This is a genomic window from Shewanella subflava (assembly GCF_025971955.1).
Classification (GTDB): Bacteria; Pseudomonadota; Gammaproteobacteria; order Enterobacterales; family Shewanellaceae; genus Shewanella; species Shewanella subflava.
This window is the reverse complement of record NZ_JAPDMX010000024.1, coordinates 1-57,671: the sequence shown is the minus strand read 5'-3', so window position 1 is coordinate 57,671 and position 57,671 is coordinate 1. Positions and strand designations below refer to the sequence as shown.

Annotated in this window: 51 protein-coding genes and 1 pseudogene (1 of these 52 running past the window's edge); 32 read left to right on the top strand and 20 right to left on the bottom strand. The window is 42.5% G+C overall.

Annotation, left to right across the window (positions count from 1 at the left end; genetic code table 11):
- On the top strand, window positions 1-4 hold the final stretch of the coding sequence (gene coaBC, locus OHT75_RS09410) for a bifunctional phosphopantothenoylcysteine decarboxylase/phosphopantothenate--cysteine ligase CoaBC (RefSeq protein WP_264726226.1). It extends 1,190 nt beyond the left edge of the window; only the last 4 of its 1,194 coding nucleotides appear in the window; the start codon falls outside the window, past its left edge; the stop codon is at window positions 2-4.
- Entirely contained in the window at window positions 1-459 is a 459-nt protein-coding gene (gene dut / locus OHT75_RS09405; RefSeq protein WP_264726225.1) for a dUTP diphosphatase, read from the top strand. The genes coaBC and dut overlap by 4 nt, the downstream gene beginning before the upstream one ends.
- 36 nt (window positions 460-495) lie before the next feature.
- Complete coding sequence (slmA, locus tag OHT75_RS09400) at window positions 496-1,089, top strand: nucleoid occlusion factor SlmA (RefSeq protein ID WP_188842172.1); 594 nt, start codon at window positions 496-498, stop codon at window positions 1,087-1,089.
- Between the two features lie 156 nt (window positions 1,090-1,245).
- Window positions 1,246-3,195 carry a S9 family peptidase gene (locus OHT75_RS09395; RefSeq protein WP_264726224.1) on the top strand — a complete coding sequence of 650 codons (1,950 nt, stop codon included), beginning with the start codon at window positions 1,246-1,248 and terminating at the stop codon, window positions 3,193-3,195.
- 173 nt (window positions 3,196-3,368) lie between these two features.
- Complete coding sequence (gene folE, locus OHT75_RS09390) at window positions 3,369-4,019, top strand: GTP cyclohydrolase I FolE (protein ID WP_261297728.1); 651 nt, start codon at window positions 3,369-3,371, stop codon at window positions 4,017-4,019.
- Window positions 4,020-4,097: 78 nt separating this feature from the next.
- On the opposite strand, the gene pyrE is transcribed toward folE, so the two are convergent.
- Window positions 4,098-4,739 (bottom strand): orotate phosphoribosyltransferase, encoded by a 642-nt coding sequence (gene pyrE / locus OHT75_RS09385; protein WP_264726223.1) that lies wholly within the window; start codon window positions 4,737-4,739, stop codon window positions 4,098-4,100.
- Window positions 4,740-4,810: 71 nt separating this feature from the next.
- On the bottom strand, window positions 4,811-5,524 hold the full coding sequence (gene rph, locus OHT75_RS09380) for a ribonuclease PH (RefSeq protein ID WP_188842163.1): 714 nt from the start codon (window positions 5,522-5,524) through the stop codon (window positions 4,811-4,813).
- Window positions 5,525-5,692: 168 nt separating this feature from the next.
- Here rph and OHT75_RS09375 point away from each other — a divergent pair, with 168 nt between their 5' ends.
- On the top strand, window positions 5,693-6,556 hold the full coding sequence (locus tag OHT75_RS09375; RefSeq protein WP_188842161.1) for a YicC/YloC family endoribonuclease: 864 nt from the start codon (window positions 5,693-5,695) through the stop codon (window positions 6,554-6,556).
- Between the two features lie 71 nt (window positions 6,557-6,627).
- Here OHT75_RS09375 and rpoH read toward each other — a convergent pair whose 3' ends face one another.
- From rpoH to ftsY, 4 genes are all read right to left on the bottom strand, one after another.
- Entirely contained in the window at window positions 6,628-7,488 is an 861-nt protein-coding gene (rpoH, locus tag OHT75_RS09370; RefSeq protein WP_188842142.1) for an RNA polymerase sigma factor RpoH, read from the bottom strand.
- Window positions 7,489-7,762: 274 nt separating this feature from the next.
- Entirely contained in the window at window positions 7,763-8,728 is a 966-nt protein-coding gene (gene ftsX / locus OHT75_RS09365) for a permease-like cell division protein FtsX (RefSeq protein WP_264726222.1), read from the bottom strand.
- The gene (ftsE, locus tag OHT75_RS09360) at window positions 8,728-9,414 is read right to left on the bottom strand and encodes a cell division ATP-binding protein FtsE (RefSeq protein WP_264726221.1); all 687 of its coding nucleotides are present in this window, start codon (window positions 9,412-9,414) and stop codon (window positions 8,728-8,730) included. Before ftsE ends, ftsX begins: the two co-directional genes overlap by 1 nt.
- Window positions 9,415-9,417: 3 nt before the next feature.
- Window positions 9,418-10,998 (bottom strand): signal recognition particle-docking protein FtsY, encoded by a 1,581-nt coding sequence (gene ftsY, locus OHT75_RS09355; protein ID WP_264726220.1) that lies wholly within the window; start codon window positions 10,996-10,998, stop codon window positions 9,418-9,420.
- A gap of 179 nt (window positions 10,999-11,177) precedes the next feature.
- On the opposite strand from ftsY, the gene rsmD reads away from it, so the two are divergent.
- Both rsmD and OHT75_RS09345 read left to right on the top strand, forming a co-directional pair.
- On the top strand, window positions 11,178-11,759 hold the full coding sequence (gene rsmD, locus OHT75_RS09350; RefSeq protein ID WP_264726219.1) for a 16S rRNA (guanine(966)-N(2))-methyltransferase RsmD: 582 nt from the start codon (window positions 11,178-11,180) through the stop codon (window positions 11,757-11,759).
- 3 nt (window positions 11,760-11,762) lie between these two features.
- Window positions 11,763-12,032 (top strand): DUF1145 domain-containing protein, encoded by a 270-nt coding sequence (locus tag OHT75_RS09345; protein ID WP_264726218.1) that lies wholly within the window; start codon window positions 11,763-11,765, stop codon window positions 12,030-12,032.
- A gap of 247 nt (window positions 12,033-12,279) precedes the next feature.
- On the opposite strand, the gene OHT75_RS09340 is transcribed toward OHT75_RS09345, so the two are convergent.
- The 3 genes from OHT75_RS09340 to plsB all read right to left on the bottom strand — a co-directional run bounded on the left by OHT75_RS09340 (window position 12,280) and on the right by plsB (window position 17,026).
- Window positions 12,280-12,843: a NapC/NirT family cytochrome c gene (locus OHT75_RS09340; RefSeq protein WP_264726217.1), complete on the bottom strand. Its 564-nt coding sequence runs from the start codon at window positions 12,841-12,843 to the stop codon at window positions 12,280-12,282.
- 503 nt (window positions 12,844-13,346) lie between these two features.
- Window positions 13,347-14,603, bottom strand: coding sequence for a tryptophan permease (mtr, locus tag OHT75_RS09335; RefSeq protein ID WP_264726216.1), 1,257 nt, complete (start codon window positions 14,601-14,603; stop codon window positions 13,347-13,349).
- Window positions 14,603-17,026, bottom strand: coding sequence for a glycerol-3-phosphate 1-O-acyltransferase PlsB (gene plsB / locus OHT75_RS09330; RefSeq protein ID WP_264726215.1), 2,424 nt, complete (start codon window positions 17,024-17,026; stop codon window positions 14,603-14,605). The genes mtr and plsB overlap by 1 nt, the downstream gene beginning before the upstream one ends.
- 250 nt (window positions 17,027-17,276) lie before the next feature.
- Here plsB and lexA point away from each other — a divergent pair, with 250 nt between their 5' ends.
- The 6 genes from lexA (at window position 17,277) to OHT75_RS09300 (ending at window position 23,391) form a co-directional block, all read left to right on the top strand.
- Window positions 17,277-17,894, top strand: coding sequence for a transcriptional repressor LexA (lexA, locus tag OHT75_RS09325; RefSeq protein WP_264726214.1), 618 nt, complete (start codon window positions 17,277-17,279; stop codon window positions 17,892-17,894).
- Complete coding sequence (locus OHT75_RS09320; protein ID WP_264726213.1) at window positions 17,891-18,409, top strand: cell division inhibitor SulA; 519 nt, start codon at window positions 17,891-17,893, stop codon at window positions 18,407-18,409. Before lexA ends, OHT75_RS09320 begins: the two co-directional genes overlap by 4 nt.
- A gap of 389 nt (window positions 18,410-18,798) precedes the next feature.
- The gene (gene coxB, locus OHT75_RS09315) at window positions 18,799-20,352 is read left to right on the top strand and encodes a cytochrome c oxidase subunit II (protein WP_264726212.1); all 1,554 of its coding nucleotides are present in this window, start codon (window positions 18,799-18,801) and stop codon (window positions 20,350-20,352) included.
- 9 nt (window positions 20,353-20,361) lie between these two features.
- On the top strand, window positions 20,362-21,954 hold the full coding sequence (ctaD, locus tag OHT75_RS09310; protein ID WP_264726211.1) for a cytochrome c oxidase subunit I: 1,593 nt from the start codon (window positions 20,362-20,364) through the stop codon (window positions 21,952-21,954).
- 1 nt (window position 21,955) lies between these two features.
- Complete coding sequence (locus OHT75_RS09305) at window positions 21,956-22,519, top strand: cytochrome c oxidase assembly protein (protein ID WP_264726210.1); 564 nt, start codon at window positions 21,956-21,958, stop codon at window positions 22,517-22,519.
- On the top strand, window positions 22,516-23,391 hold the full coding sequence (locus tag OHT75_RS09300) for a cytochrome c oxidase subunit 3 (RefSeq protein WP_264726209.1): 876 nt from the start codon (window positions 22,516-22,518) through the stop codon (window positions 23,389-23,391). Before OHT75_RS09305 ends, OHT75_RS09300 begins: the two co-directional genes overlap by 4 nt.
- Before the next feature lie 7 nt (window positions 23,392-23,398).
- Here OHT75_RS09300 and OHT75_RS09295 read toward each other — a convergent pair whose 3' ends face one another.
- Window positions 23,399-23,563: a DUF2909 domain-containing protein gene (locus tag OHT75_RS09295; RefSeq protein WP_229778317.1), complete on the bottom strand. Its 165-nt coding sequence runs from the start codon at window positions 23,561-23,563 to the stop codon at window positions 23,399-23,401.
- 1 nt (window position 23,564) lies between these two features.
- Here OHT75_RS09295 and OHT75_RS09290 point away from each other — a divergent pair, with 1 nt between their 5' ends.
- The 14 genes from OHT75_RS09290 to OHT75_RS09225 all read left to right on the top strand — a co-directional run bounded on the left by OHT75_RS09290 (window position 23,565) and on the right by OHT75_RS09225 (window position 37,633).
- The gene (locus OHT75_RS09290; protein WP_319803630.1) at window positions 23,565-24,383 is read left to right on the top strand and encodes an SURF1 family protein; all 819 of its coding nucleotides are present in this window, start codon (window positions 23,565-23,567) and stop codon (window positions 24,381-24,383) included.
- A gap of 42 nt (window positions 24,384-24,425) precedes the next feature.
- Window positions 24,426-24,977, top strand: a complete 552-nt coding sequence (locus OHT75_RS09285; protein WP_264726208.1) for a hypothetical protein — start codon at window positions 24,426-24,428, stop codon at window positions 24,975-24,977.
- Window positions 24,977-25,957 carry a COX15/CtaA family protein gene (locus tag OHT75_RS09280; RefSeq protein ID WP_264726207.1) on the top strand — a complete coding sequence of 327 codons (981 nt, stop codon included), beginning with the start codon at window positions 24,977-24,979 and terminating at the stop codon, window positions 25,955-25,957. The genes OHT75_RS09285 and OHT75_RS09280 overlap by 1 nt, the downstream gene beginning before the upstream one ends.
- A gap of 15 nt (window positions 25,958-25,972) precedes the next feature.
- Complete coding sequence (gene cyoE / locus OHT75_RS09275; RefSeq protein ID WP_264726206.1) at window positions 25,973-26,881, top strand: heme o synthase; 909 nt, start codon at window positions 25,973-25,975, stop codon at window positions 26,879-26,881.
- Window positions 26,882-26,935: 54 nt separating this feature from the next.
- Window positions 26,936-27,598 carry an SCO family protein gene (locus tag OHT75_RS09270; protein WP_264726205.1) on the top strand — a complete coding sequence of 221 codons (663 nt, stop codon included), beginning with the start codon at window positions 26,936-26,938 and terminating at the stop codon, window positions 27,596-27,598.
- Between the two features lie 231 nt (window positions 27,599-27,829).
- Window positions 27,830-28,111 carry an STAS domain-containing protein gene (locus OHT75_RS09265; RefSeq protein WP_264726204.1) on the top strand — a complete coding sequence of 94 codons (282 nt, stop codon included), beginning with the start codon at window positions 27,830-27,832 and terminating at the stop codon, window positions 28,109-28,111.
- A gap of 12 nt (window positions 28,112-28,123) precedes the next feature.
- Complete coding sequence (locus OHT75_RS09260) at window positions 28,124-28,489, top strand: response regulator (protein ID WP_264726203.1); 366 nt, start codon at window positions 28,124-28,126, stop codon at window positions 28,487-28,489.
- 17 nt (window positions 28,490-28,506) lie between these two features.
- Window positions 28,507-30,873, top strand: coding sequence for a chemotaxis protein CheA (locus OHT75_RS09255; RefSeq protein ID WP_264726202.1), 2,367 nt, complete (start codon window positions 28,507-28,509; stop codon window positions 30,871-30,873).
- 14 nt (window positions 30,874-30,887) lie between these two features.
- Window positions 30,888-31,424: a chemotaxis protein CheW gene (locus OHT75_RS09250; RefSeq protein WP_264726201.1), complete on the top strand. Its 537-nt coding sequence runs from the start codon at window positions 30,888-30,890 to the stop codon at window positions 31,422-31,424.
- Window positions 31,425-31,468: 44 nt separating this feature from the next.
- Window positions 31,469-33,667 (top strand): methyl-accepting chemotaxis protein, encoded by a 2,199-nt coding sequence (locus OHT75_RS09245; protein WP_264726200.1) that lies wholly within the window; start codon window positions 31,469-31,471, stop codon window positions 33,665-33,667.
- Between the two features lie 91 nt (window positions 33,668-33,758).
- Window positions 33,759-34,598 (top strand): CheR family methyltransferase, encoded by an 840-nt coding sequence (locus OHT75_RS09240; protein WP_264726199.1) that lies wholly within the window; start codon window positions 33,759-33,761, stop codon window positions 34,596-34,598.
- Between the two features lie 32 nt (window positions 34,599-34,630).
- Complete coding sequence (locus OHT75_RS09235) at window positions 34,631-35,662, top strand: protein-glutamate methylesterase/protein-glutamine glutaminase (protein WP_264726198.1); 1,032 nt, start codon at window positions 34,631-34,633, stop codon at window positions 35,660-35,662.
- Window positions 35,663-35,761: 99 nt separating this feature from the next.
- Window positions 35,762-37,123 (top strand): MATE family efflux transporter, encoded by a 1,362-nt coding sequence (locus tag OHT75_RS09230; protein WP_264726197.1) that lies wholly within the window; start codon window positions 35,762-35,764, stop codon window positions 37,121-37,123.
- Window positions 37,124-37,282: 159 nt separating this feature from the next.
- Window positions 37,283-37,633 carry an FKBP-type peptidyl-prolyl cis-trans isomerase gene (locus OHT75_RS09225; protein ID WP_264726196.1) on the top strand — a complete coding sequence of 117 codons (351 nt, stop codon included), beginning with the start codon at window positions 37,283-37,285 and terminating at the stop codon, window positions 37,631-37,633.
- A 121-nt stretch (window positions 37,634-37,754) separates the two neighbouring features.
- On the opposite strand, the gene OHT75_RS09220 is transcribed toward OHT75_RS09225, so the two are convergent.
- Window positions 37,755-40,910 (bottom strand): DUF3427 domain-containing protein, encoded by a 3,156-nt coding sequence (locus OHT75_RS09220; protein WP_264726195.1) that lies wholly within the window; start codon window positions 40,908-40,910, stop codon window positions 37,755-37,757.
- Between the two features lie 119 nt (window positions 40,911-41,029).
- A pseudogene (locus OHT75_RS09215) lies at window positions 41,030-41,170 on the bottom strand (DUF4172 domain-containing protein); the annotation flags it as partial.
- Window positions 41,171-41,281: 111 nt separating this feature from the next.
- Here OHT75_RS09215 and OHT75_RS09210 point away from each other — a divergent pair.
- Window positions 41,282-41,998, top strand: coding sequence for a sulfotransferase family protein (locus tag OHT75_RS09210; protein WP_264726194.1), 717 nt, complete (start codon window positions 41,282-41,284; stop codon window positions 41,996-41,998).
- A gap of 46 nt (window positions 41,999-42,044) precedes the next feature.
- Here OHT75_RS09210 and OHT75_RS09205 read toward each other — a convergent pair whose 3' ends face one another.
- From OHT75_RS09205 to argC, 7 genes are all read right to left on the bottom strand, one after another.
- Window positions 42,045-43,481 (bottom strand): MFS transporter, encoded by a 1,437-nt coding sequence (locus OHT75_RS09205; RefSeq protein ID WP_264726193.1) that lies wholly within the window; start codon window positions 43,479-43,481, stop codon window positions 42,045-42,047.
- Window positions 43,482-43,603: 122 nt separating this feature from the next.
- The gene (locus OHT75_RS09200; RefSeq protein ID WP_264726192.1) at window positions 43,604-45,556 is read right to left on the bottom strand and encodes a methyl-accepting chemotaxis protein; all 1,953 of its coding nucleotides are present in this window, start codon (window positions 45,554-45,556) and stop codon (window positions 43,604-43,606) included.
- Window positions 45,557-45,715: 159 nt separating this feature from the next.
- Window positions 45,716-47,080 carry an argininosuccinate lyase gene (gene argH / locus OHT75_RS09195; protein WP_264726191.1) on the bottom strand — a complete coding sequence of 455 codons (1,365 nt, stop codon included), beginning with the start codon at window positions 47,078-47,080 and terminating at the stop codon, window positions 45,716-45,718.
- A 139-nt stretch (window positions 47,081-47,219) separates the two neighbouring features.
- Complete coding sequence (locus tag OHT75_RS09190) at window positions 47,220-48,443, bottom strand: argininosuccinate synthase (protein ID WP_264726190.1); 1,224 nt, start codon at window positions 48,441-48,443, stop codon at window positions 47,220-47,222.
- A 63-nt stretch (window positions 48,444-48,506) separates the two neighbouring features.
- Window positions 48,507-49,412 carry an ornithine carbamoyltransferase gene (locus OHT75_RS09185; RefSeq protein WP_264726189.1) on the bottom strand — a complete coding sequence of 302 codons (906 nt, stop codon included), beginning with the start codon at window positions 49,410-49,412 and terminating at the stop codon, window positions 48,507-48,509.
- Window positions 49,413-49,423: 11 nt separating this feature from the next.
- Window positions 49,424-50,203 (bottom strand): acetylglutamate kinase, encoded by a 780-nt coding sequence (gene argB, locus OHT75_RS09180; protein ID WP_264726188.1) that lies wholly within the window; start codon window positions 50,201-50,203, stop codon window positions 49,424-49,426.
- Window positions 50,204-50,228: 25 nt separating this feature from the next.
- Entirely contained in the window at window positions 50,229-51,209 is a 981-nt protein-coding gene (argC, locus tag OHT75_RS09175; RefSeq protein ID WP_264726187.1) for an N-acetyl-gamma-glutamyl-phosphate reductase, read from the bottom strand.
- Window positions 51,210-51,473: 264 nt separating this feature from the next.
- On the opposite strand from argC, the gene argE reads away from it, so the two are divergent.
- The 3 genes from argE (at window position 51,474) to OHT75_RS09160 (ending at window position 55,958) form a co-directional block, all read left to right on the top strand.
- Entirely contained in the window at window positions 51,474-52,625 is a 1,152-nt protein-coding gene (argE, locus tag OHT75_RS09170) for an acetylornithine deacetylase (RefSeq protein ID WP_264726186.1), read from the top strand.
- 148 nt (window positions 52,626-52,773) lie between these two features.
- Window positions 52,774-55,422, top strand: a complete 2,649-nt coding sequence (gene ppc / locus OHT75_RS09165) for a phosphoenolpyruvate carboxylase (protein WP_264726185.1) — start codon at window positions 52,774-52,776, stop codon at window positions 55,420-55,422.
- Complete coding sequence (locus OHT75_RS09160; protein WP_264726184.1) at window positions 55,422-55,958, top strand: DUF1439 domain-containing protein; 537 nt, start codon at window positions 55,422-55,424, stop codon at window positions 55,956-55,958. Before ppc ends, OHT75_RS09160 begins: the two co-directional genes overlap by 1 nt.
- Window positions 55,959-56,077: 119 nt before the next feature.
- Here the strand turns inward: OHT75_RS09160 and OHT75_RS09155 are convergent, their stop codons facing one another.
- Window positions 56,078-57,352 carry a CinA family nicotinamide mononucleotide deamidase-related protein gene (locus OHT75_RS09155; protein WP_264726183.1) on the bottom strand — a complete coding sequence of 425 codons (1,275 nt, stop codon included), beginning with the start codon at window positions 57,350-57,352 and terminating at the stop codon, window positions 56,078-56,080.
- Window positions 57,353-57,671: the final 319 nt, after the last annotated feature.

The window sequence follows — 57,671 nt, the reverse complement described above, 5'->3', positions numbered from 1 at the left end:
ATGAAAACACCTATTGAACTAAAAATACTCGACTCGCGTATCGGTAGTGAGTTCCCACTTCCTGCCTATGCAACCCCTGGCAGTGCGGGAATGGATTTACGCGCTATGATAGATACCACCATGGTTATCGCACCTGGTGAAACAGTATTAATCCCTACAGGTATTGCTGTACACGTTGCCGACCCCAGCCTTGCTGCCGTGATTTTACCGCGTTCAGGCCTAGGCCATAAACACGGTATCGTATTGGGTAATTTAGTTGGCCTCATCGATTCTGATTATCAAGGCCCATTAATGGTCTCTTGCTGGAATAGAAGCAATAACCCTTTTACCTTAGAAATCGGTGATCGTTTAGCGCAACTTGTCTTTGTTCCTGTGGTACAGGCACATTTTACATTAGTAGATGAATTTAATAGCTCAGATCGTGGTGAAGGCGGATTTGGTCATTCAGGCACCAAGTAATCTTCATAAGTAGTCACTGAGTTAAGGAAAATAAGAATGGCGGAAAGCCCAAAAATCAATCGTCGCGAACACATTCTACAATGTTTAGCCCAAATGTTAGAAACCAGCCCAGGCCAACGTATTACCACGGCGAAGTTAGCTGCCGAAGTAGGTGTATCGGAAGCGGCGCTGTATCGTCATTTTCCAAGCAAAGCCAGAATGTTTGAAGGATTGATTGAGTTTATTGAAGATGCTCTTTTATCTCGCTTGAATATCATCATGGATGAAGAAAAAGACACCATGAAACGCTGCCAGTTAGTACTGCATCTTTTATTAGTATTTTCTGAACGTAACCCGGGTATTTCAAGAGTACTCAATGGTGATGCATTATTGGGTGAGAATGAACGTTTACGCAGTCGCATCAGTGTATTATTTGCAAAAATCGAAACCCAAATTAAGCAAATTTTACGTGAAAAAACCTTACGTGAAGGCCATGGATTTAACCTAGATGAAGCCATTTTAGCTAACTTATTACTGGCCTTTGCAGAAGGTAGAATTTCGCAATTTGTCCGCAGTGAGTTTAAACAAAAACCAACGCAACACTTTGATGAGCAATGGACCTTTATTCAGCAGCAATTGTTGAGAAGCTAGCCAGCATTAGGGCTATATGCAATGTGTATGTAGCTCTAGTTTCCTCCCTATATCCGCTTAATCTAATTGAATAATTAATCCACAACTCTTGCCCCATAAATTCAGATAAAATACAATGTTGTTACATTTTTAACATTTATTACACGGACTGTATTTATGCTGCGCATTTTATACCTCACTTGCTGTTTGTTTATTTTATTCGCCCCCCATACTTTTGCCTCGCCATCAATTAAAGACTTCAGTGCTTATTCAGAGTTTTCAGAAGTAAAAATTTCACCCGATGGTAAGCATCTAGGTGTCATTCTTATCGAGGATGAAAAGCGCACATTACTGATTTTAAACCTCGAAAAAATGCAACCTACCTACGCTGTAAAATTTAATGGCGAAGAAGAAGTGGGCAGTTATTACTGGGTCAATGATGAACGGATTGTCTTACAAAAACTCTATAAGAAACCTCGTCAAGAATCATCTGTTTATTACGGTGAGCTTTTAGCTGTTAACTACGATGGCAGTAAATCAAAATACTTGTTTGGCTATAATGGCCGGGGAAGCTCAGGCAGTGCTAACATGTCTGATAACGAGTCTATTCAGGCAAGTGCATTTGTATTAGATACCTTAAAAGATGATGATAAATACATTTATGTGATGGCTTATCCTTGGAATAGTCTCAACTATGTATATACCCTTGTTTACAAAGTAAACGTCTATTCAGGCAAACGCAAGCGCATCACCACCTCCCCTGTCGCTAACGCTAGTTTTTTAGTAGATAACAATGAAGAAGTGCGTTTTAGCTTTGCTCGTGATAGCAAAAATAATGACCAATTATTTTATTATGATAATAACGAATGGATTGATGCCAGCAGAATTAAAGGCGATCTAACTGATTTTTATCCTATTTCATTTACCGAAGACAACAAATCAATTTACGCGATAGCCAATAGCGAAGGCAATACTCGCGCTATTTATGAAGTTGAACTTGCTAGCGCTAAACATCAAAAAATTATTCAGCATGATATTGTCGATCCATTGAAGACTTGGATAAGTGATCAAACCAACACGCTTTACGCGGTTGAATTTGAAAATGGTTACCCTGAATATCGCTTCGTCGACACAGAAAGCAATAAAGCCAAAGCATTACAGCAACTTATGGCTGCAATTCCAGATCACCGCATCCGTATTGTCAGTGAAACCATCAACGGTAATACCCTTATTGTCATGGCAATGAATGATAAAAACTCAGGTGACTATTACTTATTTGACCGTCAAAACCTCAAGTTAAAGTTTCTATTCGCAGGAAATGCCGCACTTGACCCTAATGAGATGTCAGAAGTTCGCCCTATTAGCTTCGTCAATCGTGATGGTGTAACCATTCATGGTTATTTAACCTTACCGCGTGGTATTGAACATAAAAACATGCCATTGGTGGTTAATCCACATGGTGGACCGCACGGCCCTCGCGATTTATGGGTATTTAACCCAGAAAATCAATTATTAGCCCAAAACGGCATTGCGGTATTGCAAGTGAATTTCCGTGGTTCAGGTGGATATGGAATTGATTTTGAGGAGTCTGGTTATCGTGCATGGGGAAGTAAAATTCAACATGACATTCTTGATGCAACACAATATGCAATAGATCAAGGTTATGCCGACAAAAACAGAGTGTGTGTCTCTGGTGCGAGTTTTGGTGGATATTCTGCCTTAATGAGCCCAATGCTAGCACCCGACATGTTTAAATGTGCCATAGGTGTTGCTGGGGTATATGATTTAGAGCAAATGTTTGAAACTGGTGATGTTCCAGAATCATACGGCGGTAAAGCATTTTTAAAAGAAGTGCTTGGTAGTGACGTAGCGCAATTACGTGCGATGTCACCAACTCATCACGTTGATAAGCTTAAAGCCAATGTGTTATTGATTCATGGTGAAGAAGATGAACGAGCACCAATAGAACAATTTGAAGCGATGGAAAAAGCATTAAAACAAGCCAATTACCCTTACCAAAAACAAGTATGGGACAAAGAAGGACATGGTTTTTATAATGCAGAAAACCGCGCTAAATATTATGAAATTATGCTTAAGTTCTTAAAAGAAAACTTAAATGTAAAATAATTTTTTAAGTTTTAAATACCCCTCCAAAGCCGATACTTGACTAAAAAGGTCGGCTTTTCTATTTCAACAATACTATTTTAAAGTAAATAGCGTTATGATCCCCGCCCTGCTGCAGTTAGCAGCACCCTCATTTTTATCGTACACTGATGTGATACTTGTTGTTGGAGAATGTGATGGCACTATCTGAAGCCGCAAAGAAAGTTCAAGCCGCCTTAGCTGACCGAGGGCTAGAAACCCCAATGTTGCCAAAAACGTCAACACCAGAAGAGCGTAAGGTCAAAATTGAACACCACATGCGTGAAATTTTAACGCTGATGTCATTAGACTTAAGCGATGACAGCTTAGCTGACACGCCTCGCCGTATTGCGAAAATGTATGTTGATGAGATTTTTTCTGGACTCGATTATGAAAACTTCCCCAAAATCACCGTCATCGAAAACAAAATGGGCGTTGATGAAATGGTCAGGGTGCAAGACATCAGCTTAACCAGCACCTGCGAACACCACTTAGTGACCATTGATGGCTTTGCTACCGTTGCCTACCTACCACGCACCAAAATTATTGGGCTGTCTAAAATTAACCGTATTGTGCGATTTTTTGCTCAGCGCCCACAAGTGCAAGAGCGGCTAACCCAACAAGTGTTAGTCGCATTGCAAACCTTGTTAGAAACCAAAGATGTGGCCGTTAAAATGGATGCTGTGCATTATTGTGTGAAATCCCGTGGCGTGATGGATTCAACCAGTTCAACCACCACTACGGCGTTAGGTGGTATTTTCAAATCAAATCCGGCAACACGAGCTGAGTTTTTGCATCAGGTAAAATAGATAGTGCCGCAATAAAAAAGCTGCATCAATATCGCTATTGAGCAGCTTTTTTAATAATCAACATCATGGTGAAATCGATTAAATCCCGTATTGTTGGCGATAAGCGCTGACTGACGCCAATTCAGCTTCCATGCCAGGCTTTTCAGATAAGTAATTAATCAAATCTGATAGTTTGATAATGGACACAATGTCACAACCAAAATCACGCTCAACTTCTTGAATAGCAGACAATTCGCCTTTGCCTTTTTCTTGACGGTCTAGCGCAATCAATACCCCAGCAAGCTCAGCGTTATGGGCATTAATAATATCCATAGACTCACGAATTGCAGTACCAGCGGTGATCACATCATCAACTAACATGACTTTGCCTTTTAGCTCGCTTCCCACAAGGCTGCCACCTTCACCATGGGTTTTCACTTCCTTACGATTAAAGCAATATGGCACATCTTTATCATGGTGATCGCAAAGCGCCACAGCCGTTGTTGTTGCAATCGGAATACCTTTGTAAGCTGGGCCAAACAACAAATCAAACTCGATACCCGCATCCATTAATGCGGCGGCGTAAAAGCGTCCTAAGCGGGCTAAATCCTTGCCTGTATTAAACAATCCAGCATTAAAAAAATACGGGCTAGTACGACCTGATTTTAAGGTGAACTCACCAAAACGTAATACTTGGCGTTCTAGGGCAAATTCAATAAACTCGCGTTGATAAGCTTTCACTTTTAATCCTCTTTTGACTATTTTTACTTAAAAAAAGGGACCGTAAACGGTCCCTGATTTTGGAATTGATTTTAGCTCAATGCCGCTTTTTGCACATCGACAATTTCACGAATACTGTTTTTAGCTAGTCCAAGCAGCTCAATTAGCTCTTCATGGCTAAATGGCTCACCTTCTGCAGTTCCCTGAATTTCAATAATCTTGCCTGTTTCTGTCATCACAACATTCATGTCAGTTTCAGCAGCACTATCTTCGATATACTCTAAATCGCTGATAGCCTCACCTTCAAAAATACCCACGCTCACCGCAGCAATTAAAAACTTAAGTGGATTGGCTTTAATAATGCCTTTACCACGTGCCCAGTTTAAGGCATCAACTAAAGCAACACAGGCTCCAGTAATCGCCGCGGTACGTGTACCGCCATCAGCTTGAATAACATCACAATCAATAACAATGGTATTTTCGCCTAGAAGCTTCATATCTACTGCAGCACGTAACGAACGACCGATAAGACGTTGGATCTCTTGTGTACGACCAGATTGCTTACCGCGGGCAGCTTCTCGATCCATACGGCTATGGGTTGAACGCGGTAACATGCCATATTCAGCAGTGACCCAACCTTGACCTTGACCTTTTAAAAAGCGCGGTACACCTTCAGTAAAACTGGCGGTACAAAGTACTTTAGTATCACCAAACTCAACCAGCACAGAACCTTCTGCATGGGCAGTAAAGTTACGGGTAATAGTTATAGGGCGAGTTTGAGCGGGTGTACGATTGCTTGGGCGCATGAAAAGTCCTGTAGTCGAATTCGTATTAAATTTGGGACGATATTATAGTCGTATAAGCTTACATATGCCATGCAAAGGCATCATTCTGTGAACGAATCCTTTAACCCAGAGCAATAAAACCGCTATAATTGCTAATCAATTTGATTAATAACACATATAGGACACTTAATGATCCAAAGCATGACAGCGTACGCTCGCATCGAGCACAAAGCACAATGGGGCACAGCCTCTTGGGAAATTCGTTCAGTAAATCAGCGTTATTTAGAAACCTACTTACGCTTGCCAGAACAGTTTCGTAGCTTTGAACCTGTACTGCGAGATCGTCTGCGTAAACGCCTAAACCGCGGTAAAGTAGAAGTGAACCTACGTTATGAATTAGCCGACAATAGCAGTAATGAATTACAGCTAAACCAAGATCTTGCCAAGCAATTACTTAATGCCGCTAACTGGCTAAAACAAGAAGCCGGCCAAGGTGAATTAAGCCTTACTGACGTATTGCGTTGGCCTGGAGTGTTGGCATCGGCTGAACAGGACATGGATTCGATTGGCGCAGAGCTGATGAAAGCCTTTGATAGCGCCATAGATCAATTTATTGAAGCGCGAGGCCGTGAAGGGTCTGCCATAAAAGACATGCTGCTTACGCGCTTAGATGGTGTCATGGAGCAAGTCAATATAGTGCGTGAGCACATGCCAACAGTCATGCAATATCAACGGGAAAAGTTAACCAACCGCCTAGCAGAAATTCAAGGCGAACTAGACCCAGCCCGTATTGAGCAAGAAATGGTATTACTGGCTCAAAAACAAGATGTGGCCGAAGAGATGGACAGGTTAGAAGCCCATGTCACTGAAGCACGCAGAATCCTTAAAAAAGGCGGAAGTGAAGGTCGTCGTTTAGACTTTATGATGCAAGAGTTTAACCGCGAATCAAACACCCTAGCGTCAAAATCAATCAGCGCAGAAATCACTTCAGCAGCTGTCGAGCTAAAAGTACTTATAGAGCAAATGCGCGAGCAGATCCAGAACGTAGAATAAGTTTTCTGTTTTAGCGCCTCAAATACAAAAAAACCTGCCGTGGCAGGTTTTTTTATTGATAATAAGGAAGGTTAGATATCCATACAGCTTTTAAGCTTGTTCATGGCATTTTTTTCTAACTGTCTAATGCGCTCTGCTGATACTTGGTAAGTATCGGCAAGCTCTTGCAATGTGACTTTATCATCATCTAACCAACGTGAACGCAAAATGTGCTGACTGCGTTCATCTAAGGTTTTAATGGCGGATAATAATCGATTCTGCGAATCTGATTCCCAGTTATCATCTTCAATGTTCTGAGCAACGTCTGAAGAATGATCTTCTAAATACAAAGCGGGAGCAAAATCGGTTGCGTCATCATCACTGTCATTCGTTAAATCAAATGCAGGATCTTGAGCCGCCATGCGCGATTCCATTTCGGTCACATCAGACTTAGATACGCCTAAGTTTTCAGCCACCATTGCGACTTCTTCTTCGCTAAACCAACCTAAACGATTTTTAGATTTACGAATGTTGAAGAATAATTTTCTTTGCGCTTTAGTGGTTGCGACTTTCACGATACGCCAATTTTTTAAGACATATTCATGAATTTCAGCTTTAATCCAGTGAACAGCAAATGACACTAGACGAACGCCAACATCGGGATCAAAACGTTTTACCGCCTTCATCAAACCAACGTTGCCTTCTTGAATTAAATCCGCTTGTGGTAGCCCATAGCCTGAATAGCCTTTGGCGATGTGCGCAACAAAGCGCAAATGCGACATAATTAGTTGTTTAGCCGCTTGAAGATCGCCGGTTTCTTGTAAACGCTTGGCAAGATCAAATTCCGTCTTAGCATCTAACATTTCAATTTTAGATACTGACTGAATGTAAGCTTCTATGCTACCACTGCTTTGTGGTAACGCTAGCGCCATTGATTGCGTTTGATAAGTCATTCGCTCTCCTACTACTTCTTTGGACAAAACATGCTATCAATCTTGAAATTAAATGAAATAAGTTAAAAAAGTTACAAAATAATAGCTAATGAATCTACGTTATTTAAGACATCTTATGTCAAAAATAGTTCATTCAAGATGCTATTTAACCCGTTAATGCACGACTTTGCAAGTAAACAAAATTTCATATGCGTGCTATTACCCGATTAACGCTATCGCTTATTCCAATTAGAGTATTTAAATGTTTGAGTTTATTAAAAACACATCAAGAATATTATGAGGGCTCAATTTTACGTAAGTGTTGACGCACCGACAGATACGATCCCAGCCAGCCTAAAAATGATGCCAATAAGACTAGCTCACCCAGTTCAGCAAAGGTCAACGACTCTATACTTAACTGACTGCCATATAACCCCATCAAATCCGCTAATGCGCCATCTAAATACCACACCAACAAATTGATAATCAGCCAAGCCAATAACCCTCCGATAACCCCATACCAAATGCCGGTATAAAGAAAAGGTCGTTGAATGAAGGCTTCAGTTGCCCCCACTAACTTCATGATTTCAATTTCGGTTCGACGATTCATAATGGCCAAGCGAATCGTGTTACCGATGACCAAAACGACGGCTAGCACCAATAATGCCGCAATGGCTAAAACGGTTTTTTCAAGTAAACGCACCAACGCTTGTAAACGCTCAAGCCATTCTATGTCTAAACGACCAAAGCTGACCTCTGGCTCACGCTCTAATTTACGCAGAAGCTCGCGAGCACCTGTAGGGCTTGAATACTTTAACGAGGGAGTGACACTGACAACCGCTGGCAACGGGTTTTCATCTAAATAGGATAACGCCTCACCAAATCCTGATAAGCGCTGAAACTCTTCCAAGGCTTGTTCGCGACTAATGTATTCAACAGAGTCGACTTCACGAAATGACTTTATCCGTGAAATTAAACTTTGAATAGACTGCTCGCTTCGCCCCTCATTAATGAAAAGCGATATTTCGGCTGCACTGTTCCAAGATTGGGTAATATTTTCAGCATTTTTAACCAACACTTGCAATGCTGCAGGTAAGCTTAAACTCACCCCAAGTACGGCCATGGTCATAATCGATGAGACGGGGTTACGCCATAACTCCCCCATACTAGACATACCTTGCTGCACGTGACGAATAAAAAACATCACAATTCGGCCTGAGATAGGCAGCTTACTTTGGGTAATATTATTTTGCTTGGCCATTAAGCTTCACTCACTCGACTCGTTTGCTGCTCACCACCAATCATTTGCCCTTGCTTTAACGTAAATGTGCGGTATTTCATTCGTGCGATTAAGCCCAAATCATGGGTGGCGATTAATACACTGGTTCCCGCATCATGAAACGTTTCGAATAACCGTAAAATATCCATAGAAAGCTTAGGATCTAAGTTACCCGTAGGCTCATCGGCTAGCAGAATAGGCGGCTTATTCACAATCGCTCTGGCAATGCCGACTCGCTGCTGCTCACCACCTGACAACATAATAGGATTATGACGCTCTTTGCCATATAACCCGACCATATCTAACGCACCGGCAACCCTTTTCTTAATTTCGCCATGGGAGAAACCTTCAATAACTAAAGGTAACGCCACATTATCAAATACGGATTTTTCCAATAACAAATGATGATTTTGAAAAATCATCCCTATATTGCGACGCAAATAAGGCACATGTTTAGGGCTTACATTGGCAATATCATGCCCGTTGATTGACACTCTTCCTGCGGATGCGCGCTCAATAACAGTGATCAATTTAAGCAGCGTACTTTTACCGGCACCTGAATGGCCAGTTAAAAAAGCCATCTCACCTTGGCGTAGGTGAAAATTAACATCCAAAAGGGCTTTTTGCCCGCCTGGATAAACTTTACTGACCTGCTCAAATCGAATCATGGGTTATTTTTCTGCCTTTTCTTGACTAAATAATGCTTCGATAAAATCATGGGCATTAAAAGTACGTAAATCATCAATTTGTTCACCCACCCCAATATGGCGGATCGGTATATTAAATTTATCTGCAATCGCGAAAATAATACCGCCTTTCGCAGTACCATCAAGTTTACTTAATGTTATGCCGGTTACACCAACCGCTTCTTGGAAAAGCTGCGCTTGACTAATGGCATTTTGGCCAGTGCTAGCATCGAGGGTAAGCATGACTTCATGTGGTGTATTAATGTCGAGTTTTTTCATCACTCGAACCACTTTTTTCAACTCTTCCATCAAATGGCCTTTGTTCTGCAAGCGGCCCGCGGTGTCTGCAATTAATACATCAACTTTGCGCGCTTTAGCGGCTTGTAAAGCATCAAAAAGCACCGATGCGCTATCTGCACCAGTATGTTGAGCGACGACCGGGATGTTATTGCGCTGCCCCCACACTTGCAACTGCTCAACAGCCGCAGCACGGAACGTATCACCCGCAGCTAACATGACAGATTTGCCTTGATTTTGGTACTGTTTTGCTAATTTGCCTATGGTGGTAGTTTTACCCACACCGTTAACGCCCACCATTAATATCACAAAAGGGCCTTCGGCATTATCAGGCACTAATGGTATGGCAACAGGCTCTAACATCTTGTGCATTTCATCGCGCATAAGCTCATAAAGTGCTTCAGCATTTTTCAACTGTTTGCGTGATGCTTGCTCCGTTAGGCTTTTTATTAGCTTGTTGGTGGTTTCAACACCTACATCAGCGATTAACAGTTGTTCTTCAAGCTCTTCAAATAAATCATCGTCGATTTTCTTACCTCGGAATAATCCGATAAAGCCTGAACCAATGTTTTCACTCGTGCGCATTAAACCGCGCTTTAAACGGGCGAACATGCCTTCTTTTTTCGGCTTTTCCTGTGGCTCCGGCTCAACCTGGGTAACCACGCCTTGGGCGGAATCTTCTGCAGCCTGCGCTTCAGCGGAAATACGGGCATCTTCCAAAGCCTTAGCTTCTGCTGCAATGCGGGCATCTTCTAAAGCCTTAGCTTCAGCTGCAATGCGGGCATCTTCTAAAGCCTTAGCTTCTGCTGCAATACGGGCATCTTCTAAAGCCTTAGCTTCAGCTGCAATACGGGCATCTTCTAAAGCCTTGGCTTCTGCTGCAATGCGAGCATCTTCTAAAGCCTTAGCTTCTGCTGCAATACGGGCATCTTCTAAAGCCTTAGCTTCAGCTGTAATACGGGCATCTTCTAAAGCCTTAGCTTCAGCTGCAATGCGGGCATCTTCTAAAGCCTTAGCTTCAGCTGCAATGCGGGCATCTTCCAAAGCCTTAGCTTCTGCCGCAACACGGGCATCCTCTAAAGCCTTAGCTTCAGCAGCAATACGGGCATCTTCTAAAGCCTTGGCTTCTGCGGCAATACGTGCCTCTTCTTCACTTGTCAGTGATGGCGTATCTTGGATTACATCTTGAGTTGTTTCTTTAGAAACCTGTTCAACGTCTTGCTCACTCTTATCTTTACGAAACCAAGAGAAAAAACCTTTCTTTGCCATGTTTGCTACCAGTGCTCAATATAAAAATAGGATCAATTACAGCTAATTTTGCTCGCCAATATAGGGTATTGGAGAATACTCAGTAATTTTGCTGAGTTTAATATAAAATATCAGCTGTTTAAGGTGAGCATAGTCTACCACTTTCTTTTTCTTTGTTCAGGCAAAATCACGAGGAACACATGGCGCGACAAAATACCAGTAGCGGGCAAGTCAGAATTATTTCAGGACAGTGGCGTTCTCGTAAGCTTCCCATCCATGATTTAGAAGGTTTACGCCCAACCACTGACCGTGTGCGAGAAACACTGTTTAACTGGTTATCAACCGATATTCGTGGTGCCAGAGTATTAGACTGCTTTGCGGGAAGCGGCGCATTAAGTTTTGAGTCTTTATCGCGTTATGCTGATTTTGCCTTGATGTTTGAATTGCAAAAAAGCGCAGCTAATCAATTAACTAAAAATCTTCAAACCTTAAATTGCACCAATGCGAAAGTGGTTAATGGAGATAGCTTACAATTATTAACCAAAGGCACAGACACAGGTTTTGACGTGGTGTTTATTGACCCTCCGTTTCGTAAAGGATTAGCAAAAAAGGCGATTGAGCTTTTGATGGCCCATAATTGGCTAAATGATGATGCCCTGATCTATCTTGAAACCGAAAATGATATTGCTGATATTGTGTTCCCTGCCAGTTGGCAACCATTAAAAGAAAAAAAGGCCGGTCAAGTCAGTTATCGCTTGTTTAATTATCAAGCTGAGAGTTAATTGATGAGCCAACTGATTAAGTGTGGTTATGTCACCACAGCAATGGCTTGGTTAGTTATGATTTATAATCTAGCCTACCCGTTTGAAGGTTTAATTGGCTTAGCTTTAACGATATTGTTGCTGCTGACCGTCATAATGCACGCTTTACAAATGGTCATTTTTCACCTGATGTTTAAAGATACGCTCACATTAAAACAAAAAGATTATATAGTGGTATGTGTTTTTGGGCTTTTTGGATTGTTAGCTTATCGGCAAAAAGTATTGCAAAAATAACCTATGATACCAATCACGATAAGTAAGTGATCAAAAATAGCGTAGGAAAAACGCTTGAGAACAAGGCAGACTTTTCGATAAGTAGTTATTCTAAAATCAAAAAATCTAACACTGTTATCGAGTGTTTTAACAAGCTAGGGTGATCAGTTATTTATTACGATTGGTATGATTACCCAGTGAAATAATAAGCATAAAAAAAAAGCCTCGTTTAATTAAACGAGGCTTTTATGTTGTCGGTTAAATCGACTTACTTTTTAGGGTAAGGATGTGCGACACCTTTATGACAATCAACACAAGTTTTTCTATCTTCAGGTGCTTTCTTGAAGTTGTTCTCGTGCATCTTCTTAGCCATTTTCTTCATATCTTCAGGCTGATTCTCATAAATACGAGTATGACAATGGCGACAGTTAGCAGAGTCATTAGCCTTGAAGTATTTTAACGCGATATCAGCTTGTTCTTTACGATTCTCATCTAACCAAGCTTGCGTGTTAAAGTCATCAATCGTTAAGAAACCATATAAGTCTTTTGATACGATAATTTTTTTGATCAAGTAATCAACTGGACCATGAGGTAAATGACAGTCTTGACACTGAACAGTCACCCCTGCGCTGCCACCACCATGGGCAGAAGCCAAAACTTCGTCTTTTAATGAATGGTTACTATGACAAGTCATACAGAATTCGTCTGTGCTTGTTGCATGTAACGTTTGCTGAGTCGCAAAGTAACCTACTACACCCAAAATCACACCAACAACAATCAGTACAATAATGGAATATTTCGCGCTTGGTTTAAATAGTGCACGCCAGTTCATCACACATCTCCGTTTTACAGAATTTTACGTTTTTTAATTTTCGGTAAGTGTAGAGTGTTTTGGCGCCAAAAAAGCAGATATGACTCTAGGTTTAAGCGCATAGGGTTATACAATTCACTTAAACTTTGAAGTCGATCAATAAATCGACCGAGTTTATTCACTCCAAACTTAAATCAAACTTAATACAAGTAAAGCCATATAACAACAAAACACAAAAAATCAACGGCATAATTGCAACGCAGATCTCAAATAGGTTATTTTTCTTGCAGTCATTAAAGCCCCTGTTGTAAAACAGGCATCGCTCGCCATGTAGGACAGCGACAAATTCACGGCGCCCGAGGCATAATAAACTCGGTTATTTTTAGCTTGCTATACGCAATGGTTTTGTCGGCTAACATGGGTTACATATCGCGCCCAAACCGGGTAAAAATAACATTATAAATGTAAGGCCCATAACGCAAAAAGTCTTCCGAAGAAGACTTTTTGCGTTCATTTTGAAGCGATTATTTATATACAGGTAAAATATCCGCCATCGCAAGCAAGTGACATATTGCCGTCACCGCGCCAAACATCACCACAATAACGATTAACGCATTACCGCCAGGGACTCTAAATCCTTGGCTATCTGGATATAACTGACGCGTTTTATACGCTAATAATGCTGGCACAATGACAGCCCAAATGGTTGCCGCTAACGCAGCAAAACCAATTGCGATTAAAAAGCCATCAGGGAACAGTAAACCCGATACCGTAGGAGGAATGAAAGTCACTGCAGCGGTTTTTAAACGCCCCGATCGTGAATCATCAAAACCAAATAAATCGGCAAGGTAATCAAATAAACCTAATGTGACCCCTAAAAACGAGGAGGCTACGGCCAAATTTGCAAACAGGGTTAATACGCGCGATAAATTTTCACTTGAAATCGACTCAGACAATGCACCGACTAACACGCCCATATTACCGCCTTGGGCAATAATTTCCGAGAATGCCCCACGGGAAATATTACCCATAGTAACCACTAACCAACAGATATAGATTACTAATGCGATTGATGTTCCTAACACTAACGCTTTTACAATAGTCTTCGCATCTTTACCGTAATACTTCACCAAACTAGGTACATTACCGTGATAACCAAAGCTGGCTAAACCAAAAGGCAATGCGGCTAACATATAGGGTAAATAGCGAGCCTCACCATCGGGTTTGAATAAACGACTAGGCTCTATTTCAATCAGCAAATTACCGGTTGCTAGAAAGAAGGTGATCACCATCCCCCCCAACATAATGGTAGTAATTCGATCAACCGCTTTGGTACTAGTTAATACAATCAGCGCTAACACTGCAGCAAACACCAAACCAGCAATACTTTGCGGAAGTTCAATACCGACAGCCTGCAAGCTATGGTTAACGATTGATCCACCACCACTGATGTAGGCGTAAGTAAGAATATACAATACAAACGCAATGGATAAACCATTAACAATACGCCAAAACTGCCCAAGCGTATCGCGGGTTAAGGTGTCAAAACTGGCACCAGGCTCAAAATGAAGATTAGCCTCTAACAGTAATAATCCCGACATCAGCATACAAAACCAAATGCCAACTAACATGATCATTGAGTAACTAAACCACATTCCAGCACCGACTACCGGCAAAGAGAACATCCCCGCACCAACAGTTGTCCCGGCAATAATCATCGCCCCGCCGACAAGCGATTTACTTTTGGTGCCATTTTTGGCCGCGTTCATATGGTTGGCCATTAACTTAAATGCTCCGCGTTAACGCTGTCTTGGATGGTTTGTTTAACCGATGAACGTAACAAGCTATTGGCATGATCACGAATACGAGAAACTTCGTCTAAGTGTTCATGACTGCTTAAATACCCTAGCTCTTTCAATTTAACACTCAAGGTATTGTATAGTTTTTTATCATAGAACTCTGGCGCGGTTATGCCGTGCAGCGCACCTAAACGTTGAGCTAATACATGGCTATCACATTCCAGTTCTGCACGTTCTAAATGAGGTTTTATAGCCAAAAGATTAAAGATAATCGCATAGCGCTGCATGGTTTCACTGACCGTTTCTGCAAGCAGTTCTAGCTGGGTTATGTTGCCTTCAACAACAGTGCAGTTATCGCCACAACTCAGAAGGTTTTCTGCCACCATCTGCGCCAATACCTGATCCACATACACTGAAATATCTTCAATCCCCATAAATAACTCAGCTTTCATCAGTGGATAGAAATCTTCCACTACAGCCAATATTTGTTCACGGTCACACTCTTCGTAGCGCACCAAGCAACTGGCTATTAACGAAGGAATAATCATTAAATGAATAATGTTATTGCGATAATAACTTAACGTGATGGCATGCTTTGGATCAAGCGCCACAATGTCACCTAATGGGTCGGTTTCGAGGGTGAACTTATTCAAAGATAAACAGTGCTCAATAATCGAAGCACCATTACCTTCGGCAACCGAGGTGTAACTAGAATAAGGCGCATTTTTTAGCAGTTTGAGATAAAAATCCAATTGACGCTCTAATTGATGACGCTCAAGTGCATTTTGCTCTGAAGCCAATAATACCAAGCTAGTTAAGGTCACTGAACTAGCTGCGGCTGCACCATTAATTTTTGTCATTACTTGATTGGCTAAAAGGTTTACCGCAGGCGTTATCCATGACGGTTTTTGTTCTGGATCTTTAGCCACTTCTTCACGCCAATCTGGAGCCTGTTGCTTTAAAAAGTTTTGTAAATTGATCGGTTCACCAAAGTTAACATAACCTTGACCAAAATTACGTAATTTTCTAATAGCACCAAATACTTGCCAAACAGATTCTTTTTCTTTTTTCTTGCCGCTTAATTCTTTGTGGTAAGTCGCCACTTCCATCACGTGGTCATAACCCAAATAAACCGGCACTAAGGTGACAGGACGTTCAATACCGCGCAAGACACTATTGATTGTCATTGCCAACATCCCCGTTTTAGGTGCTAATAATCTTCCGGTGCGTGAGCGCCCACCCTCGGTAAAGTATTCGACTGAATAGCCTTTAGCGAAAAGCTGATCTAAATATTCACGGAAAATAGCAGTATATAACTTGTTGCCGTTAAAGCTGCGGCGAATAAAGAATGCACCACCACGGCGGAACATTGGGCCTGCAGGCCAAAAATTAAGGTTAATACCGGCGGCAATATGCGGAGGCACCATGCCTTGATAATACAAAATGTAAGACAGTAACAAATAATCCATATGGCTACGATGACAAGGCACATAGACAATTTCATGGCCATCGTGATGCAGCTGACGCACTTGTTCGGCGCCTTTAATGTTAATACCGCTGTAGAGCTTGTTCCAAAGCCAAGTAAGGAAACGCTCGGCAATGCGCACTAAACTGTCAGAATAATCTGCAGCGATTTCATCCAAATATTCAATCGCAGTTTCACGCGCCTTTTCTTTCGATATCTTTTTATTAGCCGCCTCTTCTTCAATCGCTTTAATGATGGATTCAGATGCTAATAGTGAAGCAAACATGGCTTGACGGTTCGGTAATTGTGGCCCCGTCATCACTTTGCGTTGACGACGAAAATGCACACGCGCAACCCGAATTAACTTATGCGCAATAGCTTTATCAGTACCGTGCTCATCGGCCATGTAACGTAATGACATCGCATTAGAAAACTGAACAAAGCTGTGACGCCCTAAAAATAGAATCATCAACCACTTGCGAAGCCAAGTTGGACTTTCACGTTCAAGCACCGCAGCCTTCATGGTGTCATCTTCTTTACCAGGTGTGCGCCCCCAATAAAGGCTAACAGGCACTAACTGAATATCGAGTTCAGGTTGTTGACGATGAAGGGCTAATAAACTGGTAAAACAGCTTAAAAATTTCTCACCCCCTTCACGCTTACCGATTATCGGCTTACGACCTTCTAAGCAAACCACTCGGGGCACTTTCAGTCCATCAAGTTGTAATGGCTCGTATGGGCTAGGTAATCCTAACTCATCAGTCATCTCACTTAATGCCGCAGTGTCACTGATCGACTCTGTTTTCATCACATAAACAATAGGTTTTGCTGGATCAAAATTGAGATCCGCAAACGGATCATGGGGTACCACAATGGTGTTTACCATCCATTTTTGAACCCAACGCAACAGCCTAAGTATGATTGAATCTGGTTTTGACATAGTAATATTCGCAATAACGCCCTGTTAATATGGGCGCATAGAATACCAGAAACTGGTTACCTTTCACTAACTGCTGTACAAACCAAACTCAGCTTTGCAAGCATAAAACATTTTCCACACTCCAGCCCACTGATATATATAACAAAAAATTTACATTTAATTATAAAATTAAAAAATAATTGGTGAATACTTGCGCAAACATAAACACTGTATATAATGACAGTTACTGTATAGAAAGACAGGAAACAACATGAGACCCTTAACACCACGCCAAGCTGAAATTTTAGAGCTGATTAAAAACAACATCTCTGAAACTGGGATGCCACCTACTCGTGCAGAAATTGCCACACGCCTAGGTTTTAAAAGCGCCAATGCGGCTGAAGAGCATTTAAAAGCTTTGGCTAAAAAGGGGTTTATTGAAATTATGCCAGGGACTTCTCGTGGCATTCGCCTGACCCAAGAGGATGAATCAGAAGAAAATGGCTTACCGTTAATTGGCCAAGTTGCTGCTGGCGAACCCATTTTAGCCCAAGAACATGTCGAACAATATTATCAAGTCGACCCCAATATGTTTAAGCCTGCCGCAGACTTTTTATTAAGAGTGCGTGGTGACAGCATGAAGGATATCGGTATTTTGGAAGGCGATTTATTGGCTGTGCATAAAATGCAGCAAGCCCGCAATGGTCAAGTGGTTGTTGCACGTGTTGAAGACGATGTCACAGTGAAACGATTCGAGAAAAAAGGCAATGTGGTATACCTGCATGCTGAAAATGAAGCGTATTCACCAATTGAAGTTGATTTAAGTTACCAAAGCCTAACGATAGAAGGGCTTGCTGTTGGTGTTATTCGTAATGGAGAGTGGTTATGAACAAACTAATGGGCACCGCCCCGCGTCATCCAGGTTTATGGATGGATATACCAACAACAGATATTAACCTAGCACAACCTATTACTACGCTCCAAACTCAGACTCACGGCAAAATGGAGCTAAGCCAATATGCTAGCCAATTAGCTCAATTAAGTCAGCAAGGTCGTTGGATTGTACTCATTAACCCCGCTAACATCAGTTACAAACAAATGCTGGCCAGTGCAGGGGTTAGAATGGACAGAGTGCTTTTGGTCCATACCAAAGATGAGATAGAAACCTTATGGGCAATGGAAAAAGCATTAACTAGCGGTACATCCAGTGCGGTGATCTCATGGACTCAACCTCTAGATGCTCGTGATAGTCGTCGTTTAGAGTTAGTTGCCAAAAGCGCTCGTGCGCTAGGCATTGTGATTGAAGATGCCTGCACAGACTTAAACCATGATTTAAGTGCTAAAACGATGCTTGCCAATCAAAATAATACGATTAGTAAAATTAATTTCACCTCTTTTCATTGATTGTAATTGCCGTATTTACTGAGCCCTGCCCATGCGCAGGGCTTTTTTGTACAATTTTTCAGCTAATTAGCAATAAAAGTGATCTTGATCAATGCGTGATCTACAAGTAATGTGTTTAACAAGGTTGAAACATTTTTAACCTTACTGAAACGCTACAGTCTAGATTTTATCTGACAGATAAAAGCGTCAAATCAGAATTGATAAGTTCAGTTGTAAGTACCAGCGTGGTGCACATTTAACAAAAACCAGTAAGCCGAAACGCTTACAACCACCAGGGTACTTTGGAGTCATCAAACTTTTTTGGGAACCGAAGAGTTTGCATAGAGCAGAGACTTACTGTGTGACTCTTCTTTGTAGTTGCTATTCGCAATTGGCAGAGGAGAAGTCTTGTGAAGCAATGGTTGTATTGTGTAATGGCGGTGTTACTGGCACCTCCCCTTGGGGCAAACGAAATGCCCCTCAACATGACAAAAGGTGTGACGAATATTAGTGGTCAGGTTTATGACCTCCACATGATTATTCTGTATATCTGTTGTGCGATTGGTTTAGTGGTGTTTGGGATCATGATTTATTCCATGATTTATCACCGTAAATCCAAAGGCGCTGTCGCGGCAAATTTTCATGAAAGTACCAAAGTAGAAATCGCTTGGACTATCATTCCGTTTATCATTCTTATTGGTATGGCGATTCCAGCCACTAAAACGTTAATCGCTATGGAAGATCCGTCTAATGCGGATTTAACCATTAAAATTACCGGTTCACAGTGGAAATGGCATTACAGCTATTTTAATGAAGATGTCGAATTTTATAGCATTCTAGCCACTCCCCGAGATCAAATTGAAGGTGATGAAACCAAAAGTGATACTTACTTATTAGAAGTAGATAAGCCTTTAGTTTTGCCTTTAAATCGAAAAGTGCGTTTTTTGATGACTTCGGATGATGTCATTCACTCGTGGTGGGTGCCTGCATTCGCAGTCAAAAAAGATGCGAACCCTGGTTTCATTAACGAGGCGTGGACGCGTATCGATAAAGCAGGAACTTACCGCGGCCAATGTGCTGAGCTGTGCGGTAAAGATCACGGCTTTATGCCAATTGTTGTGCAGGCATTGCCCGAAGCGGAATTCGATGCTTGGTTGCTAGACCAAAAACAACAGGCCAGTAATGCCGCAGAGGCAGCAAAAGCCGCTTTGACAGAAACACTTTCAAAAGAAGAGTTAATGGCAAAGGGTGAGCAGATTTACCTTTCTACCTGTGCGGCTTGTCACCAACCAAACGGTGCTGGCTTACCAGGTGTATTCCCATCTCTTATTGGCAGTCCAATCATTAAAGGCCCCGTTGATGGTCACATTAATATTGTCCTTCACGGTAAGCCTGGAACAGCCATGCAGTCATTTGCTAAACAATTGAGTACCAAAGATATTGCCGCGGTGGTCACCTATGAGCGGAATGCTTGGGGTAATGATTCAGGCGATGTCATTCAAGCGGTGGATGTGAGCAATGCAGCTAATGGTGGCAACGTTGATAACAGTACATCCACCACTCAACCCGTTAGTTCTGATAACCAAACAGAACCCGCTCAAACTGATGTTCAAGATGTTGTCGCAACGGTAATGCCAGTGGATTTAACCGAACTGACCCATGAAGAATTAATGACCGAAGGCTTACAAGTCTACACCTCAACTTGTGCCGCTTGCCATCAAGCCACTGGCGCAGGGTTACCTGGTGCCTTCCCATCATTGATAGGCAGCCCTGTCATTAAAGGACCTGTAGATCAGCACATTAATATCGTTCGCAATGGTAAGCCAGGTACTGCTATGCAGGCTTTCGCAAGTTCATTATCACCACGCCAAATGGCTGCTGTGATCACTTACGAGCGTAATGCATGGGGTAATAATACCGGCGATACAGTGCAAGCATCCGATGTTAATAGCCATGGACAGTAGGAGATAATAATGAGTACAACTACGCACGATACTACTGCAGTCCATGATGATCATCACCATGGTGCCCCAAAAGGCATTATGCGCTGGCTGCTAACCACCAACCATAAAGATATTGGGTCGTTATACTTATGGTTCAGCTTTATTATGTTTTTAACTGGCGGAGCCATGGCTATGGTTATCCGCGCCGAGTTATTCCAACCTGGGTTACAACTGGTTGAACCTAACTTTTTTAATCAAATGACCACTGTTCATGGACTTATCATGGTGTTTGGTGCCGTTATGCCCGCCTTCACTGGTTTGGCTAACTGGTTAATCCCTATGATGATTGGTGCGCCAGACATGGCACTACCGCGCATGAACAACTGGAGCTTTTGGATATTACCTTTCGCGTTTACTATTTTGCTAAGCTCGTTATTTATGGAAGGCGGCGGCCCCAACTTTGGTTGGACATTCTATGCTCCACTATCGACAACCTATAGCCCTGACAGCACAGCACTTTTTGTCTTCTCAGTGCATATAATGGGGATCAGCTCGATTATGGGCGCAATCAATGTGATTGTAACCATTGTCAACATGCGCGCACCTGGCATGACATGGATGAAGCTCCCCTTGTTTGTCTGGACATGGTTAATCACCGCTTTCTTACTTATTGCTGTGATGCCAGTACTTGCTGGCGCAGTCACCATGGTGCTAACAGATAAGTTTTTCGGCACCAGCTTTTTTGATGCCGCAGGGGGCGGTGACCCCGTCATGTTCCAGCATATCTTCTGGTTCTTTGGTCACCCTGAAGTGTATATCATGATTTTACCGTCGTTCGGTATTATCTCTGCCATTATTCCTGCATTCAGCCGTAAAAAGTTATTTGGTTATTCATCAATGGTATACGCAACGGCCAGTATTGCGATTCTGTCATTCTTAGTGTGGGCGCATCATATGTTCACTACAGGTATGCCAGTATTTGCGGAACTGTTCTTTATGTATTGCACCATGCTGATTGCGGTTCCCACAGGGGTAAAAGTCTTCAACTGGGTTGCCACTATGTGGCGTGGTTCGATGACATTCGAAACGCCGATGCTGTTCGCCCTCGCCTTTATCATTCTGTTTACTATTGGTGGTTTTTCAGGATTAATGCTGGCCATCACCCCTGCAGATTTCCAGTATCACGATACTTACTTCGTTGTAGCACATTTTCATTATGTGTTAGTGACTGGAGCAGTATTCTCGATCATGGCGGCAGCGTATTATTGGCTGCCCAAATGGACCGGGCATATGTATAGCGAAACCTTAGGTAGATGGCACTTTTGGTGTTCGGTGATTTCAGTTAACGTACTGTTCTTTCCGATGCACTTTTTAGGGTTGGCAGGAATGCCACGCCGGATCCCCGATTATGCAATTCAATTTGCTGATATTAATCAGATTGTATCTATTGGTGGATTTGCCTTTGGTTTATCGCAACTGATTTTCTTAGCGGTTGTCATTAAATGCATCAAAGGCGGAGAAAAAGCACCAGATAAGCCATGGGAGGGCGCCGAAGGATTAGAGTGGACAATCCCAAGTCCAGCGCCTTATCACTCATTTACAACCCCACCAGAGGTAAAATGAGATGAGTCAGCCAACCAAATCAAACCGTAAGCTACTTACCATGCTAGTGCTAGGCGCTGTGGGGATGTTTGGTTTTGGTTTTGCGCTGGTGCCTTTGTACGATGTGTTGTGTGACACTTTAGGTATTAATGGAAAAACCCAAAGTACGGCAAGCACATACGAAGCAGTCATTGTTGATAAGAGTCGCACTGTTACCATAGAGTTTGTTGCTCAAATACAGCCTGGAATGCCGTGGGAGTTTGCTCCCACGGTCAATCGTATTCAAGTTCACCCTGGTGAACTCACCCATACGAAGTTTCACGCCCAAAACCTGTCAGCAAACAACACGGTTGGCCAGGCGATACCCTCGGTATCTCCCGGTCAAGGTGCGGCCTATTTTAATAAAACAGAGTGTTTTTGTTTTAATCAACAACCACTTGCGGCATCAGCCAGTGCGGAACTCCCATTGATTTTTTACGTGGATCCCGATTTACCGGAATCCATTAACACCCTGACTCTCTCTTATACCCTTTACGACATTACCGATAAAGTCGGTAGTGGCTTAAAGCAAGGAGCAGCAAAATGACCACAAAGCATGAAGCCTATTATGTGCCAGCACAAAGTGCTTGGCCTATCATTGGTGCCATTGGCCTTTTCTTAATCGCCTTTGGCGCAGGCAGTTACGTACAACAATTATCAACAGAAGAAAGTTATGGCGGCTATATTCTGATTTCCGGAATAGCTGTAATTTTATTTATGGTCTTCGGTTGGTTTAAAACCGTCATTGATGAATCAATGGCCGGTTTATACTCAGCCCAGATGGATCGATCCTTCCGACAAGGTATGAGCTGGTTTATCTTCTCGGAAATTATGTTTTTTGGGGCTTTTTTTGGCGCATTGTTTTACGCCAGAATGGTTGCAGTACCTTGGTTAGGTGGCGCTTCAAATAATGCCATGACCCATGAAGTTTTATGGCCAGCATTTGAAGCCATTTGGCCTTTAGTCACCACCCCTGATGGCACCAAAACAGAAGCGATGCCATGGACCGGGCTACCATTAATCAATACGATTTTACTGTTAACCTCGTCTGTCACACTGCATTTTGCCCATACCAGTTTAGAAAAAGCCAAACGCACCCCGTTAAAAATTTGGTTAACACTAACCATACTTTTAGGCATCGCGTTCTTGGCTTTACAGGTAGAAGAATATAGCCATGCTTACCATGAAATGGGCTTAACGCTTGAATCTGGCATCTACGGTAATACCTTCTTTTTGTTAACTGGCTTTCATGGCATGCATGTCACTTTAGGCACAGTGTTCTTAATAGTATTGCTGCTACGGGTACTAAAAGGCCACTTCACCACTGACAAGCATTTTGCGTTTCAGGCGGGTAGCTGGTACTGGCATTTTGTTGATGTCGTGTGGTTATGTTTATTTGTATTCGTTTACGTACTGTAAGAGCTGATTAATAAGGCCGTGGGTTAGGTTGAATAATACCTAATGCCATGGCCACCAGCAGTAAGATAACCACAAGGGCTGAAAACATCACTCTGCGACCGAGAAATGGACTCATCGATTGTTTGTTTTCACCTTTAACCATAATAAATAATGCACGAGCCAAATTAAACATAATGAATACAAGCAATAGCACTAAAACTAACTTAACTAACAATGGGGCTGTCACAGGCAATCCTCTTGCGGGTTTAGGTTGGGCTGGGTTTGTTTTTATTGCCATCACTGTGGCGGTGTTTAGCATTTTGGTCAAGTTAGGATTATGGCAACTGGAACGTGCAGAATTCAAAACGTCATGGGATGTCACCTTAAAAGAGCGACAAAACCAAGCAGCAATGAATTTTGATTCATTATTGCAAGTCATTGATCAGCACACAGCAGACACGAATGCAGAACAACAAACCTTAACAGGATATCGCATTGCTTTATCGGCATCGCCGGTATCAAAGCAAGTACTACTGCTTGATAATCAAATATACATGGGACAAGTGGGTTATTTGGCTTATCAAGTGTTTCAAGTCAATGCCTCATCCCCCAATTTATTAGTTGAACTCGGTTTTGTGCCCGCCGATAAAGACCGTCGGATTTTGCCTGACATTAGCGCTATTTCAACGGGGCGTTACAAATTGATTGGGCGTATTTATCAAAAGCAAATCAATCCATTAAGCGAAAATTTGATGGCAGAAATAGGCAACCCAATGCGCTTTCAAAACTTGGCGATAGATGAATTATCGCAGCTGCTGGGTTATCCCTTATTACCTGTGGTGTTGCAACCCGATAATGTTCCGGATTTAAATTTGCCACAACCATGGCAACCCATTCCGTTATCAGCGCAAAAACATCAAGGATATGCCCTACAGTGGTTCACTATGGCCGCGGTATTTTTAGGCTTAATGGCATGGCTAGCACACAGAAAGTGGCAATCAGGCGCTCATTAAGCATTTTACATCAACATGAATCAGTAAGAAGAGGAGATAGAAATGAACTCCCAGCCCAAAAGAAGTAATAAAACACTCATATTATTGTTAGTCGTTTTTGTACTGCCCGTTGCCTTAGCCAAATTGGTATTGAGTTTAGATCTATACCATGGCGGTGCCACCAACAAAGGGGCATTGTTAAATACGGAGCTTACATACAGTGCATTAAACATGGTGAATCCCAAACCACATCTGTGGCAAATGGTGTACTTATTACCTGAAAAATGTGACGAGCAATGCATGGATAGACTCTATGTAATTAATCAAAGCCACATTGCGCTAGGGCGCGACCGTGACCGAGTTAGCCCAATTATCTTACTGAAACATAACAGTGATTTAGATGCACTCAAGCAACTCCATATTCAATTTGAAACAGCCCCCAGTAATGACCAAATAGCGGCATTATTAACTCAACAACAGATGATCATTATCGACCCCTTAGGCAGTCTAGTGATGCAATACGATGGCGTATCGGGTCGCAAGGCTAGCATAGCGCAAGGCAAATCAATGATTGCTGACCTGCGTAAAATGCTGAAGTTGTCGAGGGTCGGCTAATGCAAATTCCTCACCTAATCAAATTCACCCTAGTGTTCACCTTAATGGTGATCCTAATGGGGGCTTACACTCGCTTATCTGATGCCGGATTAGGCTGTCCTGATTGGCCAGGTTGTTATGGCCATTTAACGGTGCCGAACGAAAGTCATGAATTGGCCAAAGTGGAGACTCACTTTCCTGAACATACGGTTGAGCCTGAAAAAGCCTGGCTTGAAATGATCCATCGGTATATCGCGGGTACTTTAGGCTTGCTGGTTTTAGTCATTTTGATTTTATGCTTAAAGCAACATTCTGCGCCCAAAAAATTACCGATATTGATCTCCGCGCTCATCATTTTTCAAGCGGCACTGGGGATGTGGACGGTCACCATGAAGCTGATGCCGATTGTGGTCATGTCACACTTAATCGGGGGCTTCAGTTTATTTTCTTTATTATTCATTCTCTACTTACGCACCAAACCGTTAAGGATCCCTGGCGGCGACTTATATGCCAGAAAGCTGGCGCCTATTGCTGCAATCGGGCTCGTAGTGTTAGTCATTCAAATCATATTGGGGGGGTGGACATCTTCCAACTATGCGGCATTAGCCTGTACCACATTGCCAATATGCGAAGGTAATTGGGTCGATAATTTACGCTTTGCCGATGCTTTTTCACCTTTTCAGGGCAATCATCCCAGTTTTGAATTTGGTGTTTTAGATTATGCGACCAGAATGACAATTCATGTCAGTCATCGCATTTGGGGAGTGTTAACCGCCATCATTTTAGTGTGGTTTGCAGTAAAACTATTAAAAGCACAATCATCCACAATGCGAAAAAGTGCCTACTTACTTATTTTGTTAGTGATTGCTCAAGTCGCGCTTGGGATCAGTAATGTAGTGATGCACTTACCGTTAGGTATCGCAGTTTCTCATAATGGCGGTGCAGCATTGCTGTTGCTCACCATGGTATTTATTAACTACGCCCTATGGCGTAAAGCGTAATCAGAGGACATAACAATGACAAAACCGATCATCCTCAATGCCCCTCATGAGGCAGTTACATTTCAATGGCGCGCCTATTTTGAAATGACAAAACCCAAAGTCGTCGCGTTAATGCTGCTAACCGTCTTGGTTGGTATGTGTTTAGCGGTACCTGGCGTAGTCCCCCTTCAACCGCTGATTATCGGTATGGTTGGCATTGGGTTAATGGCTGGCGCTGCTGCCGCATTCAATCACCTAATAGACCGCCGCATTGATGGATTAATGGCTCGCACCTATAACCGGCCTTTACCGAAAGGAAAAGTCTCAGGCACTAAAGCTGCAATATTTGCCGTATCCATTGGAGTGATAGGATTTGTTATGTTGTACGCTTGGGTAAACCCATTGACAGCCTGGCTAACCTTTGCCAGTTTAATCGGTTACGCCTTGGTTTATACCGCTTATTTGAAACGCGCCACTTCACAAAATATCGTCATTGGCGGGTTAGCTGGCGCCATGCCACCATTATTAGGCTGGACAGCGGTCACTAATGAGCTACACGGCCACGCTTTACTCTTGGTTATCATCATTTTCACTTGGACGCCGCCACACTTTTGGGCATTGGCAATTCATCGCAGAAAAGAATATGCCAAAGTAGACATCCCCATGTTGCCTGTAACCCATGGTGTTGAATTTACTAAAACATGTATTTTGCTCTATACCATTTTACTTGCTATCGCGTGTTTACTGCCGGTATTAGTCGGCATGTGCGGCCCGGTTTATTTGGTCGGCTCAACCCTACTTAGTTGTGGATTTATTTATAAAGCTTGGCAGCTTAAATATCATGACTATCAAGGGTTAGCGATGAATGTATTTAAGTTTTCTATTTATCATTTGATGGTGTTATTCATCGTGTTGTTAGTTGATCACTATTTATGGGTAAACTAAATCGTGACCACAACAGCATCTTTAAAATAACATTAATGACCAAGGGCGGGCTAAATGGGTAAACCCAGTATTATTGTGGCACTGATGGCGGTGGCCATTGGTGGTATCTTTGCCTATCAATGGCTAACACCATCAGCCAATACATCCACACAAACACATCAGTCTCAATACCAAAATGTCCAACTTGATACAGGCTTTATTTACGATAATCCACGTAAACTAGCGACCTTTAGCTTGAGTGATCAATACGGAAACCCTTTCACAAATAAAGATTTAGAAGGTAAGTGGAGCCTATTTTTTATTGGCTTCACCTCTTGCCCAGACGTCTGCCCTACTACATTGAATAAGTTAGCGGCAGCTTACCCAGCACTACAGCAAATATCTGCCGATATACAGGTCGTGTTTGTGTCCGCCGATCCCCAACGCGACACCCAAGTGAAACGTTTAGACTACATCAACTTTTTCAACCCTGAATTTAAAGCCATAACCGCTGAACACAGCCAGTTGTTCCCCTTCAGTCGTGATCTCGGTTTTGTTTATGCCATGGTAGGAGAAGGTGATAATTACCAAATCGATCACAGTGCTTCCTATGTGCTGGTCTCTCCCCAAGGAGAAAAAACCGCTGTGTTTAAAGCAAAGCCAAAACCCGGTTTACCACCTCAAATATTCAATGAAGAGTTAATTGCTGATTTTAAAAAGATTGTTAATAATGCGTAAGCCGATTTAAGATCGGTTTACATTCCTCGATTTGATCAGTAACGTATAATATCGTGTTGTATACTTTTTGAATTCACGCTTACGATTAGCCATACGTGCTGCGCTATTTTTTGTCGTGGTTCCGACACCAGCACTTCATTTTCAATAATCCGATGTAAACCATGATTAATATTGCTCAAATAGTAATAAAGGCTATATTTAATAAGTTGCTGTTAAAGGTTGGGATACTGCATGACTGACACCACTCTAGATTTAGGCGCGGCGATTACTATTCGAAATATACAGCCAATTTACTCTCAGCTGGCGAGTCATTTACAGCAAACCACACCTTTTATTATCGATGCCAGTAAATTAACCAAAGTTGATACCGCTGGGGCGCAGTTTCTTTTTTTACTGCATCAAACCTGTATCAAGCGGTCACTTAATGTTACTTGGCTTCCCGCCGATAAAGAAATATGTAAGCAATTAGCATTACTTGCGATTACCATACCACCGCTAATTGGCTCAGTTTAAAGGACAGTTTTAATGAAAAAAATTCTGGCAGTGGACGATTCCACCTCCATGAGACAAATGGTCAGTTTTACTTTGCAAGCAGCAGGCTATGAAGTGCAGGTAGCCGCTGATGGCAGTGAAGCTTTAACATTAGCGAAACAAACCCAGTTTGATTTGGTGATTTCTGACATTAATATGCCCGTAATGGATGGCATTACGCTAATTAAAGAATTACGAGCACTTGAGCATTACCGTTTTACCCCGTTATTGATGCTAACCACTGAATCTAGCCCAGAAAAAAAACAACAAGGGCGCGCAGCAGGTGCCACTGGCTGGATAGTCAAACCTTTTAATCCGGAACAACTTTTGGCAACCGCAGCCAAAGTGCTTCGTTTTTAGTGATAAGCAGAGCATAAATGGATATCGATCTTAGTCAATTTAGCCAAGTTTTTTTTGAGGAAAGCTTAGAAGGACTCTCTAAAATGGAGTCTGAGCTATTGGCAATTGATATAGATAATTTTGACCAAGAAAGTATCAATACGATATTCCGCGCAGCCCATTCGATTAAGGGGGGAAGCGCGACCTTTGGCTTTACCGAAGTGGCTAATTTTACTCACTTGCTCGAAACTCTATTAGACGAGATCCGCGAACACATCAGGCCGATGAAACCACAGCACGTTGAAATGCTACTGGCATCAGTGGATGTCATACGCAATATGATTGATGCTTTAATGAAAGATCAAGCTTGCAACGACCCCGCATTAGCACCATTAATGAAGCAATTTGAACAGGCCCTCGCCCTTGGTTCAAATAACACTGTTAGTGCCAAAATTGCCACATCAACTGAACCACAATCGTCCGAAAATACAGCTGCGCCAGATACCACCTGTTCAGTTACAGAATTAGACCCTAATTTAGTACTTTGGCAAATCGACTTTAGTGCCGGTGAAGATATTTTACGTTGCGGTAACGACCCTATTTACATGTTCACTGAGCTCGCTGAGCTGGGGCAATTAAAAGTCACATTAAAAGATATCGCTTATCCAGATGTCGATGAATACGAAGCTGAAATTTGTTATCTGCAGTGGCAATTGTTACTGCTCACAGACACCGCAATATCCCGCATTAAAGAAGTTTTTGAATGGGTAGAAAGCGAATGTGATATTCAATTTAATCAGCTTGAACGAAATGCCAAAAACGATGCCCTGTTTGTGTCGCCATTTGATGCTAAAGCGCGAGAAGAGGCAAATAAACCTGTTAGTGAAGACACATTAGTTCATAAAGATGCGCCAACATCACACCTAACAGAGTCCCAATCAGCCCCTGCGCCATGCGACGGTTTTGACATGTCGAGCGCCTTGGCCGAAGCATTTGAACAACAAAATCAACCAAGCCATCAAGCATCAACCATTGAACAGATAACGTCAAAAACGGCAGATGAACCGGCTGAGCAAAGCAACAAAGTTGAAGATAACGAGACCTTAGCAAGCAATACCAGCGTCCTATCTACGGTAAATGAACAACCCAATACAGCAACTGTCACCAGAACACACTCACGCTCTACTGACACGAATCAAAGTTCAATACGGGTTAATATAGAAAAAGTTGATCAGTTGATTAATATGGTCGGTGAATTAGTCATTACCCAAGCCATGCTGGGTCAAATTGGCCAGCAAGAAACCATCAACCAAGAAACCCTCATTAGTTTGCGTTTAGGGTTAGAACAACTGGCATCCCACACCCGTGAACTACAAGAAAACGTGATGCAAATTAGAATGATGCCCATTTCATTTGCCTTCAATCGCTTTCCTCGGTTGGTGCACGACATCAGTTTGCAACTGGGCAAAAAAGTTGATTTGGTGTTAAGTGGCGAAGAAACTGAATTAGATAAAACCGTTATGGAGAAAATTGTCGACCCACTGGTGCATCTGGTTCGCAATTCATTGGATCACGGTATTGAACTTCCCGAAAAAAGGCGCGCGCAGGGCAAACCTGAAACAGGCACGATAACACTGAATGCATTCCACCGTGGTGGCAATATTATTATTGAAATCATCGATGATGGTGGCGGTTTAAATACTGACAAAATTCTCAGTATCGCGCGTAAAAAAGGCTTAGTTGCAGACAACGAACACCTAAGCACGGAAGAAATCCACCAGCTGATATTCAAACCCGGATTTTCCACCGCCGATAATGTATCAGGTCTCTCAGGCCGTGGGGTGGGTATGGATGTGGTTAAACGAAATATTACCGAACTCAATGGTGATATCAACCTCGTTTCAACCCCAGATAAAGGCAGTCATATGACCATTCGTCTGCCATTAACCCTTGCCATTTTAGACGGCCAATTAGTGCGCGTGGGCGACCATGTGTATGTTGTGCCACTGATGTCAATTCACGAGTCATTACAGGTTGCTAAACGCCAGATAAATGACCTAGGCAAAGATCAACAAGGCCATCGCCAAGAAGTTATTCATCTACGCGAAGAATTTATTCCCATTGTGAAAGTATTTGAGCAGTTTAATCATCAAGCCGATGCCCCAGATATTGAAAAAGGCATCGTCATGATTGTCGACTGTAATAACAAAAAAGTCGGCTTATTAGTTGATGAATTATTGTCGCAACAACAAGTCGTGATTAAAAATTTAGAAGTTAACTACACCAAAACACCCGGCATATCCGGGGCGACCATACTCGGGAATGGTGAAGTTGCATTGATTATCGATGTTATTAGCCTCACACATCTTTCTGGCATCGGCCATCATAAAGAACATGCGGCATAAAGGAGCGGATTAACGTGGATGTTTCGCATCAGCAATCGCAAGCAACCCAAGGTGATGTTAATCAACAATACTTAACATTCATTATGGGACCAGAAGAATACGGGGTAGAAATACTCTCAGTACAAGAAATACGAGGATGGCAAAAAACCACTGCAATTCCCAATGCGCCTGAATATGTAAAAGGGGTCATTAATTTACGTGGTAACGTGGTGCCCATTATAGATTTACGCCAACGTTTTGGCCTAACTGAACTCAGCTATGGCCCAACAACCGTGGTGATAGTTGTTAAAGTTAAACTGGAAAAAAACAGTAAAATTATTGGCATTGTGGTGGATGCGGTGTCTGATGTAATTATTGTTGACGATAAAAACTTAAGACCAACACCGGATTTTGGGCTCGACACAGATGTACGATTTATCAAAGGACTCACCAGTCTCAGCGATAAAATGGTCATTATTTTAGATGTGCATAAACTTTTAGGTAATGAGGTTTTACCCAGTGCTCAGCAGCTCTCTAACATCATAGAACAACTCGAAATACCGTCTGCCTAAACCATTTGGCCCATATAAGAATAAGTAAACAGAGGACGTAAAACATGCAAGCAAATCAACCAACGCCAACCGGTGGCTTCCATCCTCTTGCATACGGGGCACCGCTACTTTGCGCGCTCGCATTAGCGGGGAATCTTGCTGGGCTTGATACGCTATGGATTAGCGTATTACTGCTATTAACCTTGCTGAGTACATTATTAGTCATATTCAAGCTGCAACAAAAAAATCAACGTCTTGTTAAGGCAACCCAAGACATTGCAGACAGCTATGACACAGATCATAGCGTTAATTTAGGTGAATTTGAGGCACCACACTGGCCACAACTGCAAACCGCCCTAAATCAATGGCATCAAGATACCATCAACAGCCGCTTTTACATGCAAGCATTAGATGCCTGTCAGGGAAATATCATGGTGGCAGATGAGCATTACGATATCGTTTATCGCAACGAATCGCTGTACAAAATGTTCAAGTCAAACGAGCAAATTTTGCAAAAAAGCCTCACTCGATTATCTGTAGATAAACTGGTGGGCTCGAATATGGATATTTTCCATCAGCATCCCGAACATCAACGTAAGCTGATGGATAAACTGACCACCCCTTATTGCACCAGATTTGTTATTGAAGGCTTATCTTTCAGATTAACCGCCACGCCTATATTTAAGGAAGATCAACGTATCGGTACGGTTGTTGAATGGTTAGACATGACAGAGCAAGTCGCGAAAACCCAAAAAGAACACATATTGGCCGCAGAAAACACCCGCTTGAAACAAGCATTAGACTGTGTCAGCGCCTGTACTATGGTCGCGGATAACGACAATCGCATTATTTATACAAACGACGCACTGCAAGCCATGTTTGAAGATGCTGAAGAAGATGTGAAAACCGGTTTACCTAACTTTAATGCTAAAAAACTTGTTGGTGAGCACATTGATGTATTCCATAAAAATCCATCACATCAACATAATGTCATAGCAGCCTTAAAGACCACCCACAGAGCAGAATTTGCGGTAGGAAGCCGAGTGTTCAAATTTACTGCGAATCCTATTCAAGACAGTGAAAATAATCGAATTGGTACTGTGGTGGAGTGGGAAGACCGTACTGCGGAAGTGATCATCGAAAAAGAGCTTTACCAATTACTTGCAGCGGCCAACCAAGGTGATTTAAGTCAGCGATTAAGTTTAGAAGGTAAAGCGGGGTTCTTCTTGTCTTTATCTAAAGGCTTAAATCAATTACTAACGGTATCAGATAACATTTTGTCTGATGTGGTAAAACTATTTGATGCGTTAGCTAAGGGTGATTTAAGTCGCCAGCTTGAAGGCGCTTATTCAGGAAAATTCCACAAACTACAACAAGACGCCAACATCACAGTTGAACGCCTTACCGAAGTGCTAAGTGAAATTAGTGACGCCGCCAATACGGTAACCTCCAGTGCTGAAGAAATCACCCAGGGCAACATTGATTTAAGCCAACGTACAGAAGAACAAGCGGCCTCATTAGAAGAAACAGCCGCCAGTATGGAACAAATGACCGCAACGGTTAAACAAAGTGAAAACAATGCTTTAATCGCTAATAACCTCGCGATTGAAGCGAATCAAAAAGCGGAGCAAGGTGGCAATGTCGTTAAACAAGCCGTTGTGGCGATGGATGCCATTACTGAATCAAGTAAACGGATTGCTGATATTATTACCGTAATTGATGAAATTGCCTTCCAAACCAATCTGTTAGCACTAAACGCGGCGGTAGAAGCCGCTAGAGCCGGTGAGCAAGGTCGTGGGTTTGCCGTGGTTGCAGGTGAAGTGCGTAATTTGGCACAACGCAGTGCCGGTGCTGCAAAAGAAATTAAAGAGTTGATCAGAGACAGTGTGAATAAAGTCACTGACGGTACTCAGCTGGTTAATCAGTCTGGTGAAACCCTCAAAGACATTATGCTTTCCGTCAGTAAAGTGGCAGAAATGATTGCCCATATATCGATTGCGGCAGAAGAACAATCTTCAGGTATTTTTGAGGTGAACAAGTCCATTTCTCAAATGGACCAAATGACACAACAAAATGCCGCCCTAGTGGAAGAAATTGCAGCCGCTGGCGACACCATGACAGAGCAAGCTCGTCAAATGAAACGCAAATTGAGCTTCTTCAAAACGGGTCATGTAGAGGTCGGTGCTGAAACCAAGCGCGAACAAAAATCAAAAATTAAACACATGGCCATTCAGGTAAGTGACGAAGATTGGCAAGAGTTTTAAGGTTAGTTAAATCATACAATTAACCTCAAGTGTTATGCTTGGGGTTAATCTAGTTTAATTGACCCATATTACCTGCTTAAGGGATTAAATTGTGGATAAGTGGCAGCAACAAGAGTTCCCAATGAGCTTGGCTGATTTCGATTTTTTGCGAAATCTAGCTTATTCGCAAACCGGTATTGTGCTGCCAGAACGTAAAAAGCAAATGGTGTATTCACGGTTATCTCGCCGCATTCGCTTTCTGAAACTCAACAGTTTTAGCCAATATTGCCACTACCTCGACAATAACACTCAAGAACTCCCTGAGTTTATCAATGCTCTCACCACAAATTTAACGGCCTTTTTTAGAGAAAAGCATCATTTTGTTTATTTAGATAAGCAAATATGTCCGCAATGGCTGGCGAAAAAACAAAAAAGAATCCGTATTTGGTCAGCGGCGTGTTCGACAGGAGAAGAAGCTTACAGCATCGCGATGACACTGTATGGTCAAATTGATTTAAGCCTATTTGATGTAAAAATTCTGGCGACCGATTTAAACACTCAAGTGCTAGAGACGGCAAAAAAAGCCATATACTCTACCGAAGTGCTATCGACCATCCCGGCCAACTTTGCCACCAAATACACTAAACGGCTTGCCAACAATGCACAATTTTCAATCAAGCAACGTATAAAAGAGGCCGTACACTTTAAGCAGCTGAATCTACTACAACCTTGGCCAATGTCTGGTCCTTTCGATGTCATTTTTTGCCGAAATGTGTTTATCTACTTTGATAGTGACACAAAAAAGAGAATTATTAAGAAATTTAGAGCATTATTAAGTGATGGTGGTTATTTAATCATTGGACACTCTGAAAGTATCAATGATTTTACGACTGACTTTGAATTTATAGGACAGACAATTTACCGTGCACGTAACCGAACAGCGCCGTGTTGACCATTGTGCCAACAGCAACTTCAGGGGACTGAATGATTAAAGTACTGGTTATCGATGATTCCGCCTTTATGCGTCAATTACTGACACATATGCTAGATGCTGACGACAACATTATTGTGGTCGGTGAAGCGGAAGACCCTTATGAAGCAAGGGAGTTAATCAAACAACTGTCACCCGACGTGTTAACACTTGATGTCGAAATGCCAAAAATGGACGGCTTAGCTTTTTTACGCAATTTAATGCGCTTAAGACCAATGCCGGTAGTGATGGTGTCATCTTTAACCCAAAAAGGCGCTGATGTTACGCTAGAGGCATTATCTTTAGGTGCGATTGATTACGTCGCCAAACCTAAAAACAACCATAAAAACAGCCTCGCGTTATTTCAAAATAATTTAATTTATAAGGTGTTAGCTGCTGGGCAAATCACTTTTGATGCGCCACCACCTATTCGTCACAATCTCCCCACAAATTCAGATATATCTAACAAATTTAAAAACCGCTTAATCGCGATTGGCGCCTCAACTGGGGGCATTGAAGCCATTCAAACCTTATTAACACCTTTACCAGCAAACCTACCTCCGGTAGTGATTACTCAACACATACCACCTGTTTTCAGCACTTCGTTTGCAGCTAGGCTCAATAAAAACTGCAACCTCAATGTGATTGAGGCTCAAGGGGGTGAAAAACTTACCGCAGGGAATGTGTATATTGCGCCTGGCGACAGACATTTAGTGATCATCCGTGATGGTGCACACTTTAAAACAAAATTATTGAATAGCGATCCCGTTAATAGACACAAACCCTCAGTTGATGTGCTGTTTAACAGTGTGGCTGAACATGCCGCCAAAACCTCAATTGGCATCATATTAACCGGTATGGGTAATGATGGCAGTCAGGGTTTATTGAATATGAGGCAAAAAGGCGCGTACACTATCGCCCAAGATCAAGCCTCATCGGTTGTTTGGGGGATGCCAGGCTCAGCAGTAGAAATGAATGCGGCAAATGAAGTTTTACCCCTTGCCGATATCAGTAGTAAATTGCTGACCTTACTGACAATCAATTAATGCAGTCTTAGTAAAAGATGACATTAAGCCAGTTCATGGCGTTGGCGCAATATTGCATCAACCAATGATAAAACCATTTTAACGTGCAGTACCTTTCATATGTCCTTGTTTAGCGTTCTCGCAAATGGCGATAAAAATCGTCAGCTAATGGCATTAGCCATCCCAATGATGTTATCCAACATCACCATTCCGCTGCTTGGACTGGTCGACACTGCCGTCATCGGCCACCTGGGTGAAGCATATTATTTAGGCGGCGTAGCGCTTGGTAGCACCATTATCACCTTAATGGTGTGGTTGCTGGGCTTTTTACGCATGTCGACCACAGGCTTAGTGGCTCAAGCCTATGGTGCACAAGATCATCACAGCCAACATCGATTATTGGTTCAAGGTGTGTGTTTAGCACTGCTATTGGCCGCTGGCGCGCTCGCATTACAACAGCCTATCTTGTCATTAGCGCTGCACTTAAGCGAAGCGAGTGCACAGGTACAATATTATTGCCGTCAATATGTTGAAATCCGTATTTGGTCGCTGCCCTTTGCCCTCACCAACCTTGTGTTACTCGGCTGGCTATTGGGCAGACAACAACCCAAAGCCGCCATGTGGCAACTGATTATTGCCAATATTGCCAACATTATTTTAGATGTGATATTTGTCATCGGATTTCAATGGAACGTGCAAGGGGCGGCGTTAGCATCGGTGATTGCTGATATCTGCGCTTTCACAGTTGCCGCAGTGATGGTGACACGCCAGCTAAAGCAACAACGCCATTTTACTTGGTCACACTTGTTGCAACACCTTACGTTTGCCGGATTATCACGCCTACTCACTCTTAACCGTGACATATTCATTCGCAGTTTATGCTTACAAGCCGCCTTCAGTTTTATGGCGTTTTACGGTGCAGGATTAGGAGATACCACCCTAGCGGCCAATGCTGTATTACTGAATTTATTGATGTTAATTTCATATGCACTTGATGGGATTGCTTACTATGCTGAGGCCGAAGTTGGCCGCGCTGTTGGCCAACGTAACCCCACGTTATTATTTGAATCTGTCAGCCTAGCGTTTGCTTGGTCAGCGATTATCGCCATCATATTTAGCGGCTGCTTTTGGCTATTTGGCAGCCAAATCATCAGTTTATTAACTAACATCACCTGCGTACAACAAACGGCACAGTCATACTTATTTTGGTTAATTGCCATGCCCATTTTAGCCTTTGGTTGTTATCTATTTGATGGCGTTTATATTGGCGCGGCACAAGGTCAGGTCATGCGTAACAGCATGATATTGGCAACGTTTGGGGTATATTTTCCGCTTTGGTGGAGTATGCAGTCATTTGAAAACCATGCTTTATGGGGTGCATTGTGTGCATTTATGCTGTTTCGCAGTATGAGCTTGGGATGGCATTATCAGTACCGACTCAAAAAACATGTGAGCAAAACTTTTAAAATACAATTAACTTGAATAAATCCACCACGCCATATTGATTACAATAAACGGCAAAGTGATGATAAAACGTAAGCGTGCAGCTTTAAAGTTGTTCATATCAGCTGCTATGATACTGGCATACTGTTGAGTTTAGCCCCGCGACTAATATCAAACAATTAATCAATAAGATACTTTATGACCTCATCAACATTGACAGATTTAATCATCAACGACACTCAAATAGGAACAGGTAAAGCGGCTGAAAAAGGCGCGCTAATTACCTGTAAATACACTGGAAAACTAGCCGATGGCACTGTGTTTGATAGTTCAGATACATTTCAAGTGGTGATCTCCGCTAAGCGGGTTATTCAAGGTTGGTATATGGGCATTATTGGCGACAATCCAATGAAGGTGGGTGGCAAGCGTCAATTGTCAGTGCCTGCAAATCTGGGTTACGGCGAACGTCAAATTGGCGATAAAATTCCGCCTCATTCAGATTTGTTTTTTGAAATTGAATTGCTTGAAGTGCTAACCCGTGATGATTAAGTCACTCAAATAATGATCTCACGCCCACCCTATCGTCCTCTGCAACACGCCGTAAACCCATCCATGGGGGCTTGACGAAAACATCCTGTTTTCAACAGTTGCAGATGCCAATAAGGTAGGCTTAGCCTACTGCTAATTTTGCAGCTTCATGCCACATAGCATCCGGCATCGGCGTTAATAATTTCCAAGTAATATTCATGGGTTGAGCCCCCGAGTGCGCCATGTAAACCACTTCGCCAAAATTAACAAAACCCATGGTGCGCCCATTTTCATCTTTTGCTTGCTCCCTTACGAACAAAATCAATTTACGATCTGTTCTCTCATGTTCTATATACTCCAAGCCTCTGCCGTGATCGGGTCTTGCACTATTTTGAGATTGCCAATGAAATAACGATTCATTGATTGCGTAATCATGGTACATGGTCGTGGGTGAAAATTGTTTATCAGACTTTTTCAAAGTCACAAACAGCAATTCAACATTCAGTTTTTTAAGTACTAAAACACCTTCACGTGCAGTCGATTTCTTGCCAAAAGTACTGACGCCACTAGCTGCAAGTATTTGCTCTCTGGTATACCGTGAATGTACTTTCAAAGAGGGGATGGCAGGAATATGCATTTCAAGTTCATTATGATGTATTCGCTCAATAATTAACGATATGACATCAAGCAGCTCGGTTTGTAATTGAGAATGCCTCAGGGCTTTAATACTTTGTTTAAGGCCAGTAAAACCTAGATCGACACCCGATTTATCCCAAAAATTGTAATGACACATTAATGCAAATTGGCAATGGGTTTCATTGGCATCGTCGAAGCTAAAATTATCGCTAATTAGCTGCTTTAAAAACTGTAAATATGAGATAGAACTACAGGCAAACAAATGATTATTTATTGCACGATAGTAGGCTCTGGCCAGGCTCGTATCTAAACGAGGCTCATTTATTTGGTTTTTATGTGCGCTCTCAACAAGTTCTAACCAACTCATTTTTAGCTTATAAACATCTTCTAAGCTCACATTCGGATTAAAGCGTAAAAAATTAGCCAAGCTTAAGGTTAGCGTACTTTGGTGCTCAAAATTGTTAATGAGCTGGCGCAACCTACTGGCATTCATGGTTGCACGACTAATATTTCGCAAAATCATTGCTTGAGTCTGCTCTTCTAACTCAATTCGACAGCCTAAAGGTAAATGCGGAAAATCATTAGTTATTTCATCTTTGATGGATTGATTCGTTTTCCCAACTAGTGCCCTAAACTTTTGTGAAAAGTCATACTCATCACGAGAATTCCCTACAAAGTCAAATACCGTGCAGCATTGTTTATCATCCGTAAGACGCAATCCGCGCCCAAGTTGCTGTAAAAAGATAGTTAAGCTTTCTGTTGGACGTAAGAACAATAAGGTATCAACGTCTGGAATATCGACACCTTCATTAAAGATATCCACCACGCATAAAATTTGCAGCTTACCGGTAATCAAACTCTGACGTTTTTCATGTCGCTCATTGCTATTGTCACTCGTGAGCACATCAGCACTAATACCGGCTAAGTTAAATTTTTTCGCCATGTATTGCGCATGCTCTTTATTGACACAAAACGCCAAAGCTTTGATCTGTCGAATATCTGTGACAGTCTCATTAAGGCTGCTAATAATGCGTGCAACTCTTTGTTCATTATGGGTATATAAATGACTTAGCTCTGCGATATCATAGCGGCCTTGATGCCACTTAATTTTTCGAAGGTCAGTATTATCATCAATGGCAAAGTACTGAAAAGGACACAAATAATGTTGATTGATTGCTTCGGGCAAACGGATCTCTGCCGCGATAACGCCACAAAAATCATCAAGGATACTTTGCCCATCATGACGCTCAGGGGTTGCGGTTAACCCTAGTAAGATAGTCGGCGAGAAATATTCTAGTAATCCTCGGTAACTGCTGGCAGCAATGTGATGCACTTCATCAATTACAATATAATCATAAAAATCAGCAGCGAGCGGTAAACTTGATAATTGCAAATTTAGGCTTTGAATCGAAACAAACAAATGTTGATAACTCTTAGGCTTATGCTCAGCAACCCATAATTCGCCAAATTGATTATTTTTCAATACTCCACGATATGCAGACAAAGCTTGCTTGAGAATTTCCTGTCGATGAGCCACGAATAAAAAATTAGCTTCTGGGTGCTGTTTATAGAAACGAGCAAAATCAAATGCGGATATCAGGGTTTTACCGGTTCCCGTTGCCGCAACCACCAAGTTTTTATAGCGTTGGTGCACAGTTCGTTCAACATCTAACTGCTCAAGGATTTCTCGCTGATGTGCAAAAGGCTTGATATCAAAATGAAATACGCTGTTATCAGCGTAACTTCCTTTAGCTTCCCGCAGCGCCTCGTGAAGCTTGTTTTTAGCTTCTATATCGCCGTTAAATAATTCGAATTCACTGGATTGCCAATAGGATTCAAAGGTATTGAGAGATTTATCGATGATGTGGGGTATTTCTTGGCTGGTGATTTTTAAATTCCACTCAAGACCACTCGTCAGCGCAGAATGGGATAAATTTGATGAACCGATGTATCCAGTATGAAATCCAGTATCACGTAAAAACAAGTATGATTTGGCATGCAGACGCTCACGCTTAGTGTTGTAACTCAACTTAACTTCTGTGTTAGGTAGACCCGCTAAAAACTCGACAGCTTTAGCATCTGTCGCTCCCATATAAGATGTCGTGATGATCCGTAGCTTTTTGCCGCTTCGGGTGAACTCTTCAAGTTCATTCTTGAAAATGCGAATACCAGCCCACTTTATAAATGATACCAACCAATAAACTCTATCTGCTGAGCGGATCTCACGCTTAAGCTCAGTTTCAAGTGAAATGCCCGCATTACTACCACAAAACAACTCACTTTGACTTAAGCCTGTTAGAGGATAAATAGCCTTCGTAAACTCTGGGAAATCGGATGATATTGGGTTTTTCTTTTCAAACAACGCCGTCAAAATACGGCCTTTACTATCAAGCAAGTTTTCAGATATCAACTGATCATCACTGACATGATCTTTTAGCCAAAAAACCAATTTGTTCGCTAGACTAATTTGATTAGCTAACTGGTCATCGCCTTTTGGAATGGCTTCTATCACATACTTAATGATGCTTGTTAAAAATCTGGATAACCAAATACTGGCCTCAGCACTATCAAGCGGCCTTTCTCCTAAATAGAAAACATCACGATCTATGTTTTTATCAATAACTTGAGTAATGAGCTTTTCATAAATACCAACTTGCTCCATGTCGGATAGGCCTTTTCAAAGTAAGGGAAATAAAATATACCACATCAACACTCTGGTAAAAGCAGTCTATATTTTATTATTTATCAATAGAATGCCTAAGCACACCGAACTCACAACTATCATGATACACGGGGCAACACATACCTTGTACTTCTTCCACCAGCGCCAGTCTTGACCAAACATTGTTGTTCCACAAGCTGCGCCAAATGTCGGGTGGCGGTGGCGCGACTGACTTGAGCAATGTTTTGATATTGGCTACTGGCGTATGTTGAATAGCCTCATCAATCCCATTTATCACCTGAATAACACTTTAATCTGCGATTTCGGTATAATCATCTACCGACTAAAAAACACTATACGATAGCAAGTTAATGACATCTAAGCTGCCCCATTCAACACCATTATTGTCAACGATACCTAATCCAACTTTGCCCAATGAACAGGCCAATAAAGTGTTTATTATTGGTTTGCCACGTACCGGCACAACCAGCGTGAGTGTGGCGTTGCTTGAACATGGTTTAACTGTGGCGCACCAAGCATTTACTAAGCAGGCATTTATGTTGGCTGATGCGGTGTCGGATGCGCCGTGTTTTAGCGATTATCAGCAGTTAGATAAGTTATTTCCCAACGCGAGGTTTGTGTATTTAGATAGGCCGTTAGAAAAGTGGATCCCGTCGATGCAAATGTTACTTGGACGCATGTTAGTGCATTTAGATAAACAAACTGGGCGCTTTCACCCCATCATGAAACGAAGCTTTGAGCACTGTTTTAAAATATGGGATGTGGCAGAGCCTGCTGATGCGGAACATTTACGCAGATGTTATTTGACCCACCAGCAACAGGTTACTGAGTATTTTGCAGGCCGTGATAATTTTATATCACTCGATATTAGTCAAACAGGGGCTTTAACTCAGTTATTGGCATTTATCGGATTGAGTAGCCCATTACCCTCGGCTAAAAAACTGGATTTTCCGCTGTTGAATATTGGCCGTAATGTGGCCAGTTGGGATGAATATAAGCATCCCAATAAAGTGAGCGCGAATGCTTCAGGGCCTGAAAGAAGGCAGTTTTTTAGCTATTCACTTTAAGCTTGAATCAAACGCGCTAAGCCAGTGAACAACCAACTCAAGCTACCTACTCACCTTGCACATCTGATCGCGATTTCTTTTTGGTTACCGTTAACCAATCTAAACTAACGCCTGATATGGCGCTAAAGCCTCTGATGCGAAATATAAGCTGTAAAAACTGCGGACGCGGTCTCACTTTAGGTTCAACTGAGCGAGGAATAAACCACAATGTCACTAGGGTGCGCATGATACTTGAAACGATAAAGACCACAAATATTGGGCTGCTTAACCAAGTGTTTAATCCTGTAAAAGCTAAAAAGCTGCCCGCATAAGAAGCGATAGCCCCGCCCACCATGGCACCAACAAAAACAAATGCGGCACTTAAAGCAGCTTGTAACGCAGCGTAGGTAGCAAAATCACTTCTAAAAGGGCGAATATCATATAAATAATTGGCCGTGCTGAGGGTAAAGCCACTCCATGCAAACCCCGACAACACCTGTAATGCGATGATATAAGCGTAGCTATCCGAAAATATCCACAATATCGGTAAACTGGGAATTAAACTGCTCGTGATCAGCATTACAATTCGATTGCCGTAGATATCACTAAAACGCCCCCAAAAACGCAAGGTGATAAATTGGGTAATAATCGATGCCACACTGGCCATAACAAATTCAATGTAGGTAAACTGTAAATCTTCCAGCATATACACAGCAAAGAATGGTGCTGATATGGCTACCATGCATTGCATTCCGGCAACAAACAAACTGTATTGTTTAAAGGTGTTATCTGCCCATGCCTGCTTGAAGTTATATAAAGTTTGTGAAAAATAACCGCTCACTTTAGTTGGGCATGGCTCAGGATCGTGCATTTGCCATAATAACCATGCTGAAGTTAATCGTCCCATAAATGCAATGGAAAACAGTAAACTAAACCCAAGCCAAGTCATCTCAATACTGTCGGTTAAACTGAGGATACCGCCACCAGCAAAAAACACACTCAACGACGCCGCCATGGTTAAGCGAGTGCGTGCAGCAAAGAATGTCCCGCGCCGTTTCTCTGGCACTATCGCCCCCATCCAGGCGCGCCAATGTGGTTGAATCAAATTCATAAAGCTATGGTATAGCGCCGCAAGACCAATAAAGATCCACACGGCATTATCAGGCCGAATTGCCGCCACGCCCGCCATAGCAAAAACCGTAAGCGCCTGCAGCACTGCGGCAGCAACAATAAAATATTTACGTGAAAAGTGACTCACTAACCAAACAGATAATAATTGCGATATGGCACCAAACAGCTGCGGCAATCCTGTCACTAAGCCCATTTGCCCCATACTTGCCCCCAAGAATATGGCATAGGCATTAAAAAAATTGTCACTGGTGGCGGTCATGGTTGAAGACGCAACCGCTTCCTGTTGCGAACGTTTTAAGGTGCAGCGCAACCACGACAATCTATCGCGCTGACGAGAACAAGGTGAAGGGGTAACGCGTTGGACAGCTTCCATGTGTTTGATCAATATCTTATTGAATATAATGATTACCGATTAATGCAGAAGATTATGGCCGATTAATGGCTCATCTACAATTCAACACAGTAACAAAATATTAGCCAAAAATGCACTGCGAATTAACGAGTGGTAATACCTAGGGTATGTTCAATCGTGTTAACCCCATCAGCCACTTCTTGTGCAATTTGATGACTTTGCTCTGTCGCAGTTTGCGCATGGCCTTTTAAGGTATTCATCGCTTCAGCAAACTCATCTAAATAGCTCACCTGTTGACTGGCATAACCCGAACCTTGTTTAGCTGTATTGACCATTTCAGCCGCTTGCTGTTGAACCGTTTGTGCCACTTCAAGCAAGCGGTTAACTCGCTGCTGCTGACTTTGGGTCGCCAGTCCAATGCCTTTTACGCTGTCGGTTAAACTGGCATTTGATAGGCTTAGCTGATTTAAAATGTTCATAATGTCTTTTAAAGAAGATTGGGTACGATGTGACAAATTGCGTACCTCATCGGCCACCACGGCAAAACCACGCCCTTGTTCTCCCGCTCTAGCGGCTTCAATGGCGGCATTTAACGCCAATAAATTGGTTTGCTCTGCAATATTGCCGATCACATCAACAATTTGAGTAACACTGGTAACCGAGGTGGTTAATTCCGCTAACGATGCCTGACAATGATCTACGGCATGTTGTGATTCCTGAGTGGCTTTTAATACCTCCACAGCTTGCTGCTGACTATCTTGCATCTGCTGCATAGTGATTGCGGCGCTATGCTCCACTTTCATGGATGAATGCTTTACTTCATCAGCGAGTGACTTGATTTGAGTGGTTTGAGTTTGAGCGACATCAACCACTGCTTGAGTTTGTTCTGTATTAGCAGCAATGTACTTAATCCGTTCTATCAGTAACCCCAATGAATCTGACACAGCGGTCACTTGCTGGCGTTGATGCTCATCTTCTTGCTCAAACCGTAAAAGCAGTTGGTTAAAATGGCCAGCAATTTGCCCAGTTTCATTGCGGCTGGAAATCACTAATTGCTCACGACTATTTGACTCACTCAATTGCATAAATGCACGATTTAAACGGGTTAATGGCATCACTACACTGCGTTGTTGCAACCATAAATATACTACAGCAAATAAGCTTATTATCGTCACCATGGCATACAGAATAGTTTGCAGCCATTGCTTTAATTGCAGATCAAATTTTGCTTGGATGCTTCCCAACGCAAACAGTGTCGATTCAACTTGCTGAGTGTCGGCGCTTAGCTGCTCTTGTACAGCTAAATTATCTGTCAGCATTTGATAAGTGTTGGCGATTTCTTTGTCGTAACGCGAGCTTAAACTCAACAATTCATCCCGATAAATCTCGCCCACTTCAACCTGTTCGGCCTCGTCATCCCCTAATGCAAACTCATCAATTTCTTGCTGCTGATAAATGCCAATTAAGGGTAATTGGCTAAGCTGATCATGCCAAACACTCAGCTCTGCAACACTGGACTTTAAACCCGCTTCAAGGCGATTGTCTTTGCCAATTAAATAACCATCTGACAACTGTGAGAGTCGATAAACAATTAACGGTAAAGTACGAGTAATCGATAAATATTGTTGCGCTAACTGGGCATTGATTAGCACGCCTTGTTCGGCATAATCGGCTAAACGTTTATTGTTATCTAACATTTCCGATTCTGCATGGGCTAATAATTGCCGTGGATCACCCGCCAATTTACCTGCAGCCCGATAACGATTATCGAGGTTATCCACCAGCTGGTTCAAAAATTGTGTTGCGGCAGCAATTTCGTTTTTTGCTGTGGGTAAATTAAGCTGATTTATGCGTTGAGCGATCTCAGCCAGTTGCTGGCGTGCTTTGCTAATGTATTGGCTATCACCCGAGTGTAAATAGGCGCTGATATCTGGGCGCACGGTTTGTAAAAATACCTGCTGGATATCCTGAAGCTCTTTTGCTTGAATGTCGATGTCACTGCGTTTGTCGCTGCTCCACAATACCGCGGCAGCCAGCAAGCCTGCTAACAACAATAAAATGGCCGATGCTGTTAATGAAAGCGTTGAAATCTTCATGGCTGGATGCTAATAGATAAAAATTATTTACCTCATAATATTAAGATCTTATGACAAAAAGATGACAGTTAACTCGGCAGGGTTACAGGGGACACATCGAAAAATGAAACAAGCCCTGCGGGCAACACCAGCAGGGCTTGTTAAGCAATAATGCTATATTTACGCTTTTTTAGCGGCGATAGCGGCTTTAACTTGATTCAATGCCGTGCCACCTAAAACATCACGTTTTTCTAAACAGGCTTCAATGGTTAAGTTAGGGTAAACATCGTCGCTGATAATCTGAGCAAACTGCTGTAATTGCGCTACGGTTAACGCTTCAATCGGCTTTTGCTCGCCAATGGCAAACACCACCACTTCACCCACCACATGGTGCGCTTCACGGAACGGCATACCTTTAGCCACAAGGTAATCCGCCAATTCGGTCGCATTTGCATAACCTTGTTGCGCCGCAAGTAAAGCCTGGGGACGATTCACTTTTAAGCCCGACAACACTAATGCAGCCATGTCTAAACAAATTGCCCAGCTATCAACCACATCAAACAAGCCTTCTTTATCTTCTTGCATGTCTTTGTTGTATGCCAGCGGTAAGGCTTTCATGGTGGTTAAAATACCCACTAAACTGCCATAAACACGACCGGTTTTACCGCGAATTAACTCTAATGCATCAGGGTTTTTCTTTTGCGGCATTAATGATGAGCCAGAGGTTACCTCATCAGCTAACGAGATAAAGTTAGCTTCGCCTGAGTTGAAGAAAATTAAGTCTTCTGCCATACGGCTTAAGTGCATCATGCTGATTGAGGCTGCACTGCATAATTCAACCACATGGTCGCGGTCTGATACGGTATCTAAACTGTTTAATGTCGGACGGGCAAAGTTAAGCGCTGTCGCAAGTGCATGGCGATCTATCGGATATGCCGTACCAGCAAGTGCACCAGAACCTAATGGACAAGAATCGGCACGGTTAAGTGCATCTTGTAAACGGCTGATGTCGCGCTCAAACATTTCCACATACGCCAACGCCCAGTGACCAAAAGTAACCGGTTGCGCACGTTGTAAGTGGGTATAACCCGGCATAACTGCATCCACTTCACGCTCCGCTAGGGCAATAAGTTCAGCATGTAATGTGCCTAAACGGGCAAGTAAGGCTGCGCCTTCTTTTTTGCACCATAATTTTAAATCGGTGGCGACCTGATCATTACGTGAACGACCGGTATGCAGTTTTTTGCCTAAATCGCCCACTTTGGCAATCAGCTTTTGTTCCACAAAACTGTGAATATCTTCTGCACCGTTGCTGATGATGGCCTGGGGATCATTACCAACTTCAACTAACAACTCATTTAACGCCGCTTTTAAATCTGCGCACTCCTGTGCGGTAATAATACCAACACTGGCAATGGCATCAGCCCAAGCAATTGAACCAACAACATCCTGCTCAAATAAGCGATAATCTACAGGTAGCGAGTCATTAAATAATTTGAAAAGTGCACTGGTCTCACCCTGAAATCTTCCGCCCCATAATGCCATGTCGGTATCCTCTTTTAGCTGTTGCTATTCAATTATGTCGATTTTATAAGTATTTACTTCTGGTAAGCACTCTTTGTAAAAAGTAAAAGTGATTACAAGAAGGGCGCCTAATAGCGCCCTAATATCGTGAGCTTTATGCTTATTTGCTATTTAGCGCGCGAATACGGCTAGCTAAAGAATATAAGCGAATAAAGCCTTCTGCATGCTTTTGGTCATACACATCATCTTCACCAAAGGTGGCGAATGATTCTGAATATAAGCTGTTTGGCGAACGCTTTTTAACCGGTGTTGCCTGGCCTTTATAAAGCTTGATCACCACATCACCATTAACTGATTCCGCTAAAGACTCAGATGCTGCGATAAGCGACTTACATAAAGGTGTAAACCAACGGCCGTCATAGACTAGATGTGACATTTGGCCGGCTATTTGTTCACGCCAGGTACGGCTAGTTTTATCTAGCACTAACTCTTCAATAGCGCGCAAGCCTGCAAACATCACGGTACCGCCAGGTGTTTCATAGCAACCACGAGACTTCATGCCGACGAGACGGTTTTCAGTAATATCGATACGACCTACACCGTGTTTACCTGCAATATCATTTAACTTCATTAATGCTGCATAGGGTGACAATGCTTCATCATTAACATGGGTCACACGGCCATTTTTAATCGCCAGAGACACATATTCTGGCTCGTTCGGTGCATCTTCTGGGGCAACGGTTAACGTCCACACGCCTTTTGATGGCTCGTTCCATGGGTCTTCTAACTCGCCGCCTTCGTGTGAAATGTGCCATGCGTTAGCATCTCGGCTATAAATTTTAGTCGCTGAGGCACTGGTTTTAATGTCACGTGCCGCTAAATAGGCAAGCAAGTCTTCACGGCTGCGCATTTCCCACTCACGCCATGGAGCAATCACTTTTAAATCTGGTGCTAGCGCAGCAAAACATCCTTCAAATCGTACCTGGTCATTACCTTTGCCAGTACAACCATGGCATACGGCGTCTGCGCCCACTTTACGTGCCACTTCCACTTGGGCTTTAGCAATAATCGGACGCGCCATAGACGTACCTAACAAATAAGTACCTTCGTAAATGGCGCCGGTAGCGATTGTTGGGTAAATATAATCGGCAACAAACTCTTCTTTTAGATCAACGATATGGCATTCAGATGCACCTGAAGCAATGGCTTTTTCATGTAAGCCTATTAACTCTTCTTCGCCCTGACCTACGTCAGCACAAAATGCCACAATTTCACAATCATCATAGGTTTCTTTTAACCATGGAATGATAGCTGAGGTGTCTAACCCACCAGAGTAAGCTAAGACAACTTTTTTAACGCCGGTTTTTTTCACTGCACTAGACATGTTCTCTTCCTACAATCTGCGACTTAACGCTGTTCAATTTAACGATTAATACAATTAACTGTATTAACTTAATAAGGTGACTAATACGGCATTTTGAGCATGCATACGATTTTCAGCTTGATCGAGAATTAACGATCCTTCGCCGTCCATCACTTCATCGGTCACCTCTACACCACGGTGGGCAGGTAAACAATGCATAAAGTATTTCGCTCCGGCTTTCGCCATCAGCTCTGTGTTCACTTGATACGGGCTGAAACGTTCTTTAATTTCAGTTAAAGAGGTGTCGTCTCCCATTGAAATCCAAGTGTCAGTATAGATAGCATCGTGGCCTTCTATCTGATTAATGTCGGCCGTTAATGTTAACTTGCCGCCATTTTTAGCTGCTAAGGCTTGTGCCTCTGTAACCACTAAAGCATCAGGGAAATACCCTTCTGGACAAATCACTGTCATGGTTAAGCCTAAAATGGCTGCGCCATAAATGAGTGAGTGGGTAACATTATTACCATCACCAACATAAGCCAATTTGGCTTTGCTGACATCATCAAATTGCTCTGATAATGATAAAAAGTCAGCAAGCGCTTGGCATGGGTGATACAAATCCGATAAGGCATTAATTACGGGTACACTGCCATGCTTAGCGAGTTTTTCAATGGTGGTATGCGAGTAGGTTCTCGCAACAATTGCATCGGCCCAACACGAAATGTTGGTTGCAAAATCTTCTACCGATTCACGTTTACCTAAAGCACCATTTTGTTGGTCAAGGTATAAACAATGACCACCTAATTTATTGATGCCGATATCGAAGCTAACTCGAGTGCGCAGTGATGGTTTTTCAAAAAGCATCACAACGCTTTTTCCATCTAAGGCGCGACGGTACTCTGCTGGGTTTGCTTTAATTTTTTTAGCGAGAGCTAAAATATCCAGTAACTGAGTTTGAGATAACTCTTTTATCGACAACAGGTGCTTCATAAACTACTCCATTAAGGCTGTATTTGAGTCCCGATGGACCCACCTTGTGCTAATGTTTTTAACTGTTCGGTTTCTAACCAAGAAGCAACTAAAACGGGTTTCCCCATCCACTGAGCTACTTCTAAAGCTGCTTCAACTTTTACTTTCATGCCTTTTTCAATTACGCCTTGTGCGACCAAGGTTTCAATTTGGCTTTTGTTCAAACTTTTTATGACTTGTTTGTTTGCATCCCACACGCCCGCAACATCAGATAACAGCACCAATGTGCCATTGACTAACTTAGCTAATGCCGTTGCGGCTTGATCTGCATTCACATTCAACATTTCGCCGGCATCTGAAACGGCAATAGAACTGCAAATGGGCAACCAGCCTTGTTGTAAAATAAAGTTCAAATAGCTGGCATCATTCGGGGTCACTTCACCGACTAAGCCTAAACGTTCATCTTTAATGTTAGCTTTAACCACATTACCGTCGCCCAAACTCATGCCTACACTGACAACACCCGCTTTGGCTGCTGCAGCTTGCAGGATTTTATTCGATGTGCCGGCTAATGCGCCGACAACAATGCCGATTTGATCAGCAGGAGTAACACGTAAACCGTCAAGCTTGATAATGTCTTTACCGTTGGCGGTTAATTGCTCGTCTACTAAGCAACCACCACCATGCACTAATACAATTTTCTGACCCGCTGCGGTCATGTCTTTAATGGCTGACATTAAATTCGCCATACCAGTTTCAGTTTGTAATAACGCGCCGCCAACTTTAAGCACTAAAACAGAATGAGTTGTCATTTTTATATCCTTGTTTTATTAGCTGTTAAACGCCGAAGTGGATTTTGATACATTGCAAACCTTGGCTTGCTGCACCTTTCATTAAATTGTCGATTGCACTGGCAACAACCAAGTAGCCACTGTTGGCATCGTATTTCCAACCCAAATGGCAATTTGGCGTTAATACCACATCATCAACTTTTGGAAATTGATTCTGTTTAACCGTCACAATTGGCGAGTTGTCATACACGCTATAGGCTTTGGCTACATCGGCTTCTGTGGTACCTGGTTTTAGCTGCACGGTAATCGTAGCGAGAATTCCGCGCTTGAAGTTACCCAAATGTGGCGTGAAAATCACTTCTTGGCCTAATTGAGTCGCTATTTCAGGTTGATGTCTGTGACCTAATACACCGTATGGCGTTAAGCTAACCTCACAAAAACTGGTATGTAATTGCGCTTTACGCCCTGCGCCCGTTACGCCGCTCACCGCATTGATAACCGGATAAGCTGATGTTAAAAAAGGTTTTAACGGCTTTAATGCGGTTAATGATGCCGTTGGGTAACATCCCGGCACCGCAATCATTTTGGTCTGCTTAATTTGTTCAGCATTCCATTCTGCTAAACCATAAACCGCATCGGCTAATACTTCTGGGTGGGTATGTTCAAAGCCATACCATTTAGGGTATTGGGCAACATCCGCAAAACGATACGCACCGCTTAGATCAAATACTGCCAAGCCTTGTTGATAAAACTCAGCCGCTAGCTCCAAGCTAATTGAATGCTCAGTGGCTAATACCACTGCATCCGCTTGCGCCACAATTTGTGCTTTCGCTTCAGCAGTTAAAGGGGAAAGTACATAGGACATATGACTATAAGTAGGGTACAAATCTGCCAGTTTACGGCCTTTATCTAAACTGCCTTCAGAGACATACAAACCCTGTACAGATAAATTAGCATCTGCATTAATCAAAGACGTAATTTGCGCGCCGGTGTAACCACTAGCACCAATAATTGCGATATTTTTCATTGTGTTGTTGTCTTTTGTTGTAATAAATGGAAGTGTTAGCATAAAGCATTTAGACGGGGGACGTCTAATTTAGCCCTATCGTCGCAGGAAGTTCGCGTTAATTCTTGATATATTGGATTTCACAGCAAATTTACACATATTTAATTTCATTTCTTACAGTCAAGTTGTAGTGCCTTAGTCATCTGTTTGCTAGACTAACACACAATATTATTTATGCAATATTACTGAATAAGTATTTTATTGTTTTTCTACTTAGGATCGCAAATGAGCACACTACCTAACCTTAAAAGTGCCTTTTCACAGTTGATTAGCACACCATCGATTAGCGCCTTAGAGCCTGAACACGACATGAGTAACCATTCAGTTATTGGATTGTTGCAAGACTGGTTTAGCGAGTTAGGTTTTAGTTGCGAAACACCCATTGTGGCCGACTCGCGTAATAAGCAGAATTTAATTGCCCGTTTAGGTCAAGGTGAAGGCGGACTTTTATTGGCTGGCCACACAGATACTGTGCCATTTGATGAAGGCAGGTGGAGCCAAAGCCCTTTTGAACTAGTTGAGAAAGATAACCGTTGGTATGGCTTAGGCACCTGTGACATGAAAGGTTTTTTTGCATTGGTCCTTGAAGCATTGAAAGATATGCCGCTTGAAGATTTTAAGCGCCCATTAACCATTTTTGCCAGCGCCGATGAAGAAACCACCATGAGTGGTGCCAAAGCGTTTGCTGATTCAAAAGCCATAGCCCCGGATTATGCAGTGATCGGCGAGCCGACCAGCTTAAAACCTGTGTATATGCATAAAGGCCATTTAGCCCAGGGAATTCGAGTTATCGGTCGCAGTGGTCACTCTTCCGATCCCGCAAGAGGATTAAATGCCATTGAGGTCATGCATAAAGTCATCAGTCAGTTAATGAAACTGAAACAACATCTAAGCGAAAATTATCGCGAAGATGCTTTTACCGTACCCTACCCGACAATGAACTTTGGCCATATTCATGGCGGTGATGCAGCCAATCGAATTTGTGGCTGTTGTGATTTACACCTTGATATTCGCCCTCTTCCAGGCATGGAGTTGGCTGAGCTTGAATTAATGGTGTTGAATTATTTAAGCGATATTAGTAAAGAATATCCTGGCAGCATTAGTGTCAGCACCTTATATCCTGGTGCAGAATCATTTGCAGGTAAAGCAGATAACCCCTGGACCAAATTGGTTGCAGAATTATCAGGCCACGAAGCAGAAGTGGTTAACTATTCAACCGAAGCGCCATACATCAATAAATTAGGCTGTCAGACCCTCGTTTTAGGTCCCGGTAGCATTAATCAAGCACATCAACCAGATGAGTTTATCGGTTTGGAATACCTTACACCCACGGTAGAACTGATCAAAAAGATGATTTATCACGCATGTATTAAGTAGTAATAACTAAATAAACACCATAAATAGCGCTTAATGAAATTTATTAACGAAATAAAATTACAAAACACAGTGTTAGTGTATTGACCGAATACTGTACGATGGTTATTGTGATAGCTAGGCAATTTAAACGAGTGACTTTGGAGTATGTATGGCAGAGCAAGTGGCAGATATGTATGCCTCACTGAGATCGAACGTGGGACATTTAGGCCAAATTTTAGGTGAAACTATGCAAAGCCATCTTGGTGATGCATTTCTTGAGAAAGTTGAACAAATCCGTATTCTCGCCAAACAAGCTCGTAAGGGTGATGAAAGCTCACGTGAGCAAATGTTAGCGCTGCTAACATCTTTGCCTGATGAAGAGTTAGTCCCTTTTGCCAAAGCCTTTAACCAATTTTTAAACTTAGCCAACATTGCCGAGCAATACCACACCATCAGCCGTAACTGTGATGAGTTGGTCTGTGTGCCAGATCCTGTAGAGCAGTTGCTTGGCAGAATATTAAATACCGATTTAGACGAAAACGATGTCATCAACTGCTTAAAGCAACTTGAAATCGATTTAGTACTCACCGCGCATCCAACTGAAATATCTCGCCGCACATTAATTCAAAAATACTCTGCCGTGGTGGATTGCTTAACTGATCAGGAAAATAGCCAGTTATCGGATCGTGAGCGCAGCCAAAATAATTTACGCTTACGTCAGTTAATTGCGCAAATATGGCATACCAACGAAATACGCAGCGAACGCCCAACACCTGTTGATGAAGCCCGTTGGGGATTAAGCACCATCGAAACTTCGTTATGGCAAGCGATTCCAGATTTTTTACGTCAGCTAAATGATCAAGTTGAGCAACGTACTGGTAAAGAACTACCAATCAACATTGCCCCTGTCAGATTTTCTAGCTGGATGGGCGGCGATCGTGATGGTAACCCTTTTGTTACCCACAAAGTCACCCAAGAAGTATTAGACAGAAACCGCCATGCAGCGGCACGTCTTTATCTAAAAGATATTGTTGCATTGGTTGGCGAGTTATCAATGGAACAAGCAACGCCTGAATTATTGGCTCTGACCGATAACAGTAACGAGCCATATCGTGTGGTATTACGCCAGTTACGTTGCAAGTTGCGTAAAACCATCGACTACTTAAATGAACGTCTTGAAGGTCGTCATCCTGATATTAATACCAATGATATTGTTTGGCACCAAGCTGATCTTCAGGAGCCATTAGAGCTTCTATACCATAGCCTATGCGATAGCGGCATGAAGCTGATTGCCAACGGATTGTTACTCGATATTTTACGCCGCCTTGCCAGCTTTGGTATTCACATGCTGCGCCTAGATATCCGTCAAGATTCAACTCGCCATAGCGATGTGATTGCTGAGCTAACCCGTTACTTAGGTTTAGGTGATTACAATCATTGGGATGAAAATGAGAAACAAGCTTTCTTGTTACGTGAACTAACCAGTCGCCGCCCTTTGATACCATCAAATTGGCAACCAAGTGCTGATGTTGCTGAAGTCATTAAAACCTGTGCGCTGATTGCCAAGCAACCTAAAGAATCATTAGGTTCATATGTTATTTCAATGGCAGGTAAACCGTCTGATGTATTGACTGTATTACTGCTATTAAAAGAAACCGGCTGCAGTCATCCAATGCGTGTTGTACCACTGTTTGAAACATTGGAAGACTTAACCAACGCCGCTAGCTGTATTGAATCTTTATTGAATATTGATTGGTATCGTGGATACACCAAAGGCATGCAAGAAGTCATGATTGGTTATTCAGACTCAGCAAAAGATGCCGGGGTAATGGCTGCCGCTTGGGCGCAATATCGTGCTCAAGAACAACTTGTTGCGGTTTGCAATAAAGCTAACGTTAAATTGATGCTGTTCCATGGCCGTGGCGGCTCTATCGGACGTGGGGGCGGACCTGCACATAAAGCGATTTTGTCTCAGCCGCCAGGTTCAGTCGACGGCCGTATCCGCGTAACGGAACAAGGCGAGATGATCCGCTTTAAGTTTGGCTTGCCTAAATTGGCAGTACAAAGCTTAGCCTTATATACATCGGCCGTTATGGAAGCGACATTATTACCGCCTCCAGAACCCAAAAAATCCTGGCGCGATTGTATGCAACGTATTGCAGAAGAATCAGTATTACATTATCGCGGTATTGTGCGTGAGGAAAAAGACTTCGTGCCTTACTTCCGCTCAGCCACCCCCGAAGTCGAGTTAGGCAAGTTACCGCTTGGTAGCCGACCAGCAAAACGCAAAGTTGATGGCGGTATTGAAAGCTTACGTGCTATTCCATGGATTTTTGCATGGTCACAAAACCGCTTAATGCTACCCGCGTGGTTAGGTGCTGGCGAAGCGTTAAATGCTGCGATTCAACGAGACGAATTGACATTACTACGTGAAATGGAAGCAGAATGGCCGTTTTTTGAAACGCGCATTTCTATGCTAGAAATGGTTTACATGAAAGCAGAGCCCAATCTAGCCCGTTATTATGAAAACTGCTTAGTAAAACCTGAACTGCATCATTTAGGTGAAAAGCTACGCCAAAGATTACAACTCGGCGTCGATACTGTGCTATCGCTAACTGAATCAGATCAGCTAATGTCACACACACCGTGGAACCGTGAATCAGTTAAACTTCGCAATCCATACATTGATCCGCTAAACTTCCTGCAAACAGAGCTATTAGCCCGTACACGTAAAGAAGTAGAACCTTCTGCACACGTACAATTGGCGCTAATGCTTACTATCGCGGGTGTTGCCGCAGGCATGAGAAACACGGGTTAATGAAAACAATACAACTGATATTTGTCAGTGCCTTGCTGCTACTGACTGGCTGCGCCAGTCAGTACAGCATTACTGAAAATGAAATAGAGAATTACCTCAATAATGAGATGCACTTTGAGGTAAAACAAGGCAACCAGATTATCGGTATCAATCTGGTATTAAATGATATGCAAGTTAGTTTAGGCGACAAACCTAACATTATGGGGTTAACAGCTACCACCAAAGTTAGTATCCGCAATCCACTAATGCCAATCAGCGCTAAGCTTAAAACAACATTTGAAGCGCAACCTTGGTACGACAGCCAAACAAAAAGCATTTATTTGCGTCAGTTGAATTTAGTTAATGTCAGGGCAGAACCTGCCGACATCGAACAAACACTCTCGGCTATCACGCCGCAAGTAATGACTTTTTTACGTGGATTTCTCGAAAACCAGCCAGTCTATACACTGGATATGAATGACACTAATCAAGCACTAATGGCTAAAATGACTAAAGAACTCGCCGTTGAAAAAGGCAAGTTGGTAGTAAAGTTTTAGCTAAGATATCCCGTTAACAAATAAAGCGCCATCGGCGCTTTATTTGTTTTTAACACTGATGCCAATTGCTATAAATAACTAATCGCTTATCACTTATCACTTATCAAGTGTGATTAGCATTACTTATCAAAGCGGCCAATAGAAGGATAATCAACAATAACGGCCTCATCTAGCAGTGCTCGTCGTAACATGTCAAAAGCCACTGCAGCGCTTAGGCTTCTTACCAACTGACGAGAACGTCGAGGTAATTTAACCATTTGGCTATACATGCCCTGCTTAGTCGCCAGTGCAATGGCAACTGTTCCTACAGGTTTATCATCTGTGCCGCCATCAGGGCCAGCTATGCCACTGGTAGCCAAAGCAAAATCACTATCCAAAATGTTACGAACACCTTCAGCCATCGCCTCTACCGTTGCGATAGAAACCGCGCCATGATCATCCAAAATCTGAGGGTTAACGTTCAATACCTTCACCTTAGATTCATTACTGTAAGTGACTAAACCATGATGTAAATATGAAGAACTTCCGGCAAAATCAATCAGCTGACTGGTGATCATTCCACCAGTACAAGACTCAGCAACACTCAAACTAAAACCAGATTGAAATAAACGACTATGGATCTCTGCAGCTAGCGTAGGCCTGTTTTCAGCAACAACAGCAGTACCCAAACATTGTTTAACCGCTTTAGTCACTTCAGGTAAAGCGCGAATCGCTTTATCACCTCGGGCGAAAATCTTGATTTCAATGTGCGGCATGGAAGAGCGATAACCTAACTCAATGCCATCGGGAAGTGGAAGTGCGGTTAACATATCCGCTAGTGCTGATTCGCCATAGCCAATGGTGAGCAATTTATGTAATTGGTTATTATCAGCAGAGCCAAACTCTTGTGTAAGAAACGGCACAAACTGTTCTTTAAACATCTGCTTTAGTTCAAAAGGCACTCCTGGTGTAAAAAATAACCATGCATTATTTAACTTAACTCTGAAGCCACAAGCGGTACCAACGGGATTATCAACCATTACGGCTGATTCGGGTAACATAGCCTGCTTCAAATTACTTTTAGGCATCACTCGACCATTTTTAGCAAACCAATCGACTAAGTGATCGCGCCATTGAGTATTTTCAACTAAAGCTTCACCCTTAGCTTTTGCCATAGCCAATGCTGACATGTCATCACTTGTAGGCCCCAAACCGCCATTAACCAATATCACATCGGCATGTTTACTACGCTCTTGGAACACCGCAACTAAATCACCTAACCGATCACCTACAGTTGTTCGTTGTTGCATTTCAATCCCAAGCGACATCAGCTCGTTAGCAACCCAAGCAGCATTGGTATCAATAATCTGGCCAGATAATACTTCTTCACCAGTACAAATCATCTCTAGCTTCATTGCTAAATCCTTTAATGCAGTCATTGCCCCATAAGTTAGGCAACCAATATGTCAATAGCAAGAAAATAGATCTATTTATCAAAATGTTTTAAACATTAGCCAACGATATTTTTAAAAAAGAGCAAAATAAGCAGATAAATGCAAAAAATATTAATCAAAATAGAGATGGGTTCAAAAGGTAATGTTATTGGGGAGCACAACGAAAAAAGCCCTAGCATTGCTGCTAGGGCTTTCATCTTAAGTTGGCGGAGCGGACGGGACTCGAACCCGCGACCCCCGGCGTGACAGGCCGGTATTCTAACCAACTGAACTACCGCTC

Bases quoted from the DNA above. Each gene is read 5' to 3' on its own strand.
- dut (WP_264726225.1), top strand. From the start codon at position 1: ATGAAAACACCTATTGAACTAAAAATACTCGACTCGCGTATCGGTAGT.
- slmA (WP_188842172.1), top strand. From the start codon at position 496: ATGGCGGAAAGCCCAAAAATCAATCGTCGCGAACACATTCTACAATGT.
- OHT75_RS09395 (WP_264726224.1), top strand. From the start codon at position 1,246: ATGCTGCGCATTTTATACCTCACTTGCTGTTTGTTTATTTTATTCGCC.
- folE (WP_261297728.1), top strand. From the start codon at position 3,369: ATGGCACTATCTGAAGCCGCAAAGAAAGTTCAAGCCGCCTTAGCTGAC.
- rph (WP_188842163.1), bottom strand. From the start codon at position 5,524: ATGCGCCCAAGCAATCGTACACCCGCTCAAACTCGCCCTATAACTATT.
- OHT75_RS09375 (WP_188842161.1), top strand. From the start codon at position 5,693: ATGATCCAAAGCATGACAGCGTACGCTCGCATCGAGCACAAAGCACAA.
- rpoH (WP_188842142.1), bottom strand. From the start codon at position 7,488: ATGACTTATCAAACGCAATCAATGGCGCTAGCGTTACCACAAAGCAGT.
- ftsX (WP_264726222.1), bottom strand. From the start codon at position 8,728: ATGGCCAAGCAAAATAATATTACCCAAAGTAAGCTGCCTATCTCAGGC.
- ftsE (WP_264726221.1), bottom strand. From the start codon at position 9,414: ATGATTCGATTTGAGCAGGTCAGTAAAGTTTATCCAGGCGGGCAAAAA.
- ftsY (WP_264726220.1), bottom strand. From the start codon at position 10,998: ATGGCAAAGAAAGGTTTTTTCTCTTGGTTTCGTAAAGATAAGAGTGAG.
- rsmD (WP_264726219.1), top strand. From the start codon at position 11,178: ATGGCGCGACAAAATACCAGTAGCGGGCAAGTCAGAATTATTTCAGGA.
- OHT75_RS09345 (WP_264726218.1), top strand. From the start codon at position 11,763: ATGAGCCAACTGATTAAGTGTGGTTATGTCACCACAGCAATGGCTTGG.
- OHT75_RS09340 (WP_264726217.1), bottom strand. From the start codon at position 12,843: ATGAACTGGCGTGCACTATTTAAACCAAGCGCGAAATATTCCATTATT.
- mtr (WP_264726216.1), bottom strand. From the start codon at position 14,603: ATGGCCAACCATATGAACGCGGCCAAAAATGGCACCAAAAGTAAATCG.
- plsB (WP_264726215.1), bottom strand. From the start codon at position 17,026: ATGTCAAAACCAGATTCAATCATACTTAGGCTGTTGCGTTGGGTTCAA.
- lexA (WP_264726214.1), top strand. From the start codon at position 17,277: ATGAGACCCTTAACACCACGCCAAGCTGAAATTTTAGAGCTGATTAAA.
- OHT75_RS09320 (WP_264726213.1), top strand. From the start codon at position 17,891: ATGAACAAACTAATGGGCACCGCCCCGCGTCATCCAGGTTTATGGATG.
- ctaD (WP_264726211.1), top strand. From the start codon at position 20,362: ATGAGTACAACTACGCACGATACTACTGCAGTCCATGATGATCATCAC.
- OHT75_RS09305 (WP_264726210.1), top strand. From the start codon at position 21,956: ATGAGTCAGCCAACCAAATCAAACCGTAAGCTACTTACCATGCTAGTG.
- OHT75_RS09300 (WP_264726209.1), top strand. From the start codon at position 22,516: ATGACCACAAAGCATGAAGCCTATTATGTGCCAGCACAAAGTGCTTGG.
- OHT75_RS09295 (WP_229778317.1), bottom strand. From the start codon at position 23,563: ATGTTTAATTTGGCTCGTGCATTATTTATTATGGTTAAAGGTGAAAAC.
- OHT75_RS09290 (WP_319803630.1), top strand. From the start codon at position 23,565: ATGAATACAAGCAATAGCACTAAAACTAACTTAACTAACAATGGGGCT.
- OHT75_RS09285 (WP_264726208.1), top strand. From the start codon at position 24,426: ATGAACTCCCAGCCCAAAAGAAGTAATAAAACACTCATATTATTGTTA.
- OHT75_RS09280 (WP_264726207.1), top strand. From the start codon at position 24,977: ATGCAAATTCCTCACCTAATCAAATTCACCCTAGTGTTCACCTTAATG.
- cyoE (WP_264726206.1), top strand. From the start codon at position 25,973: ATGACAAAACCGATCATCCTCAATGCCCCTCATGAGGCAGTTACATTT.
- OHT75_RS09270 (WP_264726205.1), top strand. From the start codon at position 26,936: ATGGGTAAACCCAGTATTATTGTGGCACTGATGGCGGTGGCCATTGGT.
- OHT75_RS09265 (WP_264726204.1), top strand. From the start codon at position 27,830: ATGACTGACACCACTCTAGATTTAGGCGCGGCGATTACTATTCGAAAT.
- OHT75_RS09260 (WP_264726203.1), top strand. From the start codon at position 28,124: ATGAAAAAAATTCTGGCAGTGGACGATTCCACCTCCATGAGACAAATG.
- OHT75_RS09255 (WP_264726202.1), top strand. From the start codon at position 28,507: ATGGATATCGATCTTAGTCAATTTAGCCAAGTTTTTTTTGAGGAAAGC.
- OHT75_RS09245 (WP_264726200.1), top strand. From the start codon at position 31,469: ATGCAAGCAAATCAACCAACGCCAACCGGTGGCTTCCATCCTCTTGCA.
- OHT75_RS09235 (WP_264726198.1), top strand. From the start codon at position 34,631: ATGATTAAAGTACTGGTTATCGATGATTCCGCCTTTATGCGTCAATTA.
- OHT75_RS09230 (WP_264726197.1), top strand. From the start codon at position 35,762: ATGTCCTTGTTTAGCGTTCTCGCAAATGGCGATAAAAATCGTCAGCTA.
- OHT75_RS09225 (WP_264726196.1), top strand. From the start codon at position 37,283: ATGACCTCATCAACATTGACAGATTTAATCATCAACGACACTCAAATA.
- OHT75_RS09220 (WP_264726195.1), bottom strand. From the start codon at position 40,910: ATGGAGCAAGTTGGTATTTATGAAAAGCTCATTACTCAAGTTATTGAT.
- OHT75_RS09210 (WP_264726194.1), top strand. From the start codon at position 41,282: ATGACATCTAAGCTGCCCCATTCAACACCATTATTGTCAACGATACCT.
- OHT75_RS09205 (WP_264726193.1), bottom strand. From the start codon at position 43,481: ATGGAAGCTGTCCAACGCGTTACCCCTTCACCTTGTTCTCGTCAGCGC.
- OHT75_RS09200 (WP_264726192.1), bottom strand. From the start codon at position 45,556: ATGAAGATTTCAACGCTTTCATTAACAGCATCGGCCATTTTATTGTTG.
- argH (WP_264726191.1), bottom strand. From the start codon at position 47,080: ATGGCATTATGGGGCGGAAGATTTCAGGGTGAGACCAGTGCACTTTTC.
- OHT75_RS09190 (WP_264726190.1), bottom strand. From the start codon at position 48,443: ATGTCTAGTGCAGTGAAAAAAACCGGCGTTAAAAAAGTTGTCTTAGCT.
- OHT75_RS09185 (WP_264726189.1), bottom strand. From the start codon at position 49,412: ATGAAGCACCTGTTGTCGATAAAAGAGTTATCTCAAACTCAGTTACTG.
- argB (WP_264726188.1), bottom strand. From the start codon at position 50,203: ATGACAACTCATTCTGTTTTAGTGCTTAAAGTTGGCGGCGCGTTATTA.
- argC (WP_264726187.1), bottom strand. From the start codon at position 51,209: ATGAAAAATATCGCAATTATTGGTGCTAGTGGTTACACCGGCGCGCAA.
- argE (WP_264726186.1), top strand. From the start codon at position 51,474: ATGAGCACACTACCTAACCTTAAAAGTGCCTTTTCACAGTTGATTAGC.
- ppc (WP_264726185.1), top strand. From the start codon at position 52,774: ATGGCAGAGCAAGTGGCAGATATGTATGCCTCACTGAGATCGAACGTG.
- OHT75_RS09160 (WP_264726184.1), top strand. From the start codon at position 55,422: ATGAAAACAATACAACTGATATTTGTCAGTGCCTTGCTGCTACTGACT.
- OHT75_RS09155 (WP_264726183.1), bottom strand. From the start codon at position 57,352: ATGAAGCTAGAGATGATTTGTACTGGTGAAGAAGTATTATCTGGCCAG.